This is a genomic window from Pseudomonas sp. PME37.24/025 (assembly GCF_055556615.1).
This window is the reverse complement of sequence record NZ_JBVHNK010000008.1, coordinates 56,310-111,293: the sequence shown is the minus strand read 5'-3', so window position 1 is coordinate 111,293 and position 54,984 is coordinate 56,310. Positions and strand designations below refer to the sequence as shown.

Genomic DNA, 54,984 nt, shown 5'->3' with positions numbered 1-54,984 from the left:
AGGAGCAGATGATCCGGCAACTGCTGGAAGAGGCCAAAGCGCCTGCCGCGTAACCGTTCAAATCAATGGTTCACAGGTTCCTCACCATGAGCCATTGGTCTTTTTCCCAAGCCTGAAAGCGCTCCAGTACTGTCCACCCGCGTCTGGCGTAGTAGTCGCTCTGGTCATGGGTGTGCAGGTAGATCCTCGCTACACCATTTTCCTTGGCCTTTGCGCATATCCCTTCGATCAAACGCTCGGCCAATCCTTTTCCTCTCGCTTCGGGTGTGATGAACACACAGGCCAGCCAGGGGCCCAGGTCAGGCCGTTGGGCCAGATCGGCCATGGCCAGTGCTGCGCCACCCAGCAGTTGATCCCCGTCCCGGGCGATCAAGCATTGCCAGTGGCCATTGGTTTGGCCGTCAGCAAATTCCCGTTGCCAGTCAGGCAAGGGCTGGTCGGCGTATTCGTAATGGAACTGCTGGTGAATCCATGAGGCAAAGGTGTCGCTGTGGTGCATATGGTGGGCGAGCCAGTCCAGGCGAGGCATGGGGAGTCCTTCAAAAGTCGGTGGCTTATAAGAGCTGATTCACGGCGTATCAGCAATCCGGGCGCCTGGGTGTTAATGCGTCGTTACAGATAGGTGACCATGCATCGGAGAATGCCATATTTCGTGAATTCTCCGGACGATCGGCAGGACGCCGGCGTATCCGGGAGCGATAGTTTGTGGACGACGGGATCATTGCCGATCCTGTCATCACCATCAAGAAAAGGAAGTTGCCATGCCTAAATACATTATTGAACGCGAGCTTCCGGGTGCCGGCGGACTGCCGCAACAGGAACTCAAAGCGATCTCGCAAAAGTCCTGCGATGTGTTGCGCGAGATGGGGCCAGAGGTGCAATGGCTGGAGAGTTACATCACTGGCGACAAGATTTACTGCGTGTACATCGCGCCGAATGAGGGACTCATCAGGGAGCACGCCCAAAAGGGTGAATTTCCCATCAGCAGCGTTTCCCGGGTCATGAACATCATCGATCCCACCACGGCGGAGTGAGCCGGGATGCGTTCCAACCCGCAACGGAGCAGACTCCATGAGCACACCCATTGACCTCACTGCCCTGAAAAACCGGCAAATGGCCTCGTGGGCCAGCGGCGACTACGCCGTGATCGGCACTACTTTACAGATCGTCGGTGAACAACTGGCCGAAGCCTGCGACTTGCTCTGTGATGAGCAGGTGCTGGACGTTGCCGCCGGCAACGGTAACGCCACGCTCGCCGCCGCGCGCCGGGGATGCAAGGTCATGTCCACCGACTACGTGGCCAAGCTGCTTGAACGCGGCGAAGACCGCGCGCGGGCGGAACACCTGAACGTGACCTTTCAGGTGGCCGATGCCGAGGACCTGCCGTTCGAGGACGCCAGTTTCGATGCGGTGCTTTCGACCTTTGGTGTGATGTTTACGCCGGATCAGCCCAAGGCTGCAGCGGAACTGGCGCGGGTGTGCCGTCCTGGCGGACGGATCGGCCTTGCCAACTGGACGCCTGAAGGCTTCGTCGGCCAGATGTTCAAGACCCTGGGCCGCCATATGCCGCCACCTGTGGGCGCCCAACCGCCTTCAAACTGGGGGTCTGAAGCCTGGTTGCACTCGCAGTTCGATCAGCGCGACTTTCAGCTGCAGGTGACACGGCGGTTGTTCAACTTCCGCTATCGATCGGCCGCGCACTTTATCGACACCTTCCGTACCTGGTATGGCCCGGTCCACAAGGCTTTTTCGACCCTGCCACCCGAAGGGGTCACAGCTCTGGAAAACGACCTGAGCGAACTGCTGAATCGGCTGAACCGAGCAGGGGAGCGGTCGCTGGTGGTGCCCAGTGAATACCTGGAGGTGGTGATTACACGGCGTTGAGTTGAAAACGCAAAACACTTGTGGGAGCGAGCCTCTGTGGTGATGGGCTTCTGTGGCGAGGGGGCTTGTCGGAACGCCGCATCGCCCCGTTCGGCTGCGAAGCAGTCGCAAAGCTTTTTAGGGCCGCTTCGCGACCCAACGGGGGCAGCCCCCTCGCCACAGAAGCCCGTTCCCACAGAGGTATTGTGATTTAGCCGGCGCAATCACTCATCCAGCCGCTCGGTGTACACCACCCACACACTGCACGGCATTTTGTACAGCAGATGCTCCACCGTGCTGCCGATCAACCGGCCCATGCCGCGATGGCCGACCCGGCCCATGACAATCACGTCGACGTCATAAGTATCGGCATAGCGGGTCAGCACTTTGGTCGGGCTGCCCATGAGCATGTGCCGTTGCCCCGGCGCGATGCCGTTGCGCGCGGCGAGTTCGTTGAAGGCGTCCTCCTGGAAGTCGAACAGGGTCTTGGCCTTGTCCGAAGCGAAAAACGCCGAACCGTTTTCGAAGCTGAACTCGTCCGAGCTGATAGACGAAAGGTCATAGGCGTAAACCACGTCGAGCTCGGCATTGCAGGCGCTCGCCAGTTTTGACGCTTCGTGCAGAATCCGGTCATTGAAGCTTTTGTAGTGATCATCACGATGGAACGGATCGACCGCGGCGACAATCTTGCGCGGCAACGCATGAATGGCATGGCTGACGAAGTGCAGCGGCACCGGGCATTCGCGCAGCAAATGCACGTCGAGAGGGGTAAACACCAGCCGCGACAGCCGTGATTGATGTTCCAGCGCCTTGATCAGCACGTCCATCGGCTGCTCTTTGAGGTGAATCAGGATTTCCTCCAGCGGATTTTCGACCCAAACCACCTCGGTGGTGACGTGCACACCGATCTTGCGCAAGGGACGGGCCTGTTCCTCAAGCCACTGGCGGTGGCGCTCGACGTACCCCAGACGCATCTGCTCCAGAGCCTTTTCGTTGACCATGCCGGCGGTCGCCAGGCCTTCCAGATAGTCGAAGGCCACGATATGCAGGGCCGCATCCTCAGCCTTGGCCAGCGCCGCGGCCCGGTCGAAGGCGGGGCTGTGTTCCATCAGGGGCGAGGCGACCAGCATGAAACGCGCTTGACCAGACATGACAAACCTCCCGTGAGTAAACGAGCAGACGACGGTCCCCCCGGGGCTGCAATGGGAGAGCGCCTGCGCGCCCGACGTGTGGTCATTCGATAGCCATTCAATCCTCTAAGTATTGACCATGATCAACCTCTCGTCCGCAAGTGTATGCGGGACGGGGTGATGAAGGTGCCCGGGAAACCTCCATCATTGATGCTGGGCTGGCCTCTTCGCGGGCAAGTCGGATCGCCGCACCGCTCGCTCCTACAGGGGATTTGTGGTGTTTTCTTTATCTAAACAACTTTTGCGCCCCGAGCCTCCAGCAACTCCCGTAATACGGAACGGTGGCAGTGCGCCTCTTCCTCGCAATAACACCCCAAAGCCAGCGACGTTTGATGGGAGAGGGCGGCCAGCAGGTCGAGCATCTGGCTGGGCGCGGGATGGTTCATCTCGGCCTTGAATTTGCGCTTGAAGGCTCCCCAGGCTTTGGCATCGTCCGCCGCTTTGGCTTCGGCCACCAACTCGGGGCTGGGGGACAGCAGCGGTTGCCACACATCGTAGAAATCCCGGCTGGCAAACTCGGCCTTCGGCACACCCCGAGGCGGGCGGCGTACCGTGCCCAGGCGCAGGCCTTCATTCGCGGTGCGGGGGGAGCCGAGTTGGACGATGTGGACGGGCATGATCGCAGTGCCTATTTGAGCCGCGAGCTGTCGAACCACTCCAGCGCCGTGCGCCAGAAGCAGATCCCCAGGAAGTACGCCGACATCAGCAGCCACAAGCCCATCACCAGCGGATTGATGACCGGGTGGTTGACCACCAGCGACAAGCTGCAGAGCAGCCAGATGGCCGTCACGGCAATGTTGATCGGCATGAACCGGCGCACGCGGAATGGGTGCAGGAATTTCATTCGGGTCACGGTCAACAGCGCCAGGCCGATGACGGTGAGCAAGGTGATCCACGGCGATGGGTCGATGATGTACAGGCACAGCGCAACTACGTTCCACGCGGCGGGGAAGCCCTGGAAGTAGTTGTCTTTGCTCTTCATGTTGACGTTGCAGAAGCAAAACAGAGACGACACCAGAATCAGCGACACGGTCAGCAGCAGGGTGTAGTCCGGCAACGGGATGTAACGATAGATGAACAGTGCCGGGATAAACACATATGTCAGGTAGTCGATCACCAGGTCGAGGATCGAACCGTCGAAACTCGGCAGCACCGATTGCACATTCACCTTGCGCGCCAGCGCGCCGTCCAGACCGTCGACGATCAGCGCCACGCCCAGCCACAGCAGGCAATTGGTGGGCTGATTCTCCAACAAGGCGAGGGTCGCGAGGAAGGCTGTGACCACGCCAGTGGCGGTAAAACCATGGGCGCCCCATGCTTTGAGCCTGGCAATGTGTACAGTGGATATCACGGGGGCGTTCTCCAGAAAGTGAAGCAAGCCAATTATCACCCTCCTGTTGAGGGCGTCGGCAAACCGGGTCGGGTTGCAGGTATCGACCGGATTTTCGGGAATAAGGTTCACCACCTTTGAATCTTAGCCTCCGTGCAAAAAAATACCCCGGAAATATCCGGGGCACGTATTGAGCGCAGCACGCCTGTGCCTGGCCGATGTAGAGACGGGCGTCAGCTCAGCGAGGGGTGGAACACCCGCAGCCGATGGTTATCCGGGTCAAGCGCGACGAAAGTGCGACCGAAGTCCAGCTCTGTCGGTGCTTGCGCCATGGTCAGCCCAAGCGCGCTCCAATCGGCAAACAGCGCATCGACCTGCTCGGCGGACTCCACCGGGAACGCCAGCTCGGTCCCGCCGCCCGTCGCTTGCGCTGCCGGTTCGGCGGTATGCCGTGACCAGAGCCCCAGTTTGTAGCCGCCCTCCAGGACAAATAGCGCGAAGGTCGGCGACTCTTCCACGGGCTTGCGCTCCAGCAGAAATTCATAGAACCGTGCACTGACGGCGGGGTTTTCCACGAAAAGCAAAATATAACGGGGAGTGATCATAGGGCTGCTCCATTTCAAGGTGGGCGCAGCATAAAAGGAGGCGGTGTCAGTTTCTGTCAGGAGTGTGAAGGGCAAGGGCAACACCCAGGACATCAGCCAGACGGAGTTGGCGGAATGTCTGGCGAAGACTATCGTTGCCTGACTGAGTTTCTGCCCATTGATGAGGACGTCGTCATGAACACCAGCGATTTGCTTGAGCAATTACTGCGGGCTAGCCAAGGCTCGCAGTCGCAACAAGGTGGCGGTGCGGCGTCAGCTCAAGGAGGCCTCGGCGGGTTGCTTGGTGGTCTATTGGGGGGCGGCGCGGGTGCCAGTGCGGGCGGTGGAGGCCTGGGTGGATTGCTCGGTGGTCTGTTGGGCGGCGGTTCACCCATGGGCGGTTCGACGCAAACGCGCTCGGGTGGCACCAATTACGCGGCGTTGGCTTCTTTGGGGATGATGGCGTTCCAGGCGTATCAGGCCTGGCAACGCAGCCAGGCTTCGGCACCGCAACAGGCACCGCGCACCGTTGACCTGTTGTCTGGCCCGGAAATCGAAGACCACAGCCACGCCATCCTTCGTGCCTTGATCGCCGCCGCCAAGGCCGATGGCCGCATCGATGATGCCGAGAAACAAATGATCAGCACCGAAATCGGTCGCCATACCGACGATCCGCAACTGCAGCAATGGCTTGATGACGAAGTCGCCCGACCGCTGGATGCCGCCGATGTGGCGCAGTCCGCCCAGGACCCGGGCATGGCCGCCGAGATGTACCTGGCCAGCGTGATGTTGGTGGATGATCAGCAGGACGCCGAGCGCAACTATCTGGATGAATTGGCCGCTGCGTTGAAGATCGATCCAGAGTTGCAGGTGCATCTGGAGCAGCAGGCCAAGGGCGGCGCTGCCTGAGCGTTCCCCTGCGATCTTTTGATTTTCAGCGGTTTCGAACATGCCAAAGATCAAAAGATCGCAGCCTGCGACAGCTCCTACGTGTGTTCTGGTGATTTCGTCAGCAGAAACGTAACGCCGAAGCCTTCAGATATCTCCAGTATCCGAGGCAGGTCTTCAGGCACTTTGAGCTGATCCAACGCCGCAAAAAACTGACCGCCACGCGGATCGGAAACCACGCCAATGATTTTCGCGGTGGGGCTGATGTTCTTGTAAGCATGGATCGACCCAGCGGGGATGTGTACGTAACCTCCGGTCGAGACGATGGTGGATTGACCCGCGACGGTCACTTCGATCTGCCCATCGATGACGTAGAACGCTTCGTCCCAAGGGTGAAAGTGCAGCGGTGGCCCGCCACCCTGCACACCTTCCTGGATGTGCATCTCAAAGGGTTTGGTCAGATCGCCGCCGGCAAGAATAGTGATTGTCTCTCCAACAACTTTGACCGGCGCGGGCGTTTTCCCGGCTTCGATGACGTGAACCGTTCGCATGATTTGCTCTCCGAGGCATGAATCCCCCTGCGCTGAGTATATTCACTGCGCCGCGAGCAAGTGCCGTAACACCGATCCGTCTGTCCGGGCAATTTCAACGGCGATGGAATTTTCTTCCAGGCCTGTCGCTCTGCTGATGTAGAACCTGCCCACTCAGCGTTCGGCAACGAGCATCAGCCATGAACAAGAACTTGGACGATTACAACCGCATGCGCGATTTCTCGGCGACCTCGGAACCGGCCGCCGCCAAACGCTCGGGCAAAAAAACGGCGAAGGATCATGCGTTGCAATTCTGTATTCAGAAGCATGACGCCTCCCACCTGCACTATGACTTTCGCCTGGAACTCGACGGTGCGCTGAAAAGTTGGGCGGTGCCGAAAGGGCCGTCGCTGGACCCCAAGGTCAAGCGCCTGGCCATCCATGTCGAAGACCATCCGCTGGATTACGCCACGTTCGAGGGCACCATTCCCGAAGGGCATTACGGCGCCGGCGATGTGATCGTCTGGGATCGTGGGGTGTGGATTCCCCGGGACGATCCGGCCAAGGCATACACCAAGGGCCGGCTGAAATTCGAGCTGAAAGGAGAAAAGCTTGGCGGCCTGTGGAACCTCGTGCGCACGCACATGCCGGGTAAGCAGGAACAATGGTTTCTGATCAAGCATCAGGACAGCGCCGCCAGACCCGACAGCGAATACGACGTGGTCGCCGCCGAGCCGGACAGCGTGCTCAGCGACCGCGCCATCGTGGAAAAAAAGCACGGTGCTGAAAAGCCTGAACCGATAAAGAAAGCGCCGGCCAAGGTGCATAAGGAAAAGTCGGCACAACTGACGGGCGCGCGCAAAGTCAAACTGCCGGAGCTGCTCAAACCCGAACTGGCAACGCTGGTCGAATCCGCGCCGAGCGGCGAATGGAGCTATGAAATCAAGTTCGACGGCTACCGGGTCATGGCGCGCATCGACCACGACGAGGTCAAACTCTTCACCCGCAACGGTCACGACTGGACCCACAAATTGCCCGGGCAAGCCGAGGCACTGACAGCGCTGGGCCTGGAGTCGGCCTGGCTCGACGGCGAAATGGTGGTGGCCAACGAGCAGGGCGTTCCGGATTTTCAGGCATTGCAAAACGCGTTCGATTCCGGCCGAAGTGGCAGCATCGTTTATTACTTGTTCGACTTGCCCTACCTCAACGGCGTGGACCTGCGCGAAGTGCCTGTCGAGGAGCGCAGGGCGGCGCTGGCGACCGTGCTCAAGCCCAATGAGAATCCGCTCTTGCGATTCTCCGACGCCTTCGGCGAATCCCCGGAGGCGTTACTCAACAGTGCTTGCGAAATGCAGATGGAAGGGCTGATCGGCAAACGCCTGGGCTCGCCTTACGTGTCTCGGCGCACCAGTGACTGGATCAAACTCAAGTGCAAGCATCGGCAGGAATTCGTTGTGGTCGGCTTCACCGACCCCAAAGGCGCACGCAGTGCTTTTGGCGCATTGCTGCTGGGATTGCACGACCTCGACAGCGGTGAATTGCGTTATGCCGGCAAGGTTGGCACCGGGTTCAACGAGGCGACCCTCAAGCGCATTTATGAACAATTGAAACCGCTGCAGACGAAAAAGCCGTCGGTGGTCAATCCGCCCAGCGGTTTTGAAGCCAAGGGTGTGCATTGGCTCAAACCCACACTGTTGGCAGAAGTGGCCTTCGCCGAAATGACCAAGGACGGCTCGGTGCGCCACGCCGTGTTCCATGGTTTGCGTGATGACAAGCCTGCCAAAGAAATTACCGAGGAGCTGCCGAAAACCGTGAAAACATCAGCCTCGAAAACCGCCGCAGCAAAATCCACAGCGAAGAAGAAATCCGTCGCCGAGAAACCTCACGCTGTCGACCCGAAAAACGTCCAGTCAACTGTCGCGCCGTCGCAGATCGGCCTGGCCAGCGGCAAGGTGCGCATCACGCACCCGGACCGGGTGATCGACGCCAGCAGCGGCACCACCAAGATGCAACTGGCGGAGTACTACGCCAGCATTGCCGAATGGATTCTGCCGCAACTCAAAGACCGGCCGGTGGCGCTGGTGCGCGCGCCGGACGGCATCGCCGGCGAACTGTTCTTTCAGAAGAACGCCGAGCACCTGGCCATTCCGGGGATTGTTACCCTGAATAAGGAACTGACGGGCCAACCGGTGATGATCATCAACAACGCCAAAGCGCTGATCGGCGCGGTGCAGATGAGCACGGTGGAACTGCACACCTGGAACGCCACGTCAGTCGATCTGGATAAGCCCGATCGCTTTGTCCTCGACCTCGACCCGGATCCGGCGCTGCCCTGGAAAAGCATGATCGAAGCGACTCAACTAACCCTCACAGTGCTGGATGAACTGGGGCTCAAGGCGTTTCTCAAAACCAGCGGCGGCAAGGGGATTCACTTGGTGGTACCGCTGACCCGCAAACAGGGGTGGGACGAGGTCAAGGACTTCAGCCACGCGATCGTCAGCCACATGGCCAAATTACTGCCGGATCGTTTTTCTGCAGTGTCCGGGCCGAAAAACCGCGTCGGACGTATCTTCATCGACTACCTGCGCAACGGTCTGGGCGCCACCACTATTTGCGCCTACGCCGTGCGCACCCGCGAAGGGCTGCCGGTGTCGGTGCCGATCTTTCGGGAGGAGGTGGCGCAGCTCAAGGGCGGCAATCAATGGAACGTACACAACGTGCATGAGCGCCTGGCCGAAATCGGTGACGAACCCTGGGCCGAGCTGAAGAAAACCCGGCAGACAATCACTGCCGAAATGCGACGGCGGGTCGGGATGAAAAAGTAATGATACTGAACCTGTGGCGAGGGAGCTTGCTCCCGTTGGACTGCGAAGCAGTCCCCCTCTTTTTGGGGATAAGAGGGGCCGCTTCGCGGCCCAGCGGGAGCAAGCTCCCTCGCCACAGGTTACTCATCGCTTGTTCTATCTCTTAACTGACTGGCATTGGGGCAAGCCCCCTCACCACAGGCTCGCCACCTCGACGACTATTGTTTGCCGAGCGCAGCAGCCAGCAGCGGCGCCGCCTGTTCATCGGTCAATGCGGCGTGAACTTCCATGCTCATGAGGTCACTCCATTCCAGCACCCACTTCTGAATCGACACCGGATCATCGGCCTCTGCAATGCCAAAACCACTCGAGCCACCGACGGCATGCCAGCGCCCCAACATTTTGACGCCTGCGGGTGGCGCACCACCGGTCTTGAGAAAACGTTCGATTGCGCTGTTACGGTGTTGCGGACTGATTGACCAACTGACAATGAATAACATCTGCCACCTCCTGCTACGGATTGGCACCTTTATCTTCGCGCACCTGACTGGCGCCGGGGCCACGGTCACGCTTGTGTTTCCAGCTCCATCCTGGCTGGCCTGAAACCCTTTCTCCCATGAAAAGGCATAGCAGCGGCCCGCGTTTTGCGTACGACCGCTGATCCTCTTTCAGGCATTTGAAATGAACATATCGGGATAACAGTGCAAACCATCAGGCATCACGCAACAAGTCGTTGGCATTGAGCAGCTCGTAGGCAATCTCCGGGCGCTTCTCCAGCCCGCGGCGAATCGCCGCCGGAATCGACTGACGGGTTTTGCGACACAGGCCCGGCAATTCGCCGAGGGTGATGTTGATGCCGCGCATGGTCCGCACTTCATTGAAGCCCGGGACGATCTCCACGCGCAGACCCAACTGCTCATACATCCGGTGTTGCAGACGCTCCAGGTCGCTCAGGCTCTGGAGATTTTCCAGGCGTTCGATCAGGCGCTTCTCCTCCGACCGGGTCAGGCTCAGGATGCGCAAATCCGCGCCGGGGGTTTCCAGCAACGGCTCACGCTCGCAGATGCAGGCTCCGGGCGGGCAGGGTTGGCGGATCGGAAGAGAGGTCGTCATGGGGTTCAATCATAGAGCGCTATGATCGGGTTTGCCCATGGGGTTGTTGTGCCGTTGAGCGTGATGTCTATATCCCGGGCTTGCTGGCCTTGGCTGGGTTTATCGCGGATCTTGTATTTCGTACCAGGACGCTTTCGAGGATACACAGGCATGTTTCTGCTTTTTAGCCAGTAATGGCGTATCCAGCGTACCTATCGCGACCGAAATCCAATCGGGGAACGATCCTTTCGAATCAGACCAGAACAGCGAGGATCCACAGTTGGAGCAGAACTGTCGCGTAACGCCTTCGGACGACTGATAACCCTTGAGCGTCTCTGCGCTCGTCATGATTGAAACCGCTGACCTGGGGGCGCTGGCATACGTAGCGAACGCTGCTCCATGCCCCTTTCGGCATTGGCTGCAATGGCAATGGGTGACGGCTTTCAGCTCAGTTGATACCTGATACCTCACCGCGCCGCATAGGCAGCTACCTTGGTGAAACCCATCCATGTTCATCGTTCCCCGGTTTTTGATCGCGCTACTTTAGATGGGAGGGTGGGGTTTGGGGAATGGCTGCTATCGACTGTGGATTCAACCGGTTTCGGAAGCCATCCAGGTCAAAAAACTATGCAGCTGAGTCGCAAACTCTTTTGGTTTAGCGTACGGGTTCCTTGCCTGGGACAAGAAAAAAGAGATCTGCATTCTCATACACGGGTAATGCTGAACAAACAGCTCGACATGTTCTTCCAGTGTTTGCGGCCACATCAGGTCCTGTTCAGAGCGAAGTACTTGAGTTGACCGGATGAGTTTGCGCGAGGCTTCGCGTTGCAAACGTAGCGATTGCGTCGGTGTCGCCGCCTGATCGATAAGATCGACATACCGGGTCAGTACGGATTCGAAGTCACCATTTACTGCAATGGCGATATCACGCGACGGCTTGAACCGGTCGAAGCGCTTGGTCAGATCATTCCCCCATAAGCAACGACAGTGATGCTTGAGCCAATACCCCCAGCTCAATCGATTGTCAGCCGCCAATACTTCAGAACGACTACCGATATCGAAATCGATCTTGATGACTTCGGTATGCCGACTTTCCAGCGTGCGCCTTTTCGACTCCAGCATTTCCAGATCCTGCGATGCAGGAGGGCCATGCAGGACAAGGGTTAGATCTAGGTCGGAAACCCCCGGCACGGCGTCGCCTTTAGCGACGCTGCCATAAAGATAAATCCCGTCCAGTAGAGGTTCCGACCGAGTGAGCGTCATGCAAACATCCGCCAGCAAATCCTGAAACGGTGGCTGCACCTCGACATTGGGCACGGTGAGGATATAACCGTCTGCATCAATGCCACCAGGATGGAATCTTTCCATGAAACCGTCCGTGAGTTGTGTTCGGAAAGGTACTTTAACAGAGCCAATAGTGTCCGCTTCTGGCTGTACTCTACCGATCGCTTCTTCGACGAGCATTGGCGAGTCGAATGTAAACGCTGCTCAGCACTAAAGTGACTTGTGATGGTCAATTAATCCCGCAACGACCATCAGTAGTCGTACTGCTCGGAACCGACCGAATCCGCATTGGTATTTTGATCAAGGACAGTGAAAGCATGCTTGCCGCAATTTAATCAGCAACCGCCTCCACCTGGTTCCGTGAATCGGGACTCGTCGTACGTTTACCCCCTCAATCCAATTCGAAGATTTAAAGCATGCACCTACGCAAAATTGCAGTTGGGCTGTCGGCCCTTGTTTTGCTCTCGACCGGGGCAGAAGCCCGTGGTCTGCTGGATCTCCTCAAACCGCCCACCCAGCATCAGGAACAAGTATCCCGCTCGGGCTCGGTCAGCCAGAACGCGGCCCTGGGCCTCTATTCAAACAAACAGAAACAGGCATCGTTTGACGGCTGCGCAGATCTGTTCCCGGCTGCAAAACCGATCAATACGGCCACTGTGCCTGCAACCATGAAACCCCTGGCCCTGTGCTCCGACAACTTTGCGGTGCTGTACTCGCAAACCAGCAAGACGCCATTGGTAGTGGTCGAACGCCTTAATGCCGCCCAACTGCAGGATGCCAAAGGCGAGGAGCGCACCAACCAGTTCTACCCGGACCCACGCATCCCCAAGAGTGGACGGGCAGAGTTGAGCGACTACCGTAGCCAACATCCGGCCGTGGACCGTGGCCATCAACAATACCCGGTCAAAACCATACTCAACACCTAACCATGCGGCTTACGCTTGAGTATCTGTACTCAATGCGATATACGCATCACAATTCGAGGATTTTAATGAAAATGACTAAGTACCTCGCCGCTCTTGTTGCCGTATTTTCCCTCTCAGTGGGGGTTGCTGATGCGCGGGGTCTGCTGGACTTTGCGCTGCCGCACCATGCCGAGAAAAAGGAATACTACTCGAGTAGCCTGGGGGCCGACGAAGCGCTTGCACTTTATACGGCAAAGCAGCGTCAGAACTCCTTCGAGGCATGTGCTGACCAGTTTCCTGGCAATAAGCCCCTTAACCTTGCCAGCGTGCCAGTGGGCATGAAGCCGATGGCCTTGTGCTCGAACGGTTTTGCGGTCCTCTATTCCCAGACCAGTAAGACCCCGGTGGTGGTGGTGGAACGACTCTCAGCTGCACGGCTGCGGGACGCCAAGGGCGAGGAGCGCACCAACGAGTTCTTTGTTGACCCCCGCATCCCCACCAGTGGTCGCGCCGAGTTGAGTGACTACCGTAGCCAGCAACCCGCCGTGGATAGAGGGCACCTTAGCCCGGCAGCCGATTCCGCCGACCAGCATGCCATGGCACAGTCTTTCGCGCTCTCCAATATGGTGCCGCAGGACCCTTCTTCCAACAGAAAAACGTGGAATAAGGCAGAGCAGGACACCCGCAAGTACGCGCTCCGCGCTTCGGGCAATGTGTTCGTGTTCTCCGGTCCCATTTTTGATGAAGGTCACGAGACCGTAGGGAAGAACAACGTCTGGAAGCCCACACGCCTCTTCAAGCTAGTTTATGACGAAGCGACGGGGCGCGCCTGGGCTTTCGTGTTGCCTAACGCAGAATCCCCCCTGACTCGCCCCATGGATTACGCCACCTTCGTTAAGATGACTGGCATGCGGCTACTTGAGGGCCAACGCGTTACCGGCTCAATTTCATAGCAGGTCAAAGAGGATGCTGTCTCCCTGATGATTTATACGGAAAGGGTCCTGGTTCAGGACAAGATTCGTGCTTTCGCGCCCACGGTGCTTCTTATCGTGGGCGTTTCTCCGCTTGAGCAGCTGCTTGAGTTCTTCCGGGAGAAGCTAGTTTCCCTGTCCATGGAACGCACCTACGCCCAAGCGACGGGGCGGTTCATTGAATGGCTGTCCGTGCGCGCCCATGAGTTCACGGACACCCCCAAGCGCAGCCTGCTGTACACGGCGTTTCTCCATGACCTGCGGTTCGGCACGTACCAAGCGGGCGTCGATGCCTACGGGCTTAACTGGACAGCGACTTCACAGCAAAATGCCAAGCGCCTTACCCGAGCCTTGTTGGAGTTCAGTGATTGGCTGAATCAGCGCCATGGGGCCACGATGCTGAATCCGATTCATCACCAAGCCTCTCCGGCGGACCAGCTTATCTTCTGGCGCAAGTGGAACAAGCAGAAGGCGGCCTCGCTCCTCGCGCATACGAAGCGTCGTACTCGGGCGGAGGAATCTTCTCACCGGGGGCGACAAGCGCGATTGCCCCGAGACCGCAATGGCTTTTTGGCAGAAGCCAAGGCCTTCCCGGCGGAGCGTCTCGATGACTTGATATGGCAAGGGTTTATCAACCCAGGCCGGAAAGCGGATACGCGCCCCTGGGTGAAGTACAACCTACGCGACATACTGATTACGCTTCTCTGTACGTATGGAGGTTGTCGGCCTTCGGAGCCTCTGCACCTATGGGTTGATGACGTATACACCGACCCGGATGACCCCTCGATTGCGCTTGTGCTGGTCCATGAGCCCACGGATGGGCTAGTGGATTATATCAACCCGATAACCGGCAGTAAGCGCAAGACCAATCGAGCCGATTTTCTTCAGCGTTTTTGTGGCGGCAGAAAGCCCCTCACGCAGGAAACAGGCCGCCGCCATTCCGGGTGGAAAGGGTGCTTGCTGACCCATCGGGAGCGCAAGGCCTACCAGGTGTTCTGGATTGATAAGAACGCGGGCCGCTTGTTCCTGACCCTCTGGCGCATGTATATCCAGTATGTGCGCCCGGTGACGCCGCAGGTGCCCTGGGCATTTCTGACCCGAGATGGCCAACCTCTCGGCGTCGAGGGCTTCGACGACTCTTTTAAAGCCGCAGTACGCCGAATCGGCTTGCTCCCTGCCAAATGGGCCGGCACCACGAGCCACGGCCTTCGGCATCGCTACGGCCAATGGCTCAATGACCTGGGGCTCGGCGACAAAGAGGGGCAAGTGGCGATGCACCATCTGAATGCCAAGAGCCAGGAAGTCTATCGGCAGGTGGGCCTGGCCAAGGTGGTGGCTGCCATCGGAAAACTCACAGTGACAGCACTCCCTTCGTTTAAGGACACGGAATGATCTCGATTTGCCATCTCGACGACTACACCACGACGGTCAGTTCGCTAACCGGGCGCACCGTCTATGTGAACAATGATTTGAATCGATACCTAGTGAATCCGCACTGGGACCCGACTCCGCTGCCTGGCATTATCGAATCTTGGTTTGTCCGATTGTCTATCGTAGCGAGGGTTGGGCGCCGTCCGCCAGAATCTTTGCAGAATGCAGCTCGGGCACTTTCACATTGCGTTACGCGTGAATCCTTTGCGGAAGCCCTCGATAACCTGCTGGTGAGCGAGCATAAACGTCATGCCGAAATTAAGCCCGCGAAATATTCCCAGCACATCTTGGTCGAATTGCTGGTGCAGCTATGGCATGCGGGGCTCATTGCGTGGCCTGGCCGCAATCAAGAGCCGTTCAACATGCCTATCATCCATATATCAAATGCTGGATTCGGCAACGCACCCCCGGCGCATCTGACAACAATTCATTCATATTTAAGCCGCGACCTTGAAAGCAAAGACGCCAATTTTGGGGACACTGCAAAGTTTCGGTTCCTGTTGGACAACCTGCTTAGCCGGTGTGGAATCGAAGATATTGGCGACATTACTCCCGAAACCTTTCAGCTTACGGTTGAGCGCAGTCGATTGGGTAAGCTGCACTCCGTAGCGATACAGCCTGTCCTGGGCATGCTGCGTGAGCAATATCCTGATGTGGCCATCAACTGGACTCCCGACGATTTTGGCTTCTTCAAGAACAAGATGGGCCATTTGGCTCGGGACGACAACTTCAACTGGCTGCTTGCCAAAGAGCCTGAAATGGCCGATTGGGTCCGGCTGGCCATTGAGCACCTAGAAGCGAACCCGGCCAACTTCAAGAAGCGCAAGTCGTCGGTCAACAACTTCTTGAAGCATTACCACGAACATCCGGAGTTGCCTCGAAACCCCGCCGCTTATTTTGACATCCGCCGGAGGCCCACTGAGCTTTATGTGGTGCCTGGCAAGAAGGGCCGGCAAACCATGACGGTCCTTCATGAATTTCACAATGAGGTGCTGTTTAAGGTCTGTGCCCAGCCCGATGATAATGAGGTCCCTATTCTGAGGCCGGGCTTTGCGAACCCCTTGCCCAAAGGCACCTATAAGAACGTGAATCAAGGGGAGACTCATCGGGAAGCCATGCCTACGCGGCTCATTAGTCTTGCCAAGCATATCCTGACCGAAAACGACTTTGCCTGGGCGAAGGAGGCTGGACGAATCAAGGATACCTTCCGGTGGCTTAACCCGGTAACGGGGCAATACGAGACCGTATGGAGCCCGGTGCGCGCGTACACGCTTCTTATCAAGCTTCTGCTGCCGGCACGAACTTATCAGGTGCGCATGCTGGACAGTGGAGAGGGCGATACCTATCGCTACGGCAAGGATGGCCTTTGGGACACGAACCTAGGGCTTCACCATCCCAAAGCCGGTGGCGAGCCCGTAGAACGCGGGGTATTCAGAAAATACAAGCGAAAAGATGGAGCCGATGGCTCCGTCTTTTACTTCAACACGAACAAGACCGGTGATGCCGACAAGGAGGTCAAGGGCTACGTGATGCCCTGGGAGAAGCATGATGCGCTGACCCTTTTGTCTGAGTTTCGGGACTGGCAGGAAAAATACAATCCCGTGAAGGGCCCCACCCCTTGGACCGACATCCTTGAGCTCAAAAAGGTCAAGCACGTGGAGGACCTGGAGAAGATGGGCGCGAATTACTTCCTGTTCCGCGACCCTGCGAACCAAACCCGGCCCGACATGCCCGTGACCGACGTGCGTATCCGAAATCTGTGGCTCAAGCTGATGGACGAGATGGAACGCCGGCTGGCCGATGCCGGGGATACTTTGAGCAACGGGGACCCCATTCGCTTGGTGCTGACCCGGGATAAGAAAACGGGCCAACCCTCCACAGCCACCTTTGACCTCCATAGCCTTCGGGTCTCCCTTATTACGGCCATGTACGAGGAGGGCGTGCCGCCCGAGTACCTGATGAAGATTGTGGGACATGCGACGGTGCTCATGACCCTCTACTACACCAAGCTCCACGTGGAAACTTTGACGCTTCGCATGGACGAGGCGCTCCTGGAGCGGCAACGCAAATCCCAAGCTGAAATGGCGGGATTCATCAAGTGTGCAAGCCGTCAGGAACTGGAGCAGGCGGTGGCCTACCGGCATCCCTCCGCCCTCGATGCGGCAAGCGGCGGCACAGGGGTAGGCCTATTGGTGATGGACCATGGCATTTGCCCTGTCGCGGCCAAGCGCTGCCACGAAGGCTTGGTGGTCCAAGACCTCACCAGTAATGTCACCCGCTTTCAGGCGGTGCCCGGCGGTGCATCTAATTGTGCACGGTGCCGGTTTTTCATGACAGGCCCGGCCTTCCTATTTGGACTGGAGGCCCACGTCAATGACTTGTCGTATCGGCTGAAGAAGGCATCGCTCACCTTCGAAAAAGCCCAGGAACGGTTTGATTCCTTGTCGGATGCTCACGCTGACGCCTTGAGTGGAGGCGCCCCCTTCCATAAACAACGCGAGCTGGAGATTGCAGAGACCGCCTTTGAGTCCTCTACGGCTGAGGTGGACGAAATCGCCTTAAGCCTACAAGCCGCGTATGCGCTTACCGAGCAGTGCATCCGCATTGCAGCCCAAGACAAGGGTGATGGTTTGGCCCTGGTCGTGGCGGGTGGCACTGGTCAGCTTGAAGCGGTCTTGTCGGAAGGCCATGAGTTCGAGCAGCTGAATCGAATCTGCGTTAATGCCACCCTTTACGACGGGCTGAACATCAATTGGCGGCAACCCAACCTGGAGCGCGCTCGCCTGTTTGACCGAATGCTGCGAAATTCTGGCCATGAGCCCCGGTTTTCCTTGCTGGATGACGAAGACGCCTTGCACGTGGCCAATGCCATGGGGCAATTCCTCTATGCTCGGCTGGAGGCCAACACAGTGCATGCCTTGGTAGATGGGCGAACGACTTTGAGCGCCGTGGGGCTGGACAAGGCTTTCGCTACCCAATTGGACTTCATGAAGCCCAAGACCTTCGGCTTTGCGCAATCGGCAAATTTGTTGGAGCAAGTATGATGAGCAACGGCCTCCCCCTCACTGCCCCGGATATTCTGAAGGACGCGCGACAGCTATATCAGGCCCACCGGGCTGCCGCCAGCAAGTCCTCGAAGGTTGAGAACCTTGATAAAGTCTGGGAGACGCTGAACGCGATACGGGACGATGGCGACCGCGACTATTCGCTGGCCGAAGTGGGTCGGCGCCTGGAGTCCATCGGCGGGCCCAAGACCCAAAGCCTGCGCAATACCCAAGGCGCGTACTACCGGGAAATCATCACGGCCTTCGCCAGTGCCGTCAGCGGCTCCACCCGATATGTGGCCAAGAGCAAGTCAAACGTCGAACAGGCTCTGGAGCTGATAACCGACCCCAGCATCCGAGCAACCCTGCGGGTCGCACTGGAAGAGGCCAAGCGGCTCAAGGTGACCAACGACAACCTTCACGCGGCCTTTAAGGGGCTTCAGGTCGGAGCTTCTATTACGCCGACATCGCCCGAGGCCCCCGCTGCCTTACCCGCTCCGGTCGCGGCATCTCCCGAATTGTCGCCCCGCCTGCGAAATGCGCTTAGCAAAGGTATTGACCCTTCCCGCTTGGCGCAACAAGGCCTCAGCATCACGGATGATGGTGGTATTCAAAATGAACATGGAGACAAGGTGTTCCCGCCTGCCTTTGTGCTTGCCATTCAAACAATTCTGCAAAACTAGGTGCGTAATTGCACTGACTTGACCACTCATTTGCATTGCCACTGACAAGCCAATTGCATCCGTGCTGACCAACCGTTTGCATTCGACTTGATCAGCACACACCGTACTGACGACGGGCAGAGAACTGCGGATCTCTGCCCGTCGTGGAGGGCAGATGTCGACCCATAGCAGCCGGAGAGCAACGGAAGAGTTCGGCCAGAAGCAGCAGGCAACGCTCACACGAGGCGTGTCTTAGCCGCGAGAACCGACCAAGCCTTGACCTCGTGAAGCGACACATCGGCCTCAATACTCGCTTTCCCGGAGTTCCCGCTCTACCTCCTGTTCAATGAAGTGTTCAAGCTGTTCACGATGTTCCTTTAGCCACATGCGGACGTTGTCGTTGGTTTCGATGTCGAAGTGGGCGTCCAGAGCTGCGAGCTTTTGGCGGTAATGATCGCTAGCTGGCCCGCTCCAGGCCCCAGTGAAATTGTTGGCGTGTAAGCCACGCCGAACCTGCTCAATTGCACCGTAACGCTCAAGAATTTTTCGCGCGAAGTTGGCCGGCTCATCCGGTCTAGCGATGATCGGTGGGCAACGCTCGGCAAGAAGCCCTGCGCGATGTATGGCGTCGACATCCACCCATTCAAAGACTAAGGACTCCGGTATGGCCTCAAGGGCTGACCCGTCGGCCTCACTTATCGATAGGCCACCTCGAAGCCAGCTCAACAGATGCCAAGTCCCTACATCTTTTCGTTGCATTTCTAGCCGCAGCGCAATTGCTCTCCAGATGATGGAGGGCTTTGCCTGCGCTGCCCTAGACAGGAACTTCCACGAATCTGGGCGGTAGCCATCGGTAATGCTGTTGACATTAGCGAAATTAGCAATGCAGCTCACCGCTAGCCTCGCCCCGGCATCGGGATTGAAGTCAAGCAGTCGGTTCGCGAGCTCCTTCCAGCGGAACTGCAGCATGGTGTTCGAATGCTCCCTCGGCGCCCCTTCAACGAACACTGCCGAACTCAACACTCGCTCGATGCGGGTCGAAAGGGCGCTGAATTCGTTGGCGTGACCTCGCAGCCGTGAATCAAGAAAATCCAGCGCTGCATCGAGCGCATTCGGGTCATCGCTCTCCAGTAGCAGATCGACAATGCTTTCAAATACATCTCGTGGCAGTTGGTTGACGATACCGCCATAGACGAATAAGCGAAAAGCCGTCGGGTCGATATCGCCTTGTTGCCCCATTGCCAGGAGGAACCTAGCTATGCGGTCGCTCATCCCCGAGCGCCAGATGAGACCAAGCGCGGAACTGCGAAGCTCAGCGTTCTCAAACAGCTTTTCGACGGTGTGTTCCCACCAGTCAATGTTCTTGACGTGACATGCGGAGAGATAGCCACCAATGAAGAAGTCGGATCGCTGTTCGCCAGCTTTGATCCATGCCGAAACAATGGAGGGCCATAATTGAAGGTCATCGGTTTGACCGAGAAGCTGCCCAAATTGGAATCCGTTCTTTGCCTTGTCCGTGATAAGCCATGCCAGCTCGGGAACCAACAACTCCGGGTTTGCTACAACGTCGGCGGCAAGCTGCATCAGCTCCGCCCCCGCTGCATCAGAGTACTCGCCCTCAGAGTCGAAGTTGTCTTCGATCAGCTTCATACCTGCATGGCGGTGAAGTTTGTTCGAGAAAGAAGACTCAGTAAGGTCAGCCCGGATAGCGTGGAGTTCAGATCTAACCGCTTCAGACAAAGCTTTGCCTTCGTAGTGAAGGGTGGCCACGATGGTCTCGATGCAATGCTCGCGCAAGCCTGGTATCACTGCGGCTCGGCGCAGAAAGACCAGGATCGTTTCGGTCAGCGGGACGATCAAGATAAGGCTTCTGACGTGGTTCAAGATCGCCGTCGCTGCCCCAGTTGCTTCTGCAGCTGGCAGGTAGTCGACAGCTTCTTCCAGTAGCCTCACATGGGCAGCATACGCGTCGTATAGCTCGCCGTAGGTCTCCGGCGTCCATCGGTCGGGCAGACGCCTCAATCCGATCACTTCCTCGATGCAAATCCGACTCATGAATGGGTCAAGGCTTTTGCCCAAGGCCTGAACGGCAATATCCCTTCGGAACGGCACCTCGCTGTGCAGCAACTTGCGCAAGTAGTCGATCTTGTCGACGGGCGACAGTTCAGAAGCGGCAACAGTGCCATGTCCAAGGCTAAACAGTGAGATGAACACGCCGGTCGAGTTGTTAGACCAACTCTCGTTTTCGGACTCGGCCAGCAGCAGCAAGCATTCCGCGGCTTCAAAGAACGTTTCAGCGGGGATTGTAAGTTGCTCGAGCCGGTGGACGGCGGTGCGTCGCGCATCTCCGATGAACTTACGGCGACTCTCAACTGTTTCAGAACCCAAGGCAGCAGCAAAACGGCGCAGGGCTACCTTGGGTTTAGCCTGCGCTATCGCGAAAAAAAGACTGGCGCCACTGGCGGTTTTGTAGCCCGAAAGAGACTTAAATATTCCGTCCTCTCCCATCAGACGATCCGCCCATGCTGTCGCTGCCTTTGACTCCCTGGCGAACTCAAGCATTGCATCGAAATGCTGCTGCATACGGACCTCGAGTCCCTCTCGCAGTTGCTGGACATCTACCATGTGGGCGTACTGCTCAAACCAACTCTTCCACATGGCAACGTGGAGGAGTTTCGGAGATATCAGCAGCGTTCGTGGCCCCTGTAGCACCCGTCGTTTTCGCAGCGCGAAGACAGAGAGTGACAGCCTGTGCTGAGAAAAACTCGGGTCTATATACTTCAACGAGGCCAACACCGCAGCCTGTACCGCCGGCCCTTCTGCAGTATCCCATGCAACCTGCCGGAACAGCGCCAGCGTCCGGATCACTGCCAGCTTGTCTTGGCCCTCAGATGAATCGATGTTGTGGGGCGCACACACAATACGGTCCCATAGTCGATCCAGGTGAGCCAGTTGCTGAGCTGGATGCTGGTCAGGGTTGTTCTGAATATATTGGCCAAGCCGGTGAGCCGCCCGAGGCGAACCCTCGCACAAGCTTGCTAACCAGCTTGCGCTGTCCAGAGGAATTCCATAGCCCTGGAAAATATCTGCGACCACAGGTTGTTCGAGTCGCGGCACATCGATGACCTGCGTGTTCACATGAGCACTGGCAGGCTCGGCCACATTGTCTGCTGTTACGAGTAGCATCTTGATCGCCAGCTTCTTGAATAACGCCGTCAACCCTTCTGCAGTTTCTAGGTCGCATTCATCTGCGACCAAGATGATGGTGGTATTCCGTGCCATCTGCCGTAATGCCATCATCGGCCCGCTATCCAGGGCCCCCTCGGGATCCCGGCAGTACAGGACACAGCCACTGAGTTGCGAAGCACTGAGCGCACGATACATAAGGTGTGTCTTTCCGGCTCCTGCGTCTCCCAGCACACGCACGTGCTCGAATCCATTAACACTGTCGGCAGCTCGCTTTATTTGCTCAGCCGCTCTGTCAAGTTCCTCCGTCGGCTGGTAAACGTTGATCTCGAGGTCGCAGGAGTCAGCCATGAACGACAGGTCATGGAAGACGGCGTCGTCGAAGCCCTGAACGCTGTTCAGTCGCATTGCAATACCGGGTGCCAGTACTTTGATCGCCGAGCATAGCTGGTTCGCCCGGATAATCCGCACTGCGACATGCGCGAACGACGGATCAATTGCCGTCATGAACTCGCTGACTTGAGTCGCCCCGTGATCATCTGCGGCGCCGACCAGATCGGAGCCGAAAAGCACCACGATAAAGGTCCCGCCGTTCTCGAAACAGCTAAGCACTCGTGGCTGGAGTTCCTCCTTTGTACGCTGGTGGTCGCCTTTGGCGAACTTAGGCTGGACGAGCAGCGATCGAATATCAGAGGGCGTCGATGCAGAGAAGCTTCCAGTCTTGATTTGGTAGCGGGTCTGACCTTCGGAAATTAGGCCTGCTGGTAGCAAAGCTCCGGACAGGCCAGCGACGGCGACTTCGGCGTCGATTCCGCCATCGGCAACGTTGATTGCTGCCGGTACATCGACGCCGGTGATGGGAATGCCGGCCTTGTTGGCCTCGATTACAAGAAGTTGTCGGAACAGTTCGACGGCTTGGCCAGCCTCGATCTGGATCAGGTCATCAGTCCTGACGTCAAACGGTCCTAGTGTGTCGGTCGGTAGAGCCATCGCTGATCCTCAGGTGAGGCATAAAGTATCCCACATGGCCTTGTACGCTGCACCCGGGGCATTTGATTCCGAAACGGCCCCTAGGTCTTCTCCTCGTCGGAGATTTGTAGCTCGTTCTCCGCTGGTCATTTCGTAGGCGTCACTTTCATGCCTTTGCGCATACGAATGTAATGCTCTGTCACGCCCACAGTAGTGTTTCCAACTGATTGCAGTCACGTACATAGACCGGTGGAGGCCTTGAAATTAGTGGAGCGGTGAAGGGAATCAAACCCTCGTTATCAGCTTGGGAAGCTTCTAGTGAGAGGAAGCATGGTGCGAGTTTGATAGGCCGCTAACGACCGATTCTGTTGAAAAAGTCGGCCATGGTTTCTACGGCAGAAAAATACGCGATTGAGATTGAAATCTATATTTTGAGCAGAGGATTCCGGGCTCAGATTTCGCGTAGCGGCGCGCAAAAAGGCGTTTTCAGCGGTCAGTATGCGGGCAGTCTGGAAGGACCGACTTTTTCAACAGAATCGACCCATAGCTGTCGTTCACCAGCGGAAAACTGCTCCGCAACGGACTGTCGAAAATAGCTCGGCGGAGAAATCAAAAACCTTCATCAGATTGTCGAGGTTTCAAGCGTATCGGCTTCATTGAACAGTTCGCGCATCACCACCACGAACGCTTCAGCCGGGCGGGATGGGTTCTGGGTTTGCGACGAGGCGATCACGACTCGTTGCGGTGGGATGCTAGCGTCAAATGGGCGACACACGATGGGTCGCCCGTCGTAGCTCAAGTCTCCAGCGGGTCGAGTGACGAGAATCGACACTCCGTGCCCATGTGCCACGAGTGAGCGCACCATTTCCACCGAGCGCAACTCCATAATGACATTGGGCTCTACACCGCCCGAGCGGAACAGTGACAGGAAATAGTCGCGACTGTGAGGTAGGTCTAGAAGGATAAAGGGCTCGGTTTGCAAATCCTGAATACACAAGCTGGCTTTTGCTGCCAGATGATGCCCTTCGGGCAGCAGCACATAAGGTGATTGCAGTCCCACCGCCTGTAGCTTGACCTTACGAGCCAGGTTCATGTCATAGATCAGCGCTAAATCAAGGGTGCCGCGCTCCACCCGTTCAATCAGTTCCTCGGTGTCACCTTCGACAATGGCGACTCGTACCTCAGGAAAGCGCTGCTTGAAGCGCTCGACCATGGTGGGGACATGTCGCGCGCCCAACGTTGCAAAGCAACCCACCGAAAGGTCCCCCACCACGCTATCAGTCTCCTTGGCAGAGAGCTGCGCGGCACTTTGCAGTAGCTGCCTTGCTTGCTGGTAACGGCGGGTTCCGGCGGAGCTGAGTTCGATCCCTTTGCCTGGAATCCTCACGAACAAGCGCTCATCCCATAAGGCTTCCAACTCCGCAATCGCGTTTGATATCGAGGGTTGGGACACACTCAGCGACTTCGCCGCATTGACGGTACTTCGACATTGGGCCGCTGCTACAAAATATTCGATTTGCCGAAGGCTGAAGTGAATCATTATTTTTAATTCGCTGTATCAACAGTGCATATTTTTAATTATATACCCCGCCGCTTAACCTCAGTCCATCCACAGCCTGTGTCCTTCCAAAAAACGCGCTGATCTGGCGCAGATGCTGCACTAACAATATCGAGGATTCGCCCATGGCTCGTTCAACTGCGCCTGTTGCACCGAGGTCGGTAATTGAAACCCGCTCCATCGATTACATACCGGAAAACGAGCGCCATGGCAGCGCATTCGGTCAGTTCACACTGTGGCTGGGTGTGAACCTGAACATCACGGCCATCGTCACCGGGGCTTTGGCGGTGGTGCTGGGAGGCGATGTATTCTGGTCGTTGATTGGCCTTCTGATAGGCCAAGTACTTGGCAGCATCGTCATGGGCCTGCAAGCCGCCCAGGGGCCGGCGATTGGCCTGCCACAGATGATCCGCAGTCGCGTGCAGTTCGGTGTCTATGGTGCGGTCATTCCGCTTGTACTGGTGAGTTTGTTGTACGTGGGGTTCTCGGCGGGCGGCACGTTGCTGGCCGGTCAATCCGTGGCGAAAGTGCTATCGATCGCGGACTGGCAGGGCATCATTCTGTTCGGCCTGGTAACCCTGTTGTTGGCGACCCTTGGGTATCGCACCATCCACTCCATCGCCAAAGTAGCCAGCGTGGTGGGTGTCGTTGCCTTTATCTACATGTTCGGTGCGTTGCTGGCCCGGCACGATATCCATGCGCTGCTCGACAATCGTCACTTCGTCACTGCCAACTTCGTGTTTTCGATCTCGTTGGCAGCCGCCTGGCAGATTTCGTATGGGCCATACGTAGCGGACTACTCCCGATATTTGCCCAGTCAGACGTCCAAGTTGAAGATCTTTCTGGCTGCATCGCTGGGCACAGTACTGGGATCACAGGCCGCCATGACCTTCGGTGTGTTTGCCGCAGCCCTCGCCGGAACCGCCTTCTCGGGCCATGAGGTAGAGTTTGTCGTCAGCCTGGGCTCGACGGGTGTGTTGGCCACGATCCTGTATCTGGTGGTCGGCTTCGGCAAGATCACCATGATGACCCTCAACGCTTACAGCAGCTACATGTCCAGCGCGACCATTGTCAGCGCGTTCTGCGGCGTCAGCAGAGTGTCTCTGGCCCATCGCTTCATCTATGTGCTGGGAATGGTGTCCGTTGCAGTGCTGATTGCCCTGGCCGGTTCCCACAGCTTTATCAGTGCGTTTTCTTCCTTCCTCATTTTTCTCCTGGCGTTCATCACCCCCTGGAGCGCGATCAGCCTGGCCGACGTGTTCTTCGTCAACGGCACGCGCTATGACCTGGCAGCTCTCAATGATCCCGCTGGCCGCTATGGCCGTTGGAACTGGCCGGTTATTGCCACCTACTGCTGTGGGGTACTGATGGAGTTGCCGTTCATTTCCAGCGGTTTCTACACCGGACCGGTCGCCCGTGCGCTGAACTATGCAGATGTTTCCTGGGTGGTCGGCCTGCTGGGTACCGGAATGCTTTATTGCCTGGTCAGTCGGCGAATGGCCGCCAGGGTGCCACCGTCCCTGACGCCTGCTCTCGACAGCAAAGCCTAACTGGATTGCCAATCCAATCAGCCTTCACTCCACTCTCAGGTAGTCTTTTCATGACATCGGATAAATCCCGCTTCGCACGCGAAAACTTGCCCGGCGACCCATACGCAATGCTGTTGCACTGCGCGAACCGCTGGCCGGACAAGGAGGCGCTCGTATTTGACTCCACACCTCAGCGGCTGACCTTCAGCCAATGGTTGCTTGCTTCCCAGACACTGGCCTGTGCCTTGCGGCGGCGCGGGATTCAACCCGGCAGCTCGGTGGCATTGTGGGCGGAAAACAGAATCGAATGGCCAATCGCGCAGGTCGCCATCGCTGCCATTGGTGCGGTGTTGGTGCCGGTTAATACGCACTTTCGCGAGGACGACCTCCTGCATGTGCTGGACCACAGTCAGTCGGTGGCGATCTTGCTTTCCGCGCGCTTTCGCTCCAGTGACTATCTGTCCATGACACTGGACACTCGTAACCGGTTACCCCTTCTGCGCGACGTGATTTGTTTCGACGGACCTGGGCTTCACGCTGAGAATTGCTGGAGTTACGCAGCACTGATGAGCGAAGGACCGCAGCTGCCATTTCAGGCGTGGCCCTGGTCGCCTCGCGAGCTGGCCAGCATCCAGTACACCTCCGGCACCACAGGGCGGCCAAAGGGCGCTGAACTGTGCTTCGAAGGCATGTTGATGAATGCACGAGGAACCGTCGCGCGTCTGGCGGTTACCGCCGAGGATCGCTGGACTTCCATCATTCCGCTATTCCACTGCGCGGGCTGCATTATGAATGTGCTCTCAGCGCTGGCCGCAGGGGCTACGTATGTGGGGGTCAGTGCCTTCGAAGCCGAGCGAATGTTGCACCTCGTGGAGGCCGAGCGCTGTACGCTGCTGACGGGCGTTCCCACCTCTTATCTGGCCATGCTGGAGCACCCGCGACGAACACAGTACGACCTTGGCTCGTTGCGGGCGGGCACTTGCGGTGGCGCCGATTGCGACCCGGCTTTGCTCGAACGCTGCGCGTCTGCGTTCCCGATTCCAGGCCTGGTGCAGGTGTACGGCCAGACTGAAGCCAGCACCCTTATCGCTTTGGACAGTTGCGAGAGTGCGCAGCGATTCACCACCGCCGGCATGCCATTGCCAGGCATGCAGGTGCGCGTGTGTGATCCGGACAACGGCCAGGTGCTGGCCTGCGGTGAGACCGGGCAGGTTCAGGTGCGCGGGCCCATGGTGATGCTCGGTTATCATCGTGACCCGCTGGAGACTACTCGTTGTATCGACCTCGATGGCTGGATGCAGACGGGGGATCTCGGACGCGTTACCGCCGATGGCCGAGTGGAACTTGTGGGAGGACGGTTACGCGACATGATCATCCGCGGTGGCGAGAACATCTACCCGGTGGAGGTGGAGAACCTGCTACGCGGCCACCCGGCGATCACCGAAATCGCTGTATTTGCCATGCCGGATCCTTTCTACGGCGAAGTGGTCGCCGCGGCGGTCGAGTTGGGTGGGGCGCTCTCCGCTGCGCAGGTGAAGCAAGCGTGTGCCGGAAAAATCGCTGGGTTCAAGCATCCATCCAGGGTGTTCAAGGTCAGCCAATGGCCCATGACGTCCAGTGGAAAAATACTCAAGCGCGAGCTGAAAGCCCAAGCCATGGCGATGCAGTTGGAGGAATTGCCATGAGCACACCGATCATCGGCCACCGGCATCACTGCGCATTCGTACCAGGGCTTCAACAGACGGCTGCCGCCATCGGTAATGCCGGGGTGCAGGTGGTATCTACGCCGGCACTTATTGCTCTGCTGGAGGAAACGGCGGGCAGTGGCGTTCAGGCTTTCTGCGTTCCGGGATGGGGGACGGTTGGCACTAAAGTGGATATTGCGCATTTGAGCCCGGCCTGGCCGGGCATTGAGGTCCAGTGCGAAGCCGTGTTGGAGTCGACCAAGGGCCGCACGTTGAGTTTCGCGGTGAGCGCGAGCCAACAAGGGCGGTTAGTGATGCGCGGCCATCACGAACGAGTGAGGGTCGACCTCAGCCGCTTCTCCATACCGCAACCGATCAGCGCGGGCGAGCCAATTGAGTTTTTTTTCGATTTTCACAGTCCATGGTGCTACCTGGCTATGCCGCGCTTGCGAGAAATCGCCGCTGCCCATGGTCGAGCGATTCATTGGCGGCCTATGCACTTGGCCAACCTGATCGATCACATCGGGGGGCGGCGACCACTGGAAGCATCGCCAGCATTTGTGCGGTGGTTTCAGCAGGATTTGCAGGATTGGGCTCGACTGAGACGCTTGACGCTAAGCTACCACCCTCAGTTTCCATTGCGGCCTTCCCGAGCTTTGCGTTGCAGCTTGTATGCAATCGAGAAGGGAAAGGGCGTGGAGTTCATCTTCAACGTGATGCGAGCTTACTGGAGTGAAAACCGGGATATCAGCGACCTGGAGATCCTCGGCGATCTGGCGATTGCAGCAGGCCTGGACCGAAGTGCAACTATTCAAGCTGCTTCCGATGAGCGATTCAAACTGGCACTGGAGGCTAACAACGATCAAGCGGTGCAGGTAGGCGTTTTCGGTGCTCCGACCTTCATCGCCGATTCGAAGCTGTTCTGGGGCAATGATCGGCTGGAAATGATGGGAGATTATCTAGCCCAGAGTAACGGTCAGAACAATTAGTCCCTGGCGATGGAGGAGCGTTGAATCAGGCTTAAAGAGTGAGAAGGTTTCTGTATTGCTTCATTTGACGAACCGCTCCTCAATTCATACCCGGGAGCAAGTCGACTGACTGCTTATGGCCGGTTGTTGCCCGTCGCCACCGGCAGCAAGCGAGAGCTCTCTGCCGATCATAGTTACTAAGTGTGCTGGTCAAATCTGATGCAATCGGTGGTCAGATCGAATGCAAACTCCTGGTCAAGTGCAATGCAAACGAGTGGTCAGCGCCGATGCAATCAGGTGTTCAGTGGAGTGCAATTTCGCAGCTAGGCTCATGAATAGGTAGAACAACAGCAAACATTGAGTATGAACTCCTGCCGGGTATTTCATCAATCCCCGGCAGCCGATGCACCGAACCCCAATGCAATGGCCCAATCGTTTGCGCTGTCGAACATGGTGCCGCAAGACCCAACCAACAACCGGAAGATCTGGAGTAAGGTCGAGTCCGATGTCAGGAAATTTGCCAAGCGAGCCGACGGTAATGTTTTTGTCTTTACCGGCCCGCTCTTTGACTCAGGCCACACCACCATCGGCGACAACAAGGTCTGGGTGCCGACTCGCCTGTTCAAACTGGTTTACGACGCATCGTCCAAGCGTGCCTGGGCCTACGTACTGCCCAACGCTGAAACTCGCATCGAGAGACCGATGGACTATGACGCTTTCGTGAAAAGTACCGGGCTCAAACTGCTTGGAAATCTACCGGTCACAGGTTCCGTAGGGCGCTCTTGATGGCTTGATGAATTGCACCCCAAAGGCTGGATGCAGCCGATGGGGTGTTTCATTCTGGCCCAATATTTTAAGCTGATATCATTCAAGAGCTTACAAACCGAGTAGAAAAATATGAATCGTCGTAAAAAAATAAAGCAGTTATTAAAGGCTCACGCCAAAAAGGCGAGTGCCAAATTGGCACCGCCAAGCAAGTCCAAATACATTAGTAAAGCTGACCGATTGAAGCTGGATGCTGAATCCAGTCAGGACTCAATCATTTCTTCTGAGAGCTGATCTATGTAGCTTGAGCTCCACCGGAATATACAAATTTGATTGGGCGATTCATTCCGATAGTACGTACCGCGAGGACGCGGCGTAACAATTCATTCAAGCCGTAGCCGCTTCGCGGCTCTGAATTGAACCAGATTCTCTGGGTACATTTGATTAGCCGCTTTTGGCCGTTATCCAGCTGATACAAAAACCAGTTATTCCCTGGCAACGCAACCGGCCCGATGCGCTCGGCTATCGGTCCAGCAGAGGTGCCAGCAATGCACACATGCTGCGCCAGTGCGAACCCTCCCAGTAAACCCGTTGGCAGGCGTCGCAGTGCAGGAAGTGCGAATAGAGGACGCCAACGCGTGGCGGCACCTGCTGTCGGGCCTGTTCCGGGCTGATCTCGTGCAGCGGCAGGTTGCAATGAAGGCACAGGCTGAATGGCCGCGCGCTACGCGCCAAGTCGAGGCGCTCGTACAATTCGCGCAGCTGCAGCGACGGTTTCAGGGCATGCACGTAACAGCCGTGGCTGATGATCCGCCGCTTGAGCAGTTCGCGATCGCGAGTTAGCACGATGCGTCCTTGCTGCGCTGCGATCTCGGCGATCTCGCTATCCTCGAAGCCATTGTCGTAGAGGGTGTCGAATCCGCTCATGCGCAGCAGATTGGCCAGCCCGCCAAGGTGCGCATCAGCGACGAAGCGCAGCACCCGTAAAGGTTGCGCACGAACCTTTAGCAGCGGGCTGATGTCCAGCGCTTCGAACTTGGGATACACCGCCAGCCGGTCATCGTCGAAGATCACCCGCTCGAAGCCCACCGACTCGCCGTTGAGCAGCACCAGCTCGACCTCGGTGTGCGGAATCCCGAGCGCCTCGATCATGTGCTTGACCGTCGCCCCTCGCGCGCACTCGCAGGTGAAGGACTGCCGCCGCCGTCCGGCCGGCAGGAAATCGTTGAGCTCCTCGTAGAAGCGGAAGGTTGCACTGGTCATGCTGAACAGTATGGCAGGGGCTGAAGGATGAGCGAGTCTGGTTCGGGCATCTGCGGCGGGGGCCAAACTACGATCGCAATCAAGTTGAAATTGACTATGCCATTGAGTCCTGGTTTCGCAGGTGGGCAGAGTATCGCCCGTGTTGCAGGCGGATTGATCCCGTGGCTTCGCACTAGCGACGATAGTAGCGGCGATTGTCCTCGTAGCGGTGCCGCATGACCCGATCCTGGTGGCGCTCCCAATCACGATGGCGTTCCGCTTCTCGGCGGGCTTGCTCTCTACGCCAGTTTTCTCTACGCCAGTCGTCTCGGCGCCAATCGTCTCTACGATCGTGCCAACGGCCGTCATGCCAGTATCGGTCGTCATGAGCAAGCAACGGCCCTGGCTGTTTGCCGGCCATACTGGCCAAGGTCGGCCAAGGGTTGCCGGCGGGCTGGACAGGAGCCTGAACGGCTGTGACTTCAGTTGCGAAAACAGGTGTTGAGGTCTTCATCTGTGTTGCTGATGCCGAGCCCGTTGCCGCGAACGCGAACAGGGCGAAGAGCACCATCCGTGGGTCATGAAATTTCATGAGCGAAGACAACCTCTGATTGACAATTGGACGTGTGGCCATCTGGCTGCGGGGTGCGCGGGTTCGCGCTAACCGAGCGGATGTGCCTTTCCACATAGACAGATAAATAGGGAAAAGTTCTAGGGAGCTGCTGTTTAAATAGCCAGCGGCCCTTGCTATCTCGATGTCCGATTCTGGCCGTTAGCAGCCTGTCGCGAGGGACCGCAATCGACACGAAGCAATCTTCGGGCATCACATACAGCTCGGCAGGACCTGGTGCAACAGCATAGTGTGAGTTTGTTGAAGAGCATCATCGGTCGCCAGTGTTAGAGTTCGACGGCCTCAGACCTTGGACTGCTTTTCAAATTATGGAGATCTGTAGATGGCCGAAGAGATTTTGAAGTCGAAGCTGGTCAATTTTCTGGTGGCCGACGCTCAGGTGAACTACGACGGCGTCAGTGAACTGTACGACGTAGCCGGGAGTGGCGTTGTGGAAGCGTTGGCCGACGTACTTGAGGGCTTCAAGGAAGCATACGGAGGTCTGTGGGTTGGCGGGAAAATGCTGGTTACCCAAACCGCGGTGCACTTGAGCGCCAATGCCATGAACCGCCTCGTTCAGGAGGGGACCCTGGATATTGAAGTCCCACTGGCATTGGTTCGAAAGGTCAGCATTGAAGGTGGATTTGTGACGAAGATCGTCCGTCTGGATACCGACGCTGGCAGCGTTAAATTTCGGTGTTTTGGTGCGAAGGACGTCGCCTCGCTGATAGAGAAAATGACCCTCTCGCCGGCCCGGTAGAGGGCGGTCGATTATCCCTCGGGGGAAATCCGTCCCCCTTTACCACGGCATCAAACCGAAGGTTTCGGCAGAGCGGAGCCCATGTGTGCTCCGAATGGAATTGCGCGCAAAGGTGCAGTACCTTGTATTTGTAGCACTCTCGTATCGCAGTCCTGTCCAGGTTGAGAGGTGGCCTTCATGAACAACATCATCTACATCGTTGGGGTCGTTGTGATCGTCGTGGTTATTCTGTCGTTCCTCGGGTTCGCATAGCTTCGAAGACCCACTGAACGATTGCCAGGCGTCGAAAGCAGTCAAGCTTTGACCCAGCGTTGACGGCTCCAACTACTCAATGTATCGACGGCGAGTACCAGTAACAGCATGGCCAGAATAACCGTGCTGGCTTGAGCTTCCTGAAACAGGCTGAGGCTGACATAGAGCATTTGCCCCAAACCACCTGCGCCGACGAAGCCGAGCACACTGGCCATGCGGATATTGTTTTCCCAGCGATACAGGATGTAGGCCAGTAGCTGTGGCAACAGGTTGGGCAGTGTGCCGTAACAGAAAGCCGATACGGCGTTGCCACCCTGCAGGCGGATGGCTTCGGCGGGTTCCGGTGGGGTGTTTTCCAGCGCTTCGGCGAACAGCCGGCCAAGCACGCCGGTGGTGTGCAGGGCTAATGCCAGGGTGCCAGCATTGGGGCCGAGACCGGCGGCAAGGACCATCAGCGCAGCCCACACCAATTCCGGAACCGCGCGCAAGGCGTTGAGTATCAGGCGTGACGCGCTCTGCCATGGCCAGCCGAAGCGCCCGGCCGCAGGCAATGCCAATAACAGACCGAATACCGCCGCGAGCAGGGTGCCCAAGGCAGACATGGCAATGGTTTCCAGGGCGCCATGGCCGATGGCTTGCAGATGGCCGAAGCTCAGGTCCGGGCTGAGAAAACGCTGCGCATAAGCGCCCATCTGCTTCAGATTGCCGGTGCCGCCCAGCTCGCCGAGGTCAATGCCCAGGTAGCTGAACGAGGCGACCACCGCTGCGCCGATGCAGAGCAGCAGTACCAGATTGATCAGACGATTCATGCCAGCCTCCAGCGCAACAGGCGGCTGAGTTGATCGGCGAGCAACACCAGTACGAGGAACGTCAGTAGCAAACTGGCCACTTCACCGCCGGCGAACATGCGTAACGACAAATCCATTTGCTGGCCCAGGCCGCCGGCACCGACGAAGCCCATCACCACCGAGGCGCGGATTGCGCATTCCCAGCGGTACACCGTGTACGACAGCAGCTCCGCGGCGACATTGGGCAGGATCCCGTAGCAAAAGGATGCGAGCCGACCGCTGCCCGATTGCAGTAGCGCGTGGGCCGGACGCTGGTCGACCGACTCGAAAATCTCCGCGTAAACCTTGCCCAACATGCCGCTGTAGGTAATGGCAATGGCCAGCACCCCGGCCGTCGGGCCGAGGCCGACGGCGCGCACGAACAACAGGGCCCAGACGATTTCCGGCACGCTGCGCAGGAAGATCAGTAAACCGCGTATGGGCCAACGCAGCAGTTGGCCCCAATAACTCGGATGGCCGGCGCGGGAGGCAGCAGACAGAGACAGAGCACGGCTGGCCAACAGGCTGGCAGGGACTGCCAACAGCAACGCCAGGGCCATGCCGGCCGTGGCGATGGCCAAGGTCTGCAGGGTGGCTTGCCACAACAGTTCAATGAACTCCTCGTCATGGGCCGGTGGCCAGAAGGCGGATACAAACCGGCCCATCTCGCTCTGACTGTCACTCGCCACCAGCACGCTGAGGTCCAGCTCGCTGAAGTGGATGCCCGGCCACAGCAAGGCAAGGGCCAGCAAGGTGAACAGCAGGCGGGGCCAGGTGGCCGGATCTCGGGTATCACGGGTCAGCATCGGGGAATCTGCACACTCAAGGGCGGCGGAGCAAGCGGTGGGGATTGCAGTTGTTCGTTGGCGTAGAGCTTGTCGAGCAACTCACGGTCGACTTCGCTGGCCGCAAGGTCGAACAGGATCTGTCCATCACGCAAGCCGATGATGCGCGAAAAGTGCGCCAGGGCCAGCTCCACCGCATGCAGGCTGGCAACCAGGGTGACGTTGTGCTGCCGGGCATGGCGACAGAGCACCGAAAGCGTGTGCTGGGCCAACACGGGGTCCATGGCCGATACCGGCTCATCGGCCAACAACACCTCGGGCGCTTGGTACAACACGCGGGCAATGCCCACGCGCTGTAGCTGTCCACCGGACAGTTGTTGGCATTGCGCGAACAACTTGTCACTCAGGTCCAGCCTGGCCAATGCCGCGCGTGCGCCCGGAATATCCAGTGGATGCAGCAGGTTCAGCAAACTCTTGCCCAGCCCCCACTGACCCAGCTTTCCGGCCAGCACCGCGGTGACCACACGCTGGCGCGGTGGCAGGGGGGGCGACTGATGGATCAGACCGATTCGAGCGCGCAGACGCTGGCGCTGACGGGCAGAAAGCTGCCAGGGATGCTCGCCGAGCACCTGCAGCTCACCGTTGCCCGGTCGCAGGGCGGTGGCCAGCAGGTTGAGCAGGCTCGACTTGCCCGCGCCGGACGGGCCGATGATGGCGACCTGTTCGCTGGCACCAATGTGCAGGTCCACGCCACGCAACGCCTGGACGCCGTTGGCGTGGGTAAGGCTGACCTGGGTCAGACGCAATGTCATTTGAGTAGGTCGGCGGCGCGTGCGGCTTCCTCGATGCCCTTATAGTTCTCAGGCTTGGTCTCGATGAATCGGCTGGCGGCCTGCAGATCCAGAATTTCCTTGTCTTTCGGGTTCGCCGGATCGAGCGCCAGGAACGCAGTCTTTATCTTGGCCGCTAGCGCCGGGTCGAGGGTTCCGCGCACCGTCCAGTTGTAGTCGAAGTAGGCCGGGGTGGTCGCAAACACTTTGACCTTGGCAGTGTCGACCTTGCCGGCGGCGACCAGTTTTTCCCACACGCTGGCGTTCAGTACGCCGGCGTCGACCTTGCCGGCCTGGACCCAGGCGACAGTGGCGTCATGGGCGCCGGAGTAACCAACGCGACTAAAGTAGGTTTCCGGCTTGATGCCGTCCTTGAGCATAAAGTAGCGCGGCATAAGACTGCCTGACGTGGAGGACACCGAGCCAAATGCAAAGGTCTTGCCCTTGAGATCGGCAAGGGATTTGACGGCAGGGTCGGCGGTGATGAATTTGCTGGTGAATTGGGCGTCCTGTTCACGCTGTACCAGCGGAATGGCATTGCCGGTTTTCAGGCGTGCCTGCACGAACGTGAAACCGCCCAGCCAGGCCAGGTCGATGCGGTCGGTGGCCAGCGCCTCGACCACGGCCGGATAGTCGCTCACGGGCACGAACTCGACCTTCATGCCCAACTGTTGTTCCAGATAGGCGCCAAGTGGCTTGAACTTGCGCAGCAGTTCGGTCGGGGCTTCATCGGGAATCGCGCTGACTTTCAGCGTATCGGCGGCCTGCGCCAACAGGGTGCAAAATGACAGGGTCAAGCCGATGGCCAATGCCAGGGTGCGCTTGAGCATGGGAGATCTCCGGTGTATTAACGAAAGAATGTCGAGGCGCCAGGCACAAGGTGATTGCCGCGTGGCGCTTTGTGAGGGTAGACGAAAGGAGCGATATTGACCGGTTTTGGCCCAATTGCAATCGCTCATGAATGGACGAAATATTTTGACCAGAGTCGTTACGTTGTCGGGCTTGTTGCTTCCAGGTTACTGAGCAACCACTCGCTGAAGCTTCGTGCATTGCTCTCACTGTCCCGATGGGTCAGCAAGGCCCAGTTCGGGCCGCGAATGGTTTGCTCCACCAAGGGTTGCAACAAGCCATTGGCGCGCGCCTGCTGACTCAGTAATTGGCTGACCAAGGCGATGCCGAGCCCTGCACAAGCGGCGTCCAGCAACAGGCCGGGGTCGGAGAAGTTCAGCCCCTGATCTTGCTGGCCGACATCTATACCTGCCTCCACCGCCCAGTGACTCCAGTCCATTTCCCGCTCGCCATGAAGGGTTGTGCGCTGTTCGCGTGGCAGCGCCAACAGGTTCGGGTGACAAGCCGGGTAGAGACGATCTGTGTGCAGCACCTTGAAGCTGCACTCGGCTTGGGAGCTGATGTCATCGCGCACGGCGAGGTCGATGGTCTGGCTGGCCATGTCCGGGACTTCATCGGTGCTGAAAATCCACAGATCGACGTCCGGATGCTGACGACGAAAATCCCCCAGACGTGGCAACAGCCAGTGACGGGCGAACGCCGGGGTGGTGTTGAGCACCAGTTGGTTGGGTTTCTGGTACTGCCCGAGTCGGCGAATGCCGACGGCCAATTGTTGCAGTAGCGCCTGGGTGGTGCTGAGCAGGTCGTGACCCGCATCGGTCAGGCTGACGCTGCGTCCACTGCGAAAGAACAACGGCTGTTCAAGGTACGCCTCAAGCGTACGAATCTGCTGACTGATCGCCGACTGCGTCAGGTGCAACTCGTCGGCCGCCTTGTGAAAACTGCCCAGCCGGGCAGCGGCTTCAAAGCCGCGAAGGGTGCTGAGCGGAGGCCAGTGCTTAAGCATATTGATAAGTTCTCCTAATCACTTTTCTGCAAAATCCATCGTTTGTTTGCCTGTTTTTACAGCCGTAGCATGCATGTCAAGACCGCCAATGCAATTTTCATTGAACACAATGGCTTAACTTGAAGGTGCTTGTCATGCAGCAGAATGAAATTCGAAACAGTGGTTGGGTGATGCCGGCAGAGTGGGTCCGGCACGCCGCGACCTGGATGGTTTGGCCGCATAACAAGGCGCTCTGGGAATCGGGTTGGGGCGTCACGCTGGCGCTGGTGCAGGAGGACTTCGCGCGTGTGGCCAACGCCATTGCCCGTTTCGAACCAGTGAAAATGGTCGTCGATCCCTCTGCTGTCACCAGTGCCAAAGCGCAGTGCGGACCCAACATCGAATTGATCGAGCTGGCGGTGAACGACAGTTGGTGTCGGGACTCCGGCCCAAGCTTCGTTGGCCACCCGCAACAAGGCCTGGCCGGTGTGAGCTGGCGCTTCAATGCATGGGGCGGCAAGTCGGCGCATGACCTGGACGAAAGCCTGGCACGCCGAGCACTCAATCACCTGGGCGCGCAGTGCTTTGGCACCCCTTTGAGTAACGAAGGCGGCGCGATTCATGTCGACGGCGAGGGCACACTGATCACCACCGAGTCGGTGCTGCTCAACCCCAATCGCAACCCGGGCATGAGCAAGGCCGAGATGGAAGATATCTTCACCCGCCTGCTGGGCGTGAAGAAAACCATCTGGCTACCGGGCGATCCGGACTCTGTGACCGGCGACATGACTGACGGCCATGTCGATGGCGTATGCGCCTTCGCCCGCCCTGGTGTGTTGCTGGTGGATGCCACCCACGACAAGCATTCGGTGTATGCCGAGGTTGTAAGAGAGAACCGTCGCGCGCTGGAATTGGCAACCGATGCCCAAGGCCGAAAATTCGAGCTGATCGAGTTGTACGAAGCCACCGATGCAGTGGACGCCGAAGCTGAAGTGTTCTGCGCCTCGTACACCAATTTCTACATCGCCAACGGCGCCATCATCATGCCGGCCTACGGCATCGATGCCGACAATGTGGCGGCTGAAGTACTGGGGCAGGCGTTCCCCGGACGCGAGGTAGTCCCGGTTCGAATCAATCATCTGGCGCATGGCGGCGGCGGGGTGCATTGCATCACTCAGCAACAACCCGCCTGGCCATTGGAGGGTTGATGCCATGACCCTATTGACGATTGCCACCACCCAGATGCCCTGCACCTGGGACTTGCAACACAACCTCGATCAGGCAGAACAGTTGGTTCGTGAGGCAGCAGCCAAGGGTGCCCAGATCATCCTGTTGCAGGAGCTGTTTGCCACACCGTATTTCTGCATCGAGCAAAGCCATAAACACCTGGCGCTGGCCGAAGAATATCGAGACAGCCCTGTACTCAAGCGCTTTGCCACGTTGGCCAAAGAGTTGGGGGTGGTACTGCCGCTGAGTTGGTTCGAGAAGGCAGGCAATGCCTACTTCAATTCCTTGAGCGTGGCCGATGCCGATGGGCGCTTGCTGGGTGTGTATCGCAAGACCCATATCCCCAACGCCATCGGTTATCAGGAGAAGGAATACTTCAGCCCCGGCGATACGGGGTTCCGTGTCTGGGACACGGCTTTTGGGCGCATCGGTGTGGGGATCTGCTGGGATCAGTGGTTCCCCGAGACCGCGCGCTGCCTGGCGTTGATGGGTGCCGAAGTTTTGCTGTTTCCCACCGCCATTGGCTCTGAGCCGGGCTGCTCAGCGCTGGACTCACGTGATCACTGGCAAATGACCATGCGCGGCCATGCGGCTGCCAACATTCTGCCGGTCGTGGCGGCCAATCGCGTCGGCCGAGAGGTGGCGACCACCGATCCGACCCTGCAGATGAACTTCTACGGCTCGTCCTTTATCTGCAACCACAAGGGCAAGCTGCTCGCCGAGGCGGACCGTGACAGCACCGGCGTGCTGGTGCACAGCCTGGACTTGTCCGCCATGCGCGAAGAACGCCTGAGCTGGGGCATTTACCGCGACCGCCGCCCGGAAATGTACGGGGCGTTGTTAAGCCAGGATGGTCGTCACCTCAATGCACGCTGGAACACTCAAGGAGTTTGATATGCGCATGTCCAACAAGCTGTTGATCGGCGCGCTGGGATTGGCGCTTGGCGGTGCCTTGCCGTCGCTGCACGCGGAGGAGAAAACCCTTCGGCTGTACAACTGGGCCGATTATTTTGCCGAGGACACCCTGATCCGATTCACCGCCGAAACCGGGATTAAAGTGATCTACGACGTCATGGATGGCAGTGAGACGCTGGAAGCCAAGATGCTGGCTGGCGGCAGTGGTTATGACCTGATTTTCCCGGGCGACACCGTTGCCGAGCGCTTGATGCGCGCGGGCAGCCTGCTGCCGCTGGACCGGTCAAAACTCACGGCCCTAGATGACATCGAACCCGGTTTGCAGAAGCTGCGCACGCATTATGTGCATTCAAGCCAGGCCACTGTCCCTTACACCTGGGGCACCATCGGCCTGACCTACAATGCCGAGCAGATCAAACAACGCATGCCGGATGCTCCGGTCAACAGCCTGGACATGCTGTTCAAGCCGGAACTGGCCGCCAGGTTTGCCGACTGCGGTATTTCGATGATCGATTCGCCGGACGAAGTGCTGGCGGTGGCGCTCAATTACCTGGGTCGTGAGCCACGCAGTGCAAAGCCTGAAGACCTGGCTGCGGCGAGTGAACTGCTGCTCAAACTGCGGCCGTATATTCGCAAGTTCCAGTCGCAGCCAGTGACCGATCTGGTGAACGGCAACCTGTGCCTGTCGCTCGGTTACAGCGGGGATATGACGCAGGCGCAACGGACGGCGGACACCGCCGGCAAGAAGACCACGTTCCAGTATCGGATTCCCCGTGAGGGCACCACGGTGTGGATGGATACCATGGCGATTCCCGTCGATGCCAGGCATCCGGAGTACGCCTATGCCTTCATCAACTTCGTCATGCGCCCGCAGAACATGGCCGCGATCAGTAACTTCACCGGTTATCCCACCTCCAATGCCAAGGCACGTCCGAGCGTCGATGCGACCATGCGCAACAACCCGGATATTTACCTCGACGAGGCCATTTACGAACGGCTGATTCCTGGCAAGGACATTCCCCAACCCGACATGCGGGCGCGCATGCGAACCTGGACCAAGTTCAAGACCGCCACCACGAAATGACTTCAGACAAAAACTTCAGGGAACAACACATGTCGACTCGTCGCGAGTTCATCAAACAGGTCTCGGTTGTTGCCGGTTTGGGCGCTGCAGTGTCCATCGGACTTGGCTTGAAGCCCTTGAACGTACAAGCGGCCACACAAGGTGTCTGGCGCATGCCGGATGAGGGCGACAAACACCGGCGAGCCTTCGTCGCGTTTGGCGCCCAGGAGGCCATCTGGGAGGATTTCACCTCTGATGTGCAAGAGGCCATTGGCCTGATTGCTCGCACCATCGCCCGCTATGAACCGGTGGCCGTGTTCTGTCGCAATCACGAGCGCAGACTGGCCGAGGAACATTGCGGTACGGCAAACATCACCTACATCACCACTGAGCTCGACGATATCTGGATGCGTGATATCGGGGCCAATTTTGTCATTGATGGGGCAGGCGGGCTAGGCGCCGTGGATTTCAACTTCAACGGCTGGGGCAACAAACAGCAGCATGGCGAGGATGCGCAATTGGCCGCTTTGGTTGCGAGCAACGCGGATGCCGATTATCTGCGCAGCGAGTTGGTGGGCGAGGGCGGTGGTATTGAAGTCGATGGTCATGGCACGGCGATCATGACCGAAAGCAGCTGGATCAATAGCAACCGCAATCCTGACTGGAGCAAGACCGAGGTCGAGCAAGAGCTAAAAGCCCGCTTGGGCTTGCGCAAAATCATCTGGCTGCCGGGCATCAAAGGCAAGGACATCACCGACGCCCACGTCGACTTCTACGCCCGTTTCGTCAAGCCAGGCGTGGTGATCGCCAACCTCGATAACGACCCCGAATCCTACGACCGGAAAGTGACACTGGCCCATCTGGCTATTCTCAAAAATGCCACGGATGCCGACGGCCGCAAACTCCGGGTGCATACCGTGTCGCCACCGCTTAATCCGCGCAAGAGCAAATTCAGCCGCAACAATCCGGACTTCGCTGCCGGCTACATCAATTACTTTGTAATCAATGGCGCGGTCATTGCGCCCGGGTTTGGTGACAAAGCGGCAGATAGCAGAGCCTTTGATCTGTTGTCTGAGCTCTATCCGGACCGTGAGGTGGTGCAGCTCAGCATCGACGCCATCGCCGCTGGGGGTGGCGGTATCCACTGTGTGACCAGTCACCAACCGCTGACTTACGTTTAGCCGTTTTCACACCGCCTGGACCCATGGCAATCAATTATCGGAGCGCGCCACCCCGTTTGTGGGATCACCCTCGGCCAGCATCTGCATCATGATTTCTCGCTCCCTTGGGCCAGGCCCCTCCGGTTTGCTAATTACCATCCGCCACCTTGCGTTCTATCTCCGCTATTTTTCGCCTGAGCTCTTCAGCCTCCAGCTCCTGGGCGTGAGTTTGATTTACACCTTCGGCGTCACTGTCGCTGTCCTCAAGTTCTCCTTCGACCACATCGACGGGTTTGCCAGACGTATCGGTAGGCGGGACGTTCGAGGTCGTTTCTGATTCGTCGTCATTAACACGGTCATCATTGTTCATTTCGCTCACCTCCATTGGCCTACACATTGGATTCAGCGGTATGAAGGGAGTTCGGGTTTTTCAACATACGACAGCAGTATTGATGGATGGGCCCGGATCACCGGCCACAGCACCCTCTTCGTCGATGATGAAGATCCGCTTCGTCACGGCTTTCAACTTGCCTGATCGGTCGCATAATGGCGCTAGGGCTTTTTGAGCTTTTGCCGTTAGCATTACGCTTTATTAGCGCACCAAATGACAGGTTGGTTAACGTAACCGAGTGGGCCGAACATTGATCGAACGACGTCAATTCAGCGGAGGCATGAAGGGAAAAAACCTCCGCTATCTGAATGAAAACCCCAACGGGCCTACTCAGATGGTACGAGCAGGATTTCTGCTGCTCGAACATTTCTCGCTGCCCGCGTTCACGCAAGCGCTGGATACGATTGTCACCGCCAATCTTCTGCGCCCCGGCTTGTTCTCTTCCCGAACGTTCGGCTTGAATGAGGGGGAGGTCATCAGCGATCTGGGTCTGGTCATTCGGCCGGATGCGCGTATCGATTCTTCAGCCATTCATAACCTGGACCTGCTGGTCATTTGCGGCGGCTACAGGACAGAGCTGAAGGCGACTGATGAGTTCATTAGCCTGTTACGGATGGCAGCAGATCAGGGAGTCAGTCTGGCCGGGTTGTGGAACGGTGCATGGTTCCTGGGCAGCGCAGGCTTGCTCGATGGATACCGCTGCGCCATTCACCCCGAACATCGTCCCGCACTCGCGGAAATCTCCAAGGCGACGCATGTCACCAGTGAGCCCTATGTCATCGATCGAGACCGGCTCACCGCGTCCAGTCCCTCTGGCGCATTTCATATGGCGTTGGACTGGATCAAGGAACTGCACGATAAAGCGCTCGTTGAGGGTATCGAGGACATTCTTGCTTTCGAGGAGTCTCGCTACCGGCGCATCAAACCGGCTGAAAATATCTGTGTGAGCGCACCATTGCGAGAGGTGGTCAAGCTGATGGACGCCAACCTCGAAGAGCCTCTGGAGCTGGAGCAACTGGCGGTTTACGCGGGCCGTTCCCGGCGACAACTCGAACGCTTGTTCAAGGAGCAGCTCGGGACAACGCCGCAGCGATATTACATGGAGCTGCGCATCACCGAAGCGCGTCGACTGCTTCAGCACACAGAGCTGTCCCAGGTGGACGTGTTGGTTGCCTGTGGCTTTGTGTCGCCCAGTCATTTCAGCAAGTGCTATAGCTCGTACTTCGGCTACAGGCCTTCCAAGGAAAAACGGCTGGTCAAATAGCCGCTTTTTGAGTCCCGGCGAGGATCTCCCGACGGCAAAAAACCTGCTGTCGGGAATGGCCCGGTGGTAGCCGCTTGCTGGAGCAGTGCCACCGGATAAGTCCACAGGCTCAGCCCTTGGCCGCCATCGCGGTGACTTCCACGCGCATGCCTTCGACCGCCAGGGATGCCACGCCAACAGCGGCGCGAACCGGCCAGGGCTTGGCGAAAAAGCGCTGGTAGACCTCGTTGAAGGCGGCGCGGTCGGCCATGTCAGTAAGGTAGATGGTCAGATGCAGAACCCGGTCCATGGAACTGCCGGCTAGTTCCAGCGCTACCTTGAGCGCTTGCAGGGTGCATTCACTCTGCAGGGTGATGCTCCCCAGCTCCAGGCTACCGTCGGCGCGGGTAGGGATTTGAGTGGAGACCAACAGGCCGCCGAAACCGGCGACGTCGGAGGAGATGGATTCCGGGTCTGGGTCGGGGAGAAAGGTGAGGTCGTGGTTTGCCATGGGGGATCTCTTGCTTGAGGTGGTAGGTCAGTTTACAGCACGAGACTATCCGCCAGCCTCATGGCCTGCTGAGTCGCGGCCTTGCGCGCGCTCAGGTCAACGTCTTCCCCCAGAATGGTTTTCTCGACAATCACCGAGTGCACATCGCTCACACCGATAAATTGCAGCCAGGCTTCCACGTAGGGCTTCTGAAAGTCGAAGCGCTCCGCTGGCGTGATCGATTGCGCCGAAAAATCCAGGCCGCGGGCGTACATCACCACGGCGGTTTTGTTGTGCAGCATGCCTTCCAGGCCGCGTTCCGGGTCGAAGCTGAACAAAATGTCTTTCTGCGACACCAGGTCGATGAAGTGTTTGAGTTTGTACGGGATGCTGAAATTCCACAGCGGTACGGACATCACCAGGACGTCCGCGCGGTGCAGGAACGCGGCCAGATCTTTCAAGGTGTTCCAGGCGTCTTGCTGCGCCGGCGTCAAGGGCGTGCCATTGAGCCCGGCGTATTTGGCATCCATTGCCAGCTCATCGAATTCCGGCAAATCCATGTTCCAAAGATCGAGGGTGATGATTTCGGTATCCGGAGTGTTTTCTTGATAGCGCGCAATGAAGCCGCGGGCGACTTCAAGGGAGGCCGAGCGCTGTTTGCGCGGGGAACATTCGATATGCAGAAGGGTGGTCATGGCGTGTCTCGGGCGGGAATTTGGATCATTGCAACATAGTTCTATTTGGAATATAAATCGCGAATGAATAAGCCATTAATCACGAATAGAACTATGTTCGATGTGCTGCTGTTAAAAACATTCGTCACCGTCGTCGATGAAGACGGTTTCAGTCGCGCAGCCGAAAAGCTGCACCTGACCCAATCTGCGGTCAGCGGTCACTTGCGGCGACTGGAAGAACAGGTCGGCAAACCGCTGTTGAAGCGTACGACCCGTTCCCAGCAATTGACGCCCGATGGCGAGCGCTTGATCGCTTATGCGCGGACGATCCTCGCGCTGAACCGTGATGCCTGGGCGCAACTGACGCGCACGCCGTTTCACGGGCGGCTGCGGATCGGGGTGTCGGAGGATTTTGTCGAACCGCGATTGCTGCGGGCTTTTCAGGATTTCGCGGCGCAGTACCCGGGCATGGAAATCGATGTGCAGGTGGGTATTCCTGGCACGTTGCTGAGCCTGATGAAGCAAGGCGATCTGGAGCTGGTCATCGGTTCTCTGTGCGAAACCAGCGAGGCGGGGTTGCTACTGTGGCAAGAACCGCTGGCGTGGGCCTGGTCGGCGCAACCCGTCACCCAGTTACCGACACCGTTGCCGCTGGCGCTGTTCCCTGAGCCCTGTCCTTATCGTGAGATAGCGCTGAGGCGACTGGCTCAGGCGGGGATCGCCCAACGTACGGCGATGTCATGCACCAGCACCGCCGGGTTGCGGGCGGCGGCATTGGCGGGTTTCGCGGTGGCGCCCATGACGGTCAGTCAATTGGGGCAGGGACTGGTGGCTCTGGGTGCGGAGCAAGGGTTGCCGGATTTGCCGGCTGCGCAGTTTCGGTTGTTTACCTCTGCTGAAGCGGATCAGGCGATTGTCGCAGCGCTCACTCAGCTGATTGTGGAGTATTGCTCCACGCGAAGGGCTTGACCGTCATTTTCGAGGCTACGATCAAGTAAGCGGCTCCCATAGCGGATCGGCGTGCGGCTATGCGGTCGTGAGATAGACTGATCAGCGGGCATCGAACGGTGGGGGTGACAGGTGGCGCGCTTCAGATGGATTCGCTGATCACGGCAGCGGCCCGTGCGCTCGCGGTGGGTGATCCCCTCGGCGCGCTGAACCGCATCGCCTTGCGCGACGATGCGCCGGCCCTCGCGCTTCGCGGCATCGCGATGGCGCAGTTGGGCGATCTGGCGCGCGCGAAGGCGCTGGTGCGCAGCGCCGCACGTGCTTTCGGGCCGAAGGAGGCCCTGGCCCGGGCGCGATGTGTCGTCGCCGAAGCCGAGATCGCGCTCGCCTCGCGGGACCTGAACTGGCCAACCAAGGCACTCGACGCCGCGCGGGCAACGCTTCAGGCGCACGGCGATTGGGTCAACGCCGCCCATGCGCGGTACCTCGAGATCCGCCGCTTGCTGCTGATCGGGCACCTCGACGAGGCCGAACATCGGCTCGCCGAGCTTGATCCGAAGCCGTTACCGCCCGCATCGAGGGCAGCCTACGAACTGGTCGTGGCAGGCATCGCGATGCGCCGCCTGCAAACAAAAGCGGCGCGCGCAGCACTTGAACGGGCCGAGCGTGCTGCACAACACGCTGCTATCCCCGCGTTGACGGCCGAGGTCGAAAGCGCCGCCCGCATCCTCGACACACCGGCGGCGCGGCTGATTGTCGGTGGTCAGGAACGGCCACTGCTACTCGATGAAATTGAAGCGTTATTGGCATCCCCCACACTGGTCGTGGACGCGTGCCGGTATGTCGTGCGCGACGCAGGCTCAGCGGTTCCACTCGCCCGGCGGCCGGTGCTATTTGCGCTCGCCCGGGCGCTGGGCGAAGCGTGGCCCGCCGACGTGCCGAGGGAGACGCTGATTGCGCGCGCCTTTCGGATGAAATGCGCGGATGACTCCCATCGCGCGCGGTTGCGCGTCGAACTCGGGCGGCTGCGCGCGGCGCTGCACTTGATCGCCGATGTCGTCGCGACGCCGCGAGGGTTTGCGCTGGTGCCTCACGATGCGCGTGACGTCGTGGTGCTGGCGCGGCCTGTCGAAGAGCAGCATGCGACGCTGCTCGCCTTCCTCGCCGACGGCGAATCGTGGTCGAGTTCGGCCCTGGCGTTGGCGCTTGGCGCCAGTCAACGCACCGTGCAACGAGCCCTCGACAGGCTGGCGGCTGTCGACAAAGTGCAGTCATTCGGTCACGGCCGCGCCCGTCGTTGGATGACCCCGCCGGTTCCGGGATTCGCGACGGTATTGTTACTCACAGGGTTGCTGCCGAGTGACTAGCATCGACTTCACCAACCCAGTGAACGAGGAGCAAGACATGAAACATTCAACGGCCGAAATCATCCGCGAATACGGACCTTTTCCAGGTGTCGACAGCGTGCATGGCGTCACCCATGACGGCCAGCAGGTCTGGTTTGCCTCCGGCGACAAACTCAACGCCCTGGATCCTGCGAGCGGCAAGACGCTGCGCTCGATCGATGTCTCCGCCCATGCCGGCACAGCCTTCGACGGTCAACACCTGTTTCAGATCGCCGAGGATCGCATCCAGAAAATCGACCCACAGACCGGCCGTGTGCTCTCTACGATCCCCGCGCCCGGCGGCGGTGGTGACTCGGGACTCGCCTGGGCCGAAGGGACGCTCTGGGTCGGCGAATATCGCGAGCGCAAGATTCATCAGGTCGATCCCCAGACCGGGGCAGTGCTGCGCACGCTCGAATCCAACCGCTTCGTCACCGGGGTGACCTGGGTTGAGGGCGATCTATGGCACGGCACCTGGGAGGGTGACGAGAGTGAGTTGCGGCGAGTCGACCCGGCCACGGGCGAGGTGTTGGAGAGCGTCCAGATGCCATCTGGTGTCGGCGTGTCGGGACTTGAGTTCGATGGGCACGACCGGTTTTTCTGTGGTGGCGGCAACAGCGGAAAGGTGAGGGCAGTGCGGCGGCCTGAATGAGCCTTTGTGACGGGTGTCGGGTCGTATCTGCGGTGCGCGAATGGAACTAATCTACAGTGGCCGAGCGAGACCTTTTGAGGGGCTCAAGCCATGCAACCGAAGGCACATCCGCGATACGACCTGGCGCTGTTGATCGTGTTTCTTTTGATCGTCGCAGCGCTGGGTATTTCCCCCCATAGCCGAGTGGATTGGGTCCTGGAAAATCTGCTGGCCCTGCTGCTGGTGATGGTCTTGGTGGGCGTCTCCCGACGGTTCCGTCTATCTGCCGTTTCCATCAGTCTGGTGTTCGTATTTCTCTGCATTCATGAACTCGGGTCGCACTACACCTATGCACTGGTGCCCTACGACCGCTGGTGCTCAGCCTTGACCGGGGTCAGCCTCAACAAAGCCCTTGGGTTGGAACGCAATCATTACGATCGGCTGGTCCATCTGACGTATGGACTCTTGATGGTGTATCCGATTCGGGAAGTGCTTGTACGAATCACGCCGCTGCGCGGTTTCTGGGTTGCTTTTGTCGCGCTGAACATCGTGCTGTCGACCTCGGCGGTCTATGAAATCGTGGAATGGATAGGTGGGCAGTACCTGGGAAAAGACACGGCTAAGGCATTTGTCGCTGCACAAAATGACCCATGGGACTCTCAGGCCGACATGGCGCTGGCAGTGGCAGGTGCGTTCTGCATGTTATTGGTTGTCTGGTTCCGGCGACGGTTGTTTCATCGAAGCGCGTCATCAGACAACATCACCCAGGGTGTCAGAAAGTGAACGCTTGTTTCGCCCGTGACGGATGCTGAGCCATTTCAGTCTCCAGCAGGTGCTCAGCCAGTACATCATTCAAAAAGCGGAACTGATCGTTGAGCCCGACCACTTCGTTACTGAAGTGGTTGGCCGCTGCCGGCATCAGCAAGGCCTCGAAGTGCTCGTCGAACACCAGCGCGACTGCCTTGCGAGACACGACCTGCTGCGAATAGTAGTTGCTGCCGAACACCGGAAAGCTCACGGCGAGGCTGATGGCATAAATCATGATTTTGGCTCCTCGGTTTGACCGATATCCAGCACCAAGCGGGAAAACAGGGTCAGGGTGACGGCCGTCAGGGCCAGGCAGGTCAGGAGATGGATCAACATGATTTGCCCCTCCGGTGCGGGGTTCAAATGGGGATGAGGTTGATCCTGCACCTGACGGTTTTTTTGCGGAAGGCATTCGTGGCGATGATGAATATTGATGTGAATGATGGTGGCGACCTGCGCAGAGAAAATAGGGACCCAGGTGATCCATTGTGGCGAGGGAGCTTGCTCCCGCTCGGCTGCGAAGCAGTCGTAAAAAAGACGCCTGCGTTCTATCTGAACCACCACGGTGGCAGGTTTCGGGGCCGCTACGCGCCCCAGCGGGAGCAAGCTCCCTCGCCACAGGTGTGATGTTTCCTTCGAGTAACAACTGCCTGGCTCTGCAATCAAGTCTTTGAGGGCGCCATCCATTCATCTGACGGACGGAGCCCGCCCCCGACCTATACTCAAATCAGCACGTTCTTTAGCGTCGAACACTCCGTTCGGCGAAGACTGTAGGACACCGCGATCTTGAACCTGCGTTCGCTGATCGTCGCTGTGTTGGTGATATTGGCGGGATGCGTCACGCCCACGCCTGCCCCGGTAGTGGTGGTGCCGGTGGTGGTGTCCCAGAGCACCTGGCAGCAGGTGGACCGGGAGATTGTCGCCGCTTCGCAACAGGCCACCGAACAGGCCAGGGTCTACGCCCGCGGGTCCATGGAGCACTGGCGCACGCGGGTTTATCAGCAGACCGAAGAAGTCTTTATTCCGTGGTTCAGCAGCTACTGGACCCAGGAATGGCTGTCGTTGAAGGTCAGCTGGTACGCCATCAATGCCGGGGATGAGCAGGATGCGTCGGCCAAACGCCTGGCGGCCTATCTGCTGGAGCAGTACCACCAGCGCGTGCTGGAGCCGGTGGCGGTGGAGATCGACCCCAACGCGATCCTCAGCCAGGCGACAGAGTTTTACGTGCAGCTGATGGGTCAGCAACTCGAGGTTATCTCCAAACGTCATGGCGTGCCGATGGCGCAGCTCAACGGTCGTATCCAGAAAATTCCAGCTATCTCACTGGGCCCGCCGCCCGCCCGTGACGCTTCGTTGTATCAGGTGGTACACACCGAACTGAGCACATTGCCGGCCTATCTGGCGCTGATCGAAAAGATTCACACGGCGGGTGGCGAGAAGGGTATCGCCTCGACGGACGCCGGCATGACACCGGTGGCCAAGCGTGCCAGTAAGCGAATAGAAGCCGAAATGGCCCCACGAGGGGCGGCCGGTGCAGTGGCAGCAATGGCGGGGAAGGCGGCCGGGGCGTTGATTTCCGTAGGAGTGGCCGGGGTGCGCGCGATTATTCAGGCCAACGATCGGCCTGATAGTGAAGCGCTGATCCGCAGCAGCCTGGGCAACTCGTTCGACAAGGCATGGGTGAAGCTGGTGGATAACCCCGCCACCGGCGTCATGGCCGGAACGTTGTACATGGCCAGGCAAATCGAGGGCAGCCTGGAGGGAACCGTCGAGCCGTCGGTCGGTCTGGACGCGGGAACTGTCGATTTTAGCCACGCTGATTCGACTACCCACCAGATCAACCCATAACCCGAGGAGAACGATCATGGCTTACGTTGATGGCTGCGTCTTTGCGGTGCCCACCGCCAACCGCGAAAAATTCAAGCAACACGCACAATCCGCTGCCGCAATCTTCAAGGAAAACGGCGCAATCAGCCTCGCCGAATGCTGGGGCGACGATGTCCCTGATGGCAAAGTGACCTCGTTTCCCATGGCGGTAAAACTCAAGGAAGACGAAACCGTGGTGTTTTCCTGGATCATCTGGCCGGACAAGGCCACCCGTGACGCCGGGATGGCGAAACTCATGAGCGATCCGCGGATGCAACCCGACGTCAATCCAATGCCGTTTGACGGTCAGCGTATGATTTTTGGCGGTTTCGATATGATCGTCAAAGCCTGAACACAATCGCAGGATCACTCCGGCGTCGGGGTGATCCTGCAACTCTTGCGGTTACGAATCTCGCTGTCCGTTGGTCGCTCCTTGATGAACTCGAAGCGCGGCTCACCTTCGTTGTAGTGAACCAGCCAGCCCCATTCCAGTTCGGACTCATCCTGGCCGGGCTTCGGTGGCACGGCCCACCATGGCTCTTTACTGATGATCTGACGCATGGCGTCCTCCCGTCGATTCGGTTGCTTCAACTATAACGCGCATGCCGACAGGTGCCAGAAATGCACTTGCTGGTGTGGTATCCCTTTGTAAAATCAAAGGGTCCAGAAGCCTTGAGGTGCCAGATATGAGCGATGAAAATCGTGAGCCGTTCAAACGGCTATTCTTCGCCCTGAACTGCGCCCCCGAACAACGCCGGGCCATCGCCCAATGGCGCAATGCGCTGGGGCTCAACGTCGGGCGCCCGGTGCCGGCGGAAAACTTTCATCTGACGCTGCTGTTTCTCGGTACGGTGGGGATGGCGCAGATAGCGGGCGTCTGCGAGGCCGCCGCCAATGTCCAGATGCCCGGCATGCCGTTGACGGTTGTGCTTGATCGACTGGAAGTCTGGCGTCGCTCCGGGGTTTTGTTGCTGGCGCCCGAGCAGGCAGAACCGCAGTTGCTGCGCTTGGTGTATGCGCTGGAGCAGGCCATGTTGCCGTTCGGCTTCGAGGACACCCGTCGGGAATTTCGCCCGCATTTAACCCTCATGCGCGACTACCGGGCGCCGGTCCCCGAATCCGCTACGCCGCCAGAGTTTTTCCTGCGTGCTGATCGCTTCACCTTGTTCGAATCCCATAAAGGCCGGTACCGGGCACTGGCCGAATGGCCGCTGATTTCTGCATAAAAAAGGCGCCCGAGAGCGCCTGAAATTCACCTTAACCGAGGAAGCCAGGTGAAGCCGTTCTTCTGAGAGGAGTGCAGCGGTGGTAAGGCGCTGCGTGAACGGAAAATGGGGAAGAGACACATTTGATTGGTGTGGTTCACATATTTTGTGTCCGGCCCGCTCCTACAGGGGGAGCGGGCCGGACAGGGAGTGTGGCGCATTTACTTACCGAGCTTCACCCGCGTCCAGCCCCGGGTCATCACCCGCTGAATACCGATCGGCATGTCTGGAATCGCATACAGCGTCGCCATCACCGCTTGCGGTGGGTAGGAACCCGGGTCGTCGCGAATGGCTTCATCCACCAGTGGCGTGGCCGCCGCATTGGCGTTGCTGTAACCGACGCTGTTGGTGACTTCGGCAATGATGTCCGGACGCATGAGGAAGTTCATGAACAGGTAGGCATTGTCGACGTTGGCCGCGTCCCGTGGGATGGCAACCATGTCGTAAAAGCTGCCGGCGCCTTCTTTCGGGATGCTGTATTCGATCTTCACCTTGTCGCCGGCCTCCTTGGCGCGGGCCTTGGTTTGCAGCACGTCGCCGGAGTAACCGACGGCGACGCAGATGTTGCCGTTGGCCAGATCGGAGATGTACTTCGACGAATGGAAATAAGCCACCGACGGCCGAATCTTCATGAACAGCGCTTCGGCTTCAACGATCTGCGCCTTGTCCTGGGAGTTCACCGGGTAGCCCAGATAGTGCAGGGCGGCCGGGAGCATTTCTGTCGGCGAATCGAGGAAGCTGATGCCGCAGGCTTTCAGCTTCGCAGCGTTTTCCGGTTTGAACAGCAGGTCCCAAGAGTTCACCGGCGCATCAGTGCCCAGCACTTCCTTGACCTTGGCCGGGTTGTAACCGATGCCGATCGAACCCCACATGTACGGGAAAGCATGACCATTGTCAGGATCGCTGGCAGAGGCGTTTTTCAGCAGCACCGGGTTGAGATTTTTCCAGTTTGGCAGCTTGGATTTGTCCAGCGGCTGATAGACGCCAGCCTTGATCTGCTTGGCCAGGAAACTGTTGGACGGCACCACAATGTCGTAACCGGATTTACCGGCCAGCAAGCGTGCTTCAAGGGTTTCATTGCTATCGAACACATCGTAGGTCACGCGGATGCCGGTCTCGTCTTCGAACTTCTTGACCGTGTCCGGGGCGATGTAATCCGACCAGTTGTAGACGCGCAATACCTTGTCATTGGCCTGGGCACCGGTAGCCATCGCGCCCAATAAGGACAGTGTCAGCAGAGTCCTGCCAAACATTTTCATCGGTACAACTCCATTTTCTTTTTTATAGAACCTGTGGCGAGGGAGCTTGCTCCCGCTTGAGTGCGCAGCACTCACAAAATAGGCAAGTGTTGCCAGAATTTTTGGGGCCGCTTCGCAGCCCAGCGGGAGCAAGCTCCCTCGCCACAGTTAACTGAACCGCAGCACTAAGCTGTCGCTTCGATTCGCTGGTTTTTCGGCTGCTGCCACGACTCGCTGGCGGTCTGGTCCATCGCTTCCTGGATCGCCCGTTTGCGCGTGGCTTCGGCCTTGCGGCTGAAGTACCAGACCAGGAACGTGACGATCGATACCGCCAACAGAATCAAGCTGGCCACGGCATTGATCTCAGGCTTCACACCCAGACGCACCGCCGAGAACACTTCCATCGGCAACGTTGTCGAGCCTGGGCCAGAGACGAAACTCGCCAACACCAGATCATCCAGCGACAAGGCAAACGACATCATGCCGCCCGCCGCCAGTGACGGCGCGATCATTGGAATGGTAATCAGAAAGAACACCTTGAACGGCCGCGCACCCAAGTCCATGGCTGCTTCTTCGATCGACAGGTCCAGCTCACGCAAGCGCGCCGACACCACCACCGCCACATACGCTGCGCAGAACGTGGTGTGAGCGATCCAGATGGTGACGATGCCACGCTCCATTGGCCAGCCAATCAACTGCGCCATGGCCACGAACAGCAGCAACAGCGACAGACCGGTGATCACTTCCGGCATCACCAACGGCGCCGTCACCAAACCACCAAACAGCGTACGACCCTTGAAACGCGTCACACGGGTGAGCACGAAAGCGGCGAGGGTGCCCAGCGCCACGGCGGCAATCGCGGTGTAGCAGGCGATTTCCAGCGAGCGCACCACCGAGCCCATCAGTTGCGAGTTGTCGAGCAGGCCGACGTACCACTTCACCGACCAGCCGCCCCACACCGTCACCAGTTTCGAGGCGTTGAACGAGTAGATCACCAGAATCAGCATCGGCAGGTAGATAAACGACAGGCCGAAAATCAGCATGAACTTTGAAAATCCGAAGCGTTTCATCCCCGTCCCTCCATCTCTTTGGCCTGGCTGCGGTTGAACAGCAGGATCGGCACAATCAGAATCGCCAGCATCACCACCGCCAGGGCGGATGCCACCGGCCAGTCGCGGTTGTTGAAGAACTCCTGCCACAGCACGCGGCCGATCATCAGGGTTTCCGGGCCGCCCAACAGTTCCGGAATCACGAACTCACCGACCACCGGAATGAACACCAGCATTGCACCTGCAATGATCCCGTTCTTGGCCAGCGGCACGGTGATTTTCCAGAAGTTGTTAAAGTTGCTGGAGCCCAGGTCCGATGCGGCTTCCAGCAGGCTTTGATCGTGCTTCACCAGGTTGGCGTACAGCGGCAACACCATGAACGGCAGGTAGGCATAGACCACGCCGATGTACACCGCCGTGTTGGTATTGAGGATCTCGATCGGCTGCGACGTGAGCCCGGTCCACATCAGGAACGCATTGAGCAAACCGTTGTTGCTGAGGATGCCCATCCACGCATAGACGCGGATCAGGATTGCGGTCCAGGTCGGCATCATGATCAACAGCAGCAGAACGTTCTGCGTTTCCTTGTTGGCCTTGGTGATCGCATAGGCCATCGGGAAACCGATCACCAGGCACATCAGCGTGCTTAAAAACGCGACCTTCAACGAGCCAAAGTAGGCCGAGATGTACAACTCATCTGCGGTTAGCAACGAGTAGTTGCCGAGGTTCAGCAGCAACTGAAATTTCTGTTCGGCGAAGGTGTAAATCTCGGAGTAGGGAGGAATGGCCAGCGCCGCTTCCGAGAAGCTGATCTTCATCACCAGGAAGAACGGCAACAGGAAAAACAGGCACAGCCACAGGAACGGAATGCCGATGACCAGTTTGCGGCCGCTGGGCACCAGGCGCAGGAACTGCTGATTGAAGGTTCTCATGAGCGCAGTACCACGCCGCTGTCGTCTTCCCACCACACGTAGACCTGATCGTCCCAGGTCGGGCGCGCGCCACGGCGTTCGGCGTTGGCCATGAACGACTGGACGATCTTGCCGCCGGGCAATTCCACATAAAACACCGAGTGGCCGCCGAGGTAGGCGATGTCATGCACCTTGCCTTCGGACCAGTTGTAGCGAGTCTCGGGCTTGAGGGTGCTGACCAGCATTTTTTCCGGGCGGATGGCGTAGGTGATCGACTTGTCCTGCACTGACGTACTCACGCCATGGCCGACGTAGATCTTCTGTTGCAGATCCGGGCTGTGGATGATCGCGTGACCTTCCAGGTCCTCGACCACGGTGCCGTCGAAAGCGTTCACGTTGCCGATGAATTCGCAGACCATGCGGCTGACCGGTGCTTCATAGATGTCCACCGGGCTGCCGATCTGGGCGATCCAGCCCAAGTGCATGATCGCGATGCGCTCGGCCATGGTCATGGCCTCTTCCTGGTCGTGGGTCACCATCACGCAGGTCACGCCGACGCGCTCGATGATTTCCACCAGCTCCAATTGCATCTGCGAACGCAGCTTTTTATCCAGCGCGCCCATTGGTTCGTCGAGCAACAGCAGCTTCGGTCGCTTGGCCAGCGAGCGCGCCAGTGCCACACGTTGACGCTGGCCGCCGGACAACTGATGCGGCTTGCGTTTGGCGTACTGGGTCATGTGCACCAGCCGCAGCATCTCTTCGACACGGGCGTCGATTTCGCTGGCAGGCAAACGATCCTGCTTGAGGCCGAAGGCGATGTTCTGCGCCACCGTCATGTGCGGGAACAGTGCGTAGGACTGGAACATCATGTTGATCGGCCGTTCGTACGGCGGCATGTCGGTGATGTCGACACCGTCGAGCAGAATCCGCCCTTCGGTCGGGCGCTCGAAACCGGCGAGCATGCGCAGCAGCGTCGATTTACCCGAGCCGGAACCGCCGAGCAAGGCGAAGATTTCCCCTTGATGAATCTCCAGGGATACATCGTCCACGGCGGTGGTTTCGTCGAATTTCTTGGTGACGCGGTCGACTTTCACCAACACCTTTTTCGGTGCCTGGTGACCTTCAAGAGCCTTCCTGTAGATGCTGGAGGCGTTTGCCATATGAAACTCCCAACAGGTTTCAGTCGTCGGGCCAACGCGGCCTGACTTAGTAGTTGATTGCAAGCCCAAGCCGTACGGTGCCAGTCATAACGCGACCCCCTGTGGGAGCGGGCTTGCGTTTGAATCACTGACCCGTACCAGTCGGGCTTATTCGGCGCCGCCATCCTGGCTGCCGGGTCGTAC

Annotated in this window: 55 protein-coding genes and 3 pseudogenes (1 of these 58 cut by a window edge); 29 read left to right on the top strand and 29 right to left on the bottom strand. The window is 58.4% G+C overall.

Annotated features, from left to right (window positions below):
* A protein-coding gene (locus ACZ3HH_RS15985; RefSeq protein WP_465805778.1) for a cytochrome c biogenesis protein DipZ crosses the window boundary here: on the top strand, positions 1–53 show its end. The gene continues 1,159 nt to the left of window position 1, outside the view; 53 of the gene's 1,212 nt are visible here — the last part of the coding sequence; the start codon falls outside the window, past its left edge; the stop codon is at positions 51–53.
* A 17-nt stretch (positions 54–70) separates the two neighbouring features.
* Here ACZ3HH_RS15985 and ACZ3HH_RS15980 read toward each other — a convergent pair whose 3' ends face one another.
* A complete protein-coding gene (locus tag ACZ3HH_RS15980) occupies positions 71–529 on the bottom strand; it encodes a GNAT family N-acetyltransferase (protein WP_465805777.1) in 459 nt (152 codons plus the stop codon).
* 232 nt (positions 530–761) lie between these two features.
* Here ACZ3HH_RS15980 and ACZ3HH_RS15975 point away from each other — a divergent pair, with 232 nt between their 5' ends.
* Positions 762–1,034 (top strand): DUF4242 domain-containing protein, encoded by a 273-nt coding sequence (locus ACZ3HH_RS15975; RefSeq protein WP_465805776.1) that lies wholly within the window; start codon positions 762–764, stop codon positions 1,032–1,034.
* Between the two features lie 37 nt (positions 1,035–1,071).
* The gene (locus ACZ3HH_RS15970; protein ID WP_465805775.1) at positions 1,072–1,884 is read left to right on the top strand and encodes a class I SAM-dependent methyltransferase; all 813 of its coding nucleotides are present in this window, start codon (positions 1,072–1,074) and stop codon (positions 1,882–1,884) included.
* A 203-nt stretch (positions 1,885–2,087) separates the two neighbouring features.
* Here the strand turns inward: ACZ3HH_RS15970 and ACZ3HH_RS15965 are convergent, their stop codons facing one another.
* The 4 genes from ACZ3HH_RS15965 to ACZ3HH_RS15950 form a co-directional block, all read right to left on the bottom strand.
* Positions 2,088–3,014: a universal stress protein gene (locus ACZ3HH_RS15965; RefSeq protein WP_465805774.1), complete on the bottom strand. Its 927-nt coding sequence runs from the start codon at positions 3,012–3,014 to the stop codon at positions 2,088–2,090.
* A gap of 269 nt (positions 3,015–3,283) precedes the next feature.
* On the bottom strand, positions 3,284–3,670 hold the full coding sequence (locus ACZ3HH_RS15960) for a DUF488 domain-containing protein (RefSeq protein WP_465805773.1): 387 nt from the start codon (positions 3,668–3,670) through the stop codon (positions 3,284–3,286).
* 11 nt (positions 3,671–3,681) lie between these two features.
* Complete coding sequence (gene pcsA / locus ACZ3HH_RS15955; RefSeq protein ID WP_032830527.1) at positions 3,682–4,404, bottom strand: phosphatidylcholine synthase; 723 nt, start codon at positions 4,402–4,404, stop codon at positions 3,682–3,684.
* Between the two features lie 212 nt (positions 4,405–4,616).
* A complete protein-coding gene (locus tag ACZ3HH_RS15950; RefSeq protein ID WP_123359919.1) occupies positions 4,617–4,988 on the bottom strand; it encodes a VOC family protein in 372 nt (123 codons plus the stop codon).
* A gap of 114 nt (positions 4,989–5,102) precedes the next feature.
* Here ACZ3HH_RS15950 and ACZ3HH_RS15945 point away from each other — a divergent pair, with 114 nt between their 5' ends.
* Positions 5,103–5,876 (top strand): tellurite resistance TerB family protein, encoded by a 774-nt coding sequence (locus ACZ3HH_RS15945; RefSeq protein WP_465805772.1) that lies wholly within the window; start codon positions 5,103–5,105, stop codon positions 5,874–5,876.
* Positions 5,877–5,953: 77 nt separating this feature from the next.
* Here the strand turns inward: ACZ3HH_RS15945 and ACZ3HH_RS15940 are convergent, their stop codons facing one another.
* On the bottom strand, positions 5,954–6,406 hold the full coding sequence (locus ACZ3HH_RS15940; protein WP_465805771.1) for a cupin domain-containing protein: 453 nt from the start codon (positions 6,404–6,406) through the stop codon (positions 5,954–5,956).
* Positions 6,407–6,585: 179 nt separating this feature from the next.
* Between ACZ3HH_RS15940 and ligD the strand changes: the two genes are divergently transcribed.
* Positions 6,586–9,210, top strand: coding sequence for a DNA ligase D (ligD, locus tag ACZ3HH_RS15935; RefSeq protein ID WP_465805770.1), 2,625 nt, complete (start codon positions 6,586–6,588; stop codon positions 9,208–9,210).
* A 197-nt stretch (positions 9,211–9,407) separates the two neighbouring features.
* Here the strand turns inward: ligD and ACZ3HH_RS15930 are convergent, their stop codons facing one another.
* The 4 genes from ACZ3HH_RS15930 to ACZ3HH_RS15915 form a co-directional block, all read right to left on the bottom strand.
* A complete protein-coding gene (locus ACZ3HH_RS15930) occupies positions 9,408–9,689 on the bottom strand; it encodes a DUF3303 domain-containing protein (RefSeq protein ID WP_460146472.1) in 282 nt (93 codons plus the stop codon).
* Positions 9,690–9,900: 211 nt separating this feature from the next.
* Positions 9,901–10,302 (bottom strand): hypothetical protein, encoded by a 402-nt coding sequence (locus ACZ3HH_RS15925; protein ID WP_183678382.1) that lies wholly within the window; start codon positions 10,300–10,302, stop codon positions 9,901–9,903.
* 99 nt (positions 10,303–10,401) lie between these two features.
* Complete coding sequence (locus ACZ3HH_RS15920; RefSeq protein ID WP_465805769.1) at positions 10,402–10,791, bottom strand: GFA family protein; 390 nt, start codon at positions 10,789–10,791, stop codon at positions 10,402–10,404.
* Positions 10,792–10,872: 81 nt separating this feature from the next.
* Positions 10,873–11,649, bottom strand: coding sequence for a nucleotidyltransferase domain-containing protein (locus ACZ3HH_RS15915; RefSeq protein ID WP_465806085.1), 777 nt, complete (start codon positions 11,647–11,649; stop codon positions 10,873–10,875).
* 332 nt (positions 11,650–11,981) lie between these two features.
* Here ACZ3HH_RS15915 and ACZ3HH_RS15910 point away from each other — a divergent pair.
* The 5 genes and pseudogenes from ACZ3HH_RS15910 to gmtX form a co-directional block, all read left to right on the top strand.
* Positions 11,982–12,458, top strand: a pseudogene (locus ACZ3HH_RS15910) (DNA/RNA non-specific endonuclease); the annotation flags it as partial.
* A 98-nt stretch (positions 12,459–12,556) separates the two neighbouring features.
* Positions 12,557–13,423 (top strand): DNA/RNA non-specific endonuclease, encoded by an 867-nt coding sequence (locus ACZ3HH_RS15905; protein ID WP_465805768.1) that lies wholly within the window; start codon positions 12,557–12,559, stop codon positions 13,421–13,423.
* A 27-nt stretch (positions 13,424–13,450) separates the two neighbouring features.
* The gene (gene gmtY, locus ACZ3HH_RS15900; RefSeq protein ID WP_160388723.1) at positions 13,451–14,833 is read left to right on the top strand and encodes a gamma-mobile-trio recombinase GmtY; all 1,383 of its coding nucleotides are present in this window, start codon (positions 13,451–13,453) and stop codon (positions 14,831–14,833) included.
* Positions 14,830–17,916: a gamma-mobile-trio integrase GmtZ gene (gene gmtZ / locus ACZ3HH_RS15895; RefSeq protein WP_465805767.1), complete on the top strand. Its 3,087-nt coding sequence runs from the start codon at positions 14,830–14,832 to the stop codon at positions 17,914–17,916. Before gmtY ends, gmtZ begins: the two co-directional genes overlap by 4 nt.
* Positions 17,913–18,599: a gamma-mobile-trio protein GmtX gene (gmtX, locus tag ACZ3HH_RS15890; protein ID WP_465805766.1), complete on the top strand. Its 687-nt coding sequence runs from the start codon at positions 17,913–17,915 to the stop codon at positions 18,597–18,599. The genes gmtZ and gmtX overlap by 4 nt, the downstream gene beginning before the upstream one ends.
* 282 nt (positions 18,600–18,881) lie before the next feature.
* On the opposite strand, the gene ACZ3HH_RS15885 is transcribed toward gmtX, so the two are convergent.
* Positions 18,882–22,754, bottom strand: coding sequence for a hypothetical protein (locus ACZ3HH_RS15885; protein WP_465805765.1), 3,873 nt, complete (start codon positions 22,752–22,754; stop codon positions 18,882–18,884).
* 601 nt (positions 22,755–23,355) lie between these two features.
* Positions 23,356–24,273: a LysR family transcriptional regulator gene (locus tag ACZ3HH_RS15880; protein WP_017736577.1), complete on the bottom strand. Its 918-nt coding sequence runs from the start codon at positions 24,271–24,273 to the stop codon at positions 23,356–23,358.
* 143 nt (positions 24,274–24,416) lie between these two features.
* Between ACZ3HH_RS15880 and ACZ3HH_RS15875 the strand changes: the two genes are divergently transcribed.
* From ACZ3HH_RS15875 to ACZ3HH_RS15855, 5 genes and pseudogenes are all read left to right on the top strand, one after another.
* Positions 24,417–25,841, top strand: coding sequence for a purine-cytosine permease family protein (locus ACZ3HH_RS15875; RefSeq protein ID WP_465805764.1), 1,425 nt, complete (start codon positions 24,417–24,419; stop codon positions 25,839–25,841).
* Between the two features lie 50 nt (positions 25,842–25,891).
* Positions 25,892–27,505: a class I adenylate-forming enzyme family protein gene (locus tag ACZ3HH_RS15870; RefSeq protein ID WP_017736575.1), complete on the top strand. Its 1,614-nt coding sequence runs from the start codon at positions 25,892–25,894 to the stop codon at positions 27,503–27,505.
* Positions 27,502–28,494 carry a thioesterase, FlK family gene (locus tag ACZ3HH_RS15865; RefSeq protein WP_110662380.1) on the top strand — a complete coding sequence of 331 codons (993 nt, stop codon included), beginning with the start codon at positions 27,502–27,504 and terminating at the stop codon, positions 28,492–28,494. Before ACZ3HH_RS15870 ends, ACZ3HH_RS15865 begins: the two co-directional genes overlap by 4 nt.
* A 363-nt stretch (positions 28,495–28,857) precedes the next feature.
* A pseudogene (locus tag ACZ3HH_RS15860) lies at positions 28,858–29,259 on the top strand (DNA/RNA non-specific endonuclease); the annotation flags it as partial.
* A 111-nt stretch (positions 29,260–29,370) separates the two neighbouring features.
* A complete protein-coding gene (locus ACZ3HH_RS15855; RefSeq protein ID WP_465805763.1) occupies positions 29,371–29,532 on the top strand; it encodes a DUF2986 domain-containing protein in 162 nt (53 codons plus the stop codon).
* A gap of 228 nt (positions 29,533–29,760) precedes the next feature.
* Here the strand turns inward: ACZ3HH_RS15855 and ACZ3HH_RS15850 are convergent, their stop codons facing one another.
* Both ACZ3HH_RS15850 and ACZ3HH_RS15845 read right to left on the bottom strand, forming a co-directional pair.
* Positions 29,761–30,501, bottom strand: coding sequence for a Mut7-C RNAse domain-containing protein (locus ACZ3HH_RS15850; protein WP_465805762.1), 741 nt, complete (start codon positions 30,499–30,501; stop codon positions 29,761–29,763).
* 172 nt (positions 30,502–30,673) lie between these two features.
* On the bottom strand, positions 30,674–31,072 hold the full coding sequence (locus ACZ3HH_RS15845; protein ID WP_465805761.1) for a hypothetical protein: 399 nt from the start codon (positions 31,070–31,072) through the stop codon (positions 30,674–30,676).
* 361 nt (positions 31,073–31,433) lie between these two features.
* On the opposite strand from ACZ3HH_RS15845, the gene ACZ3HH_RS15840 reads away from it, so the two are divergent.
* Complete coding sequence (locus ACZ3HH_RS15840) at positions 31,434–31,850, top strand: hypothetical protein (protein ID WP_465805760.1); 417 nt, start codon at positions 31,434–31,436, stop codon at positions 31,848–31,850.
* A gap of 293 nt (positions 31,851–32,143) precedes the next feature.
* Here the strand turns inward: ACZ3HH_RS15840 and phnE (ACZ3HH_RS15835) are convergent, their stop codons facing one another.
* The 5 genes from phnE (ACZ3HH_RS15835) to ACZ3HH_RS15815 all read right to left on the bottom strand — a co-directional run bounded on the left by phnE (ACZ3HH_RS15835) (position 32,144) and on the right by ACZ3HH_RS15815 (position 36,399).
* Positions 32,144–32,911 (bottom strand): phosphonate ABC transporter, permease protein PhnE, encoded by a 768-nt coding sequence (phnE, locus tag ACZ3HH_RS15835; RefSeq protein WP_465805759.1) that lies wholly within the window; start codon positions 32,909–32,911, stop codon positions 32,144–32,146.
* A complete protein-coding gene (gene phnE, locus ACZ3HH_RS15830) occupies positions 32,908–33,735 on the bottom strand; it encodes a phosphonate ABC transporter, permease protein PhnE (RefSeq protein ID WP_465805758.1) in 828 nt (275 codons plus the stop codon). The genes phnE (ACZ3HH_RS15835) and phnE (ACZ3HH_RS15830) overlap by 4 nt, the downstream gene beginning before the upstream one ends.
* Entirely contained in the window at positions 33,729–34,526 is a 798-nt protein-coding gene (locus ACZ3HH_RS15825) for a phosphonate ABC transporter ATP-binding protein (RefSeq protein ID WP_465805757.1), read from the bottom strand. Before ACZ3HH_RS15825 ends, phnE (ACZ3HH_RS15830) begins: the two co-directional genes overlap by 7 nt.
* Complete coding sequence (locus ACZ3HH_RS15820; RefSeq protein WP_465805756.1) at positions 34,523–35,374, bottom strand: putative selenate ABC transporter substrate-binding protein; 852 nt, start codon at positions 35,372–35,374, stop codon at positions 34,523–34,525. Before ACZ3HH_RS15820 ends, ACZ3HH_RS15825 begins: the two co-directional genes overlap by 4 nt.
* Positions 35,375–35,532: 158 nt before the next feature.
* Positions 35,533–36,399, bottom strand: a complete 867-nt coding sequence (locus ACZ3HH_RS15815; RefSeq protein ID WP_465805755.1) for a LysR substrate-binding domain-containing protein — start codon at positions 36,397–36,399, stop codon at positions 35,533–35,535.
* A 134-nt stretch (positions 36,400–36,533) separates the two neighbouring features.
* On the opposite strand from ACZ3HH_RS15815, the gene ACZ3HH_RS15810 reads away from it, so the two are divergent.
* The 4 genes from ACZ3HH_RS15810 to ACZ3HH_RS15795 are packed head-to-tail and all read left to right on the top strand — an operon-like array spanning position 36,534 to position 40,764.
* Positions 36,534–37,586 carry an agmatine deiminase family protein gene (locus tag ACZ3HH_RS15810; protein WP_465805754.1) on the top strand — a complete coding sequence of 351 codons (1,053 nt, stop codon included), beginning with the start codon at positions 36,534–36,536 and terminating at the stop codon, positions 37,584–37,586.
* A gap of 4 nt (positions 37,587–37,590) precedes the next feature.
* Positions 37,591–38,499 carry an N-carbamoylputrescine amidase gene (gene aguB, locus ACZ3HH_RS15805; protein WP_465805753.1) on the top strand — a complete coding sequence of 303 codons (909 nt, stop codon included), beginning with the start codon at positions 37,591–37,593 and terminating at the stop codon, positions 38,497–38,499.
* Between the two features lies 1 nt (position 38,500).
* Complete coding sequence (locus ACZ3HH_RS15800; RefSeq protein WP_465805752.1) at positions 38,501–39,604, top strand: extracellular solute-binding protein; 1,104 nt, start codon at positions 38,501–38,503, stop codon at positions 39,602–39,604.
* A 29-nt stretch (positions 39,605–39,633) separates the two neighbouring features.
* Positions 39,634–40,764 (top strand): agmatine deiminase family protein, encoded by a 1,131-nt coding sequence (locus ACZ3HH_RS15795; protein WP_465805751.1) that lies wholly within the window; start codon positions 39,634–39,636, stop codon positions 40,762–40,764.
* Between the two features lie 127 nt (positions 40,765–40,891).
* On the opposite strand, the gene ACZ3HH_RS15790 is transcribed toward ACZ3HH_RS15795, so the two are convergent.
* Positions 40,892–41,113, bottom strand: a complete 222-nt coding sequence (locus ACZ3HH_RS15790; protein ID WP_465805750.1) for a hypothetical protein — start codon at positions 41,111–41,113, stop codon at positions 40,892–40,894.
* A 36-nt stretch (positions 41,114–41,149) separates the two neighbouring features.
* Between ACZ3HH_RS15790 and ACZ3HH_RS15785 the strand changes: the two are divergent.
* Positions 41,150–41,278, top strand: a pseudogene (locus tag ACZ3HH_RS15785) (proline racemase family protein); the annotation flags it as partial.
* 106 nt (positions 41,279–41,384) lie between these two features.
* The gene (locus ACZ3HH_RS15780; protein ID WP_465805749.1) at positions 41,385–42,398 is read left to right on the top strand and encodes a GlxA family transcriptional regulator; all 1,014 of its coding nucleotides are present in this window, start codon (positions 41,385–41,387) and stop codon (positions 42,396–42,398) included.
* A gap of 109 nt (positions 42,399–42,507) precedes the next feature.
* On the opposite strand, the gene ACZ3HH_RS15775 is transcribed toward ACZ3HH_RS15780, so the two are convergent.
* Both ACZ3HH_RS15775 and ACZ3HH_RS15770 read right to left on the bottom strand, forming a co-directional pair.
* Entirely contained in the window at positions 42,508–42,888 is a 381-nt protein-coding gene (locus ACZ3HH_RS15775) for a RidA family protein (protein WP_465805748.1), read from the bottom strand.
* A 32-nt stretch (positions 42,889–42,920) separates the two neighbouring features.
* The gene (locus tag ACZ3HH_RS15770) at positions 42,921–43,562 is read right to left on the bottom strand and encodes an FMN-dependent NADH-azoreductase (protein ID WP_465805747.1); all 642 of its coding nucleotides are present in this window, start codon (positions 43,560–43,562) and stop codon (positions 42,921–42,923) included.
* A 93-nt stretch (positions 43,563–43,655) separates the two neighbouring features.
* Between ACZ3HH_RS15770 and ACZ3HH_RS15765 the strand changes: the two genes are divergently transcribed.
* The 4 genes from ACZ3HH_RS15765 (at position 43,656) to ACZ3HH_RS15750 (ending at position 47,288) form a co-directional block, all read left to right on the top strand.
* The gene (locus ACZ3HH_RS15765; RefSeq protein WP_465805746.1) at positions 43,656–44,510 is read left to right on the top strand and encodes a LysR family transcriptional regulator; all 855 of its coding nucleotides are present in this window, start codon (positions 43,656–43,658) and stop codon (positions 44,508–44,510) included.
* A 125-nt stretch (positions 44,511–44,635) separates the two neighbouring features.
* Positions 44,636–45,856, top strand: a complete 1,221-nt coding sequence (locus ACZ3HH_RS15760) for a helix-turn-helix domain-containing protein (RefSeq protein WP_465805745.1) — start codon at positions 44,636–44,638, stop codon at positions 45,854–45,856.
* Positions 45,857–45,893: 37 nt separating this feature from the next.
* The gene (locus ACZ3HH_RS15755) at positions 45,894–46,526 is read left to right on the top strand and encodes a Vgb family protein (protein WP_465805744.1); all 633 of its coding nucleotides are present in this window, start codon (positions 45,894–45,896) and stop codon (positions 46,524–46,526) included.
* 90 nt (positions 46,527–46,616) lie between these two features.
* Positions 46,617–47,288, top strand: a complete 672-nt coding sequence (locus tag ACZ3HH_RS15750) for a DUF2238 domain-containing protein (RefSeq protein ID WP_465805743.1) — start codon at positions 46,617–46,619, stop codon at positions 47,286–47,288.
* Here the strand turns inward: ACZ3HH_RS15750 and ACZ3HH_RS15745 are convergent.
* Positions 47,278–47,547, bottom strand: coding sequence for a hypothetical protein (locus tag ACZ3HH_RS15745; RefSeq protein ID WP_465805742.1), 270 nt, complete (start codon positions 47,545–47,547; stop codon positions 47,278–47,280). The two genes, ACZ3HH_RS15750 and ACZ3HH_RS15745, sit on opposite strands and share 11 nt — an antisense overlap.
* Positions 47,544–47,999, bottom strand: coding sequence for a hypothetical protein (locus tag ACZ3HH_RS15740; RefSeq protein ID WP_465805741.1), 456 nt, complete (start codon positions 47,997–47,999; stop codon positions 47,544–47,546). The genes ACZ3HH_RS15745 and ACZ3HH_RS15740 overlap by 4 nt, the downstream gene beginning before the upstream one ends.
* Before the next feature lie 99 nt (positions 48,000–48,098).
* On the opposite strand from ACZ3HH_RS15740, the gene ACZ3HH_RS15735 reads away from it, so the two are divergent.
* The gene (locus tag ACZ3HH_RS15735; RefSeq protein WP_465805740.1) at positions 48,099–49,160 is read left to right on the top strand and encodes a hypothetical protein; all 1,062 of its coding nucleotides are present in this window, start codon (positions 48,099–48,101) and stop codon (positions 49,158–49,160) included.
* A 16-nt stretch (positions 49,161–49,176) separates the two neighbouring features.
* Positions 49,177–49,530 (top strand): DUF1428 domain-containing protein, encoded by a 354-nt coding sequence (locus ACZ3HH_RS15730; RefSeq protein ID WP_465805739.1) that lies wholly within the window; start codon positions 49,177–49,179, stop codon positions 49,528–49,530.
* A 14-nt stretch (positions 49,531–49,544) separates the two neighbouring features.
* On the opposite strand, the gene ACZ3HH_RS15725 is transcribed toward ACZ3HH_RS15730, so the two are convergent.
* Positions 49,545–49,739, bottom strand: a complete 195-nt coding sequence (locus ACZ3HH_RS15725; RefSeq protein ID WP_465805738.1) for a hypothetical protein — start codon at positions 49,737–49,739, stop codon at positions 49,545–49,547.
* Positions 49,740–49,864: 125 nt separating this feature from the next.
* Between ACZ3HH_RS15725 and thpR the strand changes: the two genes are divergently transcribed.
* Positions 49,865–50,404, top strand: a complete 540-nt coding sequence (thpR, locus tag ACZ3HH_RS15720) for an RNA 2',3'-cyclic phosphodiesterase (RefSeq protein WP_465805737.1) — start codon at positions 49,865–49,867, stop codon at positions 50,402–50,404.
* A gap of 200 nt (positions 50,405–50,604) precedes the next feature.
* Here thpR and ACZ3HH_RS15715 read toward each other — a convergent pair whose 3' ends face one another.
* From ACZ3HH_RS15715 to potA, 4 genes are all read right to left on the bottom strand, one after another.
* Positions 50,605–51,702: a polyamine ABC transporter substrate-binding protein gene (locus ACZ3HH_RS15715; protein ID WP_465805736.1), complete on the bottom strand. Its 1,098-nt coding sequence runs from the start codon at positions 51,700–51,702 to the stop codon at positions 50,605–50,607.
* A 164-nt stretch (positions 51,703–51,866) separates the two neighbouring features.
* Positions 51,867–52,751 (bottom strand): ABC transporter permease subunit, encoded by an 885-nt coding sequence (locus ACZ3HH_RS15710; RefSeq protein WP_465805735.1) that lies wholly within the window; start codon positions 52,749–52,751, stop codon positions 51,867–51,869.
* Positions 52,748–53,629, bottom strand: a complete 882-nt coding sequence (locus ACZ3HH_RS15705; protein ID WP_465806083.1) for an ABC transporter permease subunit — start codon at positions 53,627–53,629, stop codon at positions 52,748–52,750. Before ACZ3HH_RS15705 ends, ACZ3HH_RS15710 begins: the two co-directional genes overlap by 4 nt.
* 29 nt (positions 53,630–53,658) lie before the next feature.
* Positions 53,659–54,801 (bottom strand): polyamine ABC transporter ATP-binding protein, encoded by a 1,143-nt coding sequence (potA, locus tag ACZ3HH_RS15700; protein WP_030128944.1) that lies wholly within the window; start codon positions 54,799–54,801, stop codon positions 53,659–53,661.
* Positions 54,802–54,984: the final 183 nt, after the last annotated feature.

Coding starts and splice junctions, on each gene's coding strand:
- ACZ3HH_RS15760 (WP_465805745.1), top strand. CDS start 44,636: ATGGATTCGCTGATCACGGCAGCGGCCCGTGCGCTCGCGGTGGGTGAT.
- ACZ3HH_RS15920 (WP_465805769.1), bottom strand. CDS start 10,791: ATGGATGGGTTTCACCAAGGTAGCTGCCTATGCGGCGCGGTGAGGTAT.
- ACZ3HH_RS15800 (WP_465805752.1), top strand. CDS start 38,501: ATGCGCATGTCCAACAAGCTGTTGATCGGCGCGCTGGGATTGGCGCTT.
- ACZ3HH_RS15975 (WP_465805776.1), top strand. CDS start 762: ATGCCTAAATACATTATTGAACGCGAGCTTCCGGGTGCCGGCGGACTG.
- ACZ3HH_RS15980 (WP_465805777.1), bottom strand. CDS start 529: ATGCCTCGCCTGGACTGGCTCGCCCACCATATGCACCACAGCGACACC.
- ACZ3HH_RS15845 (WP_465805761.1), bottom strand. CDS start 31,072: ATGAAATTTCATGACCCACGGATGGTGCTCTTCGCCCTGTTCGCGTTC.
- ACZ3HH_RS15925 (WP_183678382.1), bottom strand. CDS start 10,302: ATGACGACCTCTCTTCCGATCCGCCAACCCTGCCCGCCCGGAGCCTGC.
- phnE (WP_465805758.1), bottom strand. CDS start 33,735: ATGCTGACCCGTGATACCCGAGATCCGGCCACCTGGCCCCGCCTGCTG.
- ACZ3HH_RS15740 (WP_465805741.1), bottom strand. CDS start 47,999: ATGGATGGCGCCCTCAAAGACTTGATTGCAGAGCCAGGCAGTTGTTAC.
- ACZ3HH_RS15950 (WP_123359919.1), bottom strand. CDS start 4,988: ATGATCACTCCCCGTTATATTTTGCTTTTCGTGGAAAACCCCGCCGTC.
- gmtY (WP_160388723.1), top strand. CDS start 13,451: ATGATTTATACGGAAAGGGTCCTGGTTCAGGACAAGATTCGTGCTTTC.
- ACZ3HH_RS15755 (WP_465805744.1), top strand. CDS start 45,894: ATGAAACATTCAACGGCCGAAATCATCCGCGAATACGGACCTTTTCCA.
- ACZ3HH_RS15865 (WP_110662380.1), top strand. CDS start 27,502: ATGAGCACACCGATCATCGGCCACCGGCATCACTGCGCATTCGTACCA.
- ACZ3HH_RS15790 (WP_465805750.1), bottom strand. CDS start 41,113: ATGAACAATGATGACCGTGTTAATGACGACGAATCAGAAACGACCTCG.
- ACZ3HH_RS15840 (WP_465805760.1), top strand. CDS start 31,434: ATGGCCGAAGAGATTTTGAAGTCGAAGCTGGTCAATTTTCTGGTGGCC.
- ACZ3HH_RS15745 (WP_465805742.1), bottom strand. CDS start 47,547: ATGATTTATGCCATCAGCCTCGCCGTGAGCTTTCCGGTGTTCGGCAGC.
- ACZ3HH_RS15770 (WP_465805747.1), bottom strand. CDS start 43,562: ATGACCACCCTTCTGCATATCGAATGTTCCCCGCGCAAACAGCGCTCG.
- gmtX (WP_465805766.1), top strand. CDS start 17,913: ATGATGAGCAACGGCCTCCCCCTCACTGCCCCGGATATTCTGAAGGAC.
- ACZ3HH_RS15905 (WP_465805768.1), top strand. CDS start 12,557: ATGAAAATGACTAAGTACCTCGCCGCTCTTGTTGCCGTATTTTCCCTC.
- ACZ3HH_RS15820 (WP_465805756.1), bottom strand. CDS start 35,374: ATGCTCAAGCGCACCCTGGCATTGGCCATCGGCTTGACCCTGTCATTT.
- ACZ3HH_RS15855 (WP_465805763.1), top strand. CDS start 29,371: ATGAATCGTCGTAAAAAAATAAAGCAGTTATTAAAGGCTCACGCCAAA.
- phnE (WP_465805759.1), bottom strand. CDS start 32,911: ATGAATCGTCTGATCAATCTGGTACTGCTGCTCTGCATCGGCGCAGCG.
- ACZ3HH_RS15870 (WP_017736575.1), top strand. CDS start 25,892: ATGACATCGGATAAATCCCGCTTCGCACGCGAAAACTTGCCCGGCGAC.
- ACZ3HH_RS15795 (WP_465805751.1), top strand. CDS start 39,634: ATGTCGACTCGTCGCGAGTTCATCAAACAGGTCTCGGTTGTTGCCGGT.
- ACZ3HH_RS15730 (WP_465805739.1), top strand. CDS start 49,177: ATGGCTTACGTTGATGGCTGCGTCTTTGCGGTGCCCACCGCCAACCGC.
- ACZ3HH_RS15775 (WP_465805748.1), bottom strand. CDS start 42,888: ATGGCAAACCACGACCTCACCTTTCTCCCCGACCCAGACCCGGAATCC.
- ACZ3HH_RS15815 (WP_465805755.1), bottom strand. CDS start 36,399: ATGCTTAAGCACTGGCCTCCGCTCAGCACCCTTCGCGGCTTTGAAGCC.
- ligD (WP_465805770.1), top strand. CDS start 6,586: ATGAACAAGAACTTGGACGATTACAACCGCATGCGCGATTTCTCGGCG.
- ACZ3HH_RS15750 (WP_465805743.1), top strand. CDS start 46,617: ATGCAACCGAAGGCACATCCGCGATACGACCTGGCGCTGTTGATCGTG.
- ACZ3HH_RS15960 (WP_465805773.1), bottom strand. CDS start 3,670: ATGCCCGTCCACATCGTCCAACTCGGCTCCCCCCGCACCGCGAATGAA.
- ACZ3HH_RS15710 (WP_465805735.1), bottom strand. CDS start 52,751: ATGAAACGCTTCGGATTTTCAAAGTTCATGCTGATTTTCGGCCTGTCG.
- ACZ3HH_RS15850 (WP_465805762.1), bottom strand. CDS start 30,501: ATGACCAGTGCAACCTTCCGCTTCTACGAGGAGCTCAACGATTTCCTG.
- ACZ3HH_RS15940 (WP_465805771.1), bottom strand. CDS start 6,406: ATGCGAACGGTTCACGTCATCGAAGCCGGGAAAACGCCCGCGCCGGTC.
- ACZ3HH_RS15765 (WP_465805746.1), top strand. CDS start 43,656: ATGTTCGATGTGCTGCTGTTAAAAACATTCGTCACCGTCGTCGATGAA.
- ACZ3HH_RS15915 (WP_465806085.1), bottom strand. CDS start 11,649: ATGGAAAGATTCCATCCTGGTGGCATTGATGCAGACGGTTATATCCTC.
- ACZ3HH_RS15970 (WP_465805775.1), top strand. CDS start 1,072: ATGAGCACACCCATTGACCTCACTGCCCTGAAAAACCGGCAAATGGCC.
- ACZ3HH_RS15810 (WP_465805754.1), top strand. CDS start 36,534: ATGCAGCAGAATGAAATTCGAAACAGTGGTTGGGTGATGCCGGCAGAG.
- ACZ3HH_RS15825 (WP_465805757.1), bottom strand. CDS start 34,526: ATGACATTGCGTCTGACCCAGGTCAGCCTTACCCACGCCAACGGCGTC.
- aguB (WP_465805753.1), top strand. CDS start 37,591: ATGACCCTATTGACGATTGCCACCACCCAGATGCCCTGCACCTGGGAC.
- thpR (WP_465805737.1), top strand. CDS start 49,865: ATGAGCGATGAAAATCGTGAGCCGTTCAAACGGCTATTCTTCGCCCTG.
- ACZ3HH_RS15880 (WP_017736577.1), bottom strand. CDS start 24,273: ATGATTCACTTCAGCCTTCGGCAAATCGAATATTTTGTAGCAGCGGCC.
- ACZ3HH_RS15885 (WP_465805765.1), bottom strand. CDS start 22,754: ATGGCTCTACCGACCGACACACTAGGACCGTTTGACGTCAGGACTGAT.
- ACZ3HH_RS15875 (WP_465805764.1), top strand. CDS start 24,417: ATGGCTCGTTCAACTGCGCCTGTTGCACCGAGGTCGGTAATTGAAACC.
- ACZ3HH_RS15715 (WP_465805736.1), bottom strand. CDS start 51,702: ATGAAAATGTTTGGCAGGACTCTGCTGACACTGTCCTTATTGGGCGCG.
- potA (WP_030128944.1), bottom strand. CDS start 54,801: ATGGCAAACGCCTCCAGCATCTACAGGAAGGCTCTTGAAGGTCACCAG.
- ACZ3HH_RS15945 (WP_465805772.1), top strand. CDS start 5,103: ATGTCTGGCGAAGACTATCGTTGCCTGACTGAGTTTCTGCCCATTGAT.
- ACZ3HH_RS15930 (WP_460146472.1), bottom strand. CDS start 9,689: ATGTTATTCATTGTCAGTTGGTCAATCAGTCCGCAACACCGTAACAGC.
- ACZ3HH_RS15725 (WP_465805738.1), bottom strand. CDS start 49,739: ATGCGTCAGATCATCAGTAAAGAGCCATGGTGGGCCGTGCCACCGAAG.
- gmtZ (WP_465805767.1), top strand. CDS start 14,830: ATGATCTCGATTTGCCATCTCGACGACTACACCACGACGGTCAGTTCG.
- ACZ3HH_RS15965 (WP_465805774.1), bottom strand. CDS start 3,014: ATGTCTGGTCAAGCGCGTTTCATGCTGGTCGCCTCGCCCCTGATGGAA.